54 protein-coding genes (1 of these 54 cut by a window edge) are annotated in these 55,018 nt (G+C 70.0%); 20 read left to right on the forward strand and 34 right to left on the reverse strand.

Annotated features, from left to right (window positions below; genetic code table 11):
* Positions 1–135 precede the first annotated feature (135 nt).
* Both ACQ5BE_RS15945 and ACQ5BE_RS15950 read right to left on the reverse strand, forming a co-directional pair.
* Positions 136–747, reverse strand: coding sequence for a hypothetical protein (locus ACQ5BE_RS15945; RefSeq protein ID WP_430297977.1), 612 nt, complete (start codon positions 745–747; stop codon positions 136–138).
* Between the two features lie 28 nt (positions 748–775).
* The gene (locus tag ACQ5BE_RS15950) at positions 776–1,411 is read right to left on the reverse strand and encodes a TetR/AcrR family transcriptional regulator (RefSeq protein WP_430297978.1); all 636 of its coding nucleotides are present in this window, start codon (positions 1,409–1,411) and stop codon (positions 776–778) included.
* A 90-nt stretch (positions 1,412–1,501) separates the two neighbouring features.
* Here ACQ5BE_RS15950 and galE point away from each other — a divergent pair, with 90 nt between their 5' ends.
* Positions 1,502–2,518: a UDP-glucose 4-epimerase GalE gene (gene galE, locus ACQ5BE_RS15955; RefSeq protein ID WP_430297979.1), complete on the forward strand. Its 1,017-nt coding sequence runs from the start codon at positions 1,502–1,504 to the stop codon at positions 2,516–2,518.
* Positions 2,519–2,709: 191 nt separating this feature from the next.
* Here galE and ACQ5BE_RS15960 read toward each other — a convergent pair whose 3' ends face one another.
* The 3 genes from ACQ5BE_RS15960 to fdxA form a co-directional block, all read right to left on the reverse strand.
* Positions 2,710–3,993 (reverse strand): citrate synthase, encoded by a 1,284-nt coding sequence (locus tag ACQ5BE_RS15960; protein WP_430297980.1) that lies wholly within the window; start codon positions 3,991–3,993, stop codon positions 2,710–2,712.
* Positions 3,994–4,098: 105 nt separating this feature from the next.
* Positions 4,099–5,241 (reverse strand): succinyldiaminopimelate transaminase, encoded by a 1,143-nt coding sequence (gene dapC / locus ACQ5BE_RS15965; RefSeq protein WP_430298081.1) that lies wholly within the window; start codon positions 5,239–5,241, stop codon positions 4,099–4,101.
* 50 nt (positions 5,242–5,291) lie between these two features.
* Positions 5,292–5,618, reverse strand: a complete 327-nt coding sequence (gene fdxA, locus ACQ5BE_RS15970) for a ferredoxin (RefSeq protein WP_208709542.1) — start codon at positions 5,616–5,618, stop codon at positions 5,292–5,294.
* Positions 5,619–5,797: 179 nt separating this feature from the next.
* Between fdxA and ACQ5BE_RS15975 the strand changes: the two genes are divergently transcribed.
* Both ACQ5BE_RS15975 and ACQ5BE_RS15980 read left to right on the forward strand, forming a co-directional pair.
* Positions 5,798–6,034, forward strand: a complete 237-nt coding sequence (locus ACQ5BE_RS15975) for a hypothetical protein (RefSeq protein ID WP_430297981.1) — start codon at positions 5,798–5,800, stop codon at positions 6,032–6,034.
* 84 nt (positions 6,035–6,118) lie between these two features.
* On the forward strand, positions 6,119–6,652 hold the full coding sequence (locus ACQ5BE_RS15980) for a hypothetical protein (protein WP_430297982.1): 534 nt from the start codon (positions 6,119–6,121) through the stop codon (positions 6,650–6,652).
* Position 6,653: 1 nt separating this feature from the next.
* Here the strand turns inward: ACQ5BE_RS15980 and typA are convergent, their stop codons facing one another.
* Positions 6,654–8,579 carry a translational GTPase TypA gene (typA, locus tag ACQ5BE_RS15985; protein WP_430297983.1) on the reverse strand — a complete coding sequence of 642 codons (1,926 nt, stop codon included), beginning with the start codon at positions 8,577–8,579 and terminating at the stop codon, positions 6,654–6,656.
* 255 nt (positions 8,580–8,834) lie between these two features.
* Here typA and ACQ5BE_RS15990 point away from each other — a divergent pair, with 255 nt between their 5' ends.
* Positions 8,835–9,665 carry an SGNH/GDSL hydrolase family protein gene (locus tag ACQ5BE_RS15990; RefSeq protein ID WP_430297984.1) on the forward strand — a complete coding sequence of 277 codons (831 nt, stop codon included), beginning with the start codon at positions 8,835–8,837 and terminating at the stop codon, positions 9,663–9,665.
* 55 nt (positions 9,666–9,720) lie between these two features.
* Here the strand turns inward: ACQ5BE_RS15990 and ACQ5BE_RS15995 are convergent, their stop codons facing one another.
* From ACQ5BE_RS15995 to ACQ5BE_RS16015, 5 genes are all read right to left on the reverse strand, one after another.
* The gene (locus tag ACQ5BE_RS15995; RefSeq protein WP_430297985.1) at positions 9,721–11,523 is read right to left on the reverse strand and encodes a dipeptide ABC transporter ATP-binding protein; all 1,803 of its coding nucleotides are present in this window, start codon (positions 11,521–11,523) and stop codon (positions 9,721–9,723) included.
* Positions 11,520–12,470 carry an ABC transporter permease gene (locus tag ACQ5BE_RS16000; protein WP_430297986.1) on the reverse strand — a complete coding sequence of 317 codons (951 nt, stop codon included), beginning with the start codon at positions 12,468–12,470 and terminating at the stop codon, positions 11,520–11,522. The genes ACQ5BE_RS15995 and ACQ5BE_RS16000 overlap by 4 nt, the downstream gene beginning before the upstream one ends.
* Positions 12,460–13,389, reverse strand: coding sequence for an ABC transporter permease (locus ACQ5BE_RS16005; RefSeq protein ID WP_430297987.1), 930 nt, complete (start codon positions 13,387–13,389; stop codon positions 12,460–12,462). Before ACQ5BE_RS16005 ends, ACQ5BE_RS16000 begins: the two co-directional genes overlap by 11 nt.
* A 122-nt stretch (positions 13,390–13,511) precedes the next feature.
* Positions 13,512–15,200, reverse strand: a complete 1,689-nt coding sequence (locus ACQ5BE_RS16010; protein WP_430297988.1) for a peptide ABC transporter substrate-binding protein — start codon at positions 15,198–15,200, stop codon at positions 13,512–13,514.
* Positions 15,201–15,348: 148 nt separating this feature from the next.
* Positions 15,349–17,175, reverse strand: a complete 1,827-nt coding sequence (locus ACQ5BE_RS16015; protein ID WP_430297989.1) for a dipeptide ABC transporter ATP-binding protein — start codon at positions 17,173–17,175, stop codon at positions 15,349–15,351.
* A gap of 68 nt (positions 17,176–17,243) precedes the next feature.
* Here ACQ5BE_RS16015 and ACQ5BE_RS16020 point away from each other — a divergent pair, with 68 nt between their 5' ends.
* The gene (locus ACQ5BE_RS16020) at positions 17,244–17,885 is read left to right on the forward strand and encodes a PH domain-containing protein (RefSeq protein WP_430297990.1); all 642 of its coding nucleotides are present in this window, start codon (positions 17,244–17,246) and stop codon (positions 17,883–17,885) included.
* Positions 17,886–17,926: 41 nt separating this feature from the next.
* Here the strand turns inward: ACQ5BE_RS16020 and ACQ5BE_RS16025 are convergent, their stop codons facing one another.
* From ACQ5BE_RS16025 to ACQ5BE_RS16040, 4 genes are all read right to left on the reverse strand, one after another.
* Positions 17,927–18,973 (reverse strand): ABC transporter permease, encoded by a 1,047-nt coding sequence (locus ACQ5BE_RS16025; protein WP_430297991.1) that lies wholly within the window; start codon positions 18,971–18,973, stop codon positions 17,927–17,929.
* 1 nt (position 18,974) lies between these two features.
* The gene (locus ACQ5BE_RS16030; RefSeq protein WP_430297992.1) at positions 18,975–20,513 is read right to left on the reverse strand and encodes an ABC transporter permease; all 1,539 of its coding nucleotides are present in this window, start codon (positions 20,511–20,513) and stop codon (positions 18,975–18,977) included.
* 25 nt (positions 20,514–20,538) lie between these two features.
* Positions 20,539–22,317 carry an ABC transporter family substrate-binding protein gene (locus ACQ5BE_RS16035; protein WP_430297993.1) on the reverse strand — a complete coding sequence of 593 codons (1,779 nt, stop codon included), beginning with the start codon at positions 22,315–22,317 and terminating at the stop codon, positions 20,539–20,541.
* Positions 22,318–22,447: 130 nt separating this feature from the next.
* Positions 22,448–24,868 carry a phosphoketolase family protein gene (locus ACQ5BE_RS16040; RefSeq protein WP_430298082.1) on the reverse strand — a complete coding sequence of 807 codons (2,421 nt, stop codon included), beginning with the start codon at positions 24,866–24,868 and terminating at the stop codon, positions 22,448–22,450.
* Between the two features lie 258 nt (positions 24,869–25,126).
* Here ACQ5BE_RS16040 and ACQ5BE_RS16045 point away from each other — a divergent pair, with 258 nt between their 5' ends.
* The 5 genes from ACQ5BE_RS16045 (at position 25,127) to ACQ5BE_RS16065 (ending at position 29,486) form a co-directional block, all read left to right on the forward strand.
* Entirely contained in the window at positions 25,127–25,366 is a 240-nt protein-coding gene (locus ACQ5BE_RS16045; RefSeq protein ID WP_430297994.1) for a hypothetical protein, read from the forward strand.
* A 149-nt stretch (positions 25,367–25,515) separates the two neighbouring features.
* Positions 25,516–26,856 (forward strand): recombinase family protein, encoded by a 1,341-nt coding sequence (locus tag ACQ5BE_RS16050; RefSeq protein ID WP_430297995.1) that lies wholly within the window; start codon positions 25,516–25,518, stop codon positions 26,854–26,856.
* A 222-nt stretch (positions 26,857–27,078) separates the two neighbouring features.
* Entirely contained in the window at positions 27,079–27,285 is a 207-nt protein-coding gene (locus tag ACQ5BE_RS16055; RefSeq protein ID WP_430297996.1) for a helix-turn-helix domain-containing protein, read from the forward strand.
* A gap of 201 nt (positions 27,286–27,486) precedes the next feature.
* The gene (locus ACQ5BE_RS16060; RefSeq protein ID WP_430297997.1) at positions 27,487–29,229 is read left to right on the forward strand and encodes a bifunctional DNA primase/polymerase; all 1,743 of its coding nucleotides are present in this window, start codon (positions 27,487–27,489) and stop codon (positions 29,227–29,229) included.
* Positions 29,226–29,486, forward strand: coding sequence for a hypothetical protein (locus tag ACQ5BE_RS16065; RefSeq protein WP_430297998.1), 261 nt, complete (start codon positions 29,226–29,228; stop codon positions 29,484–29,486). Before ACQ5BE_RS16060 ends, ACQ5BE_RS16065 begins: the two co-directional genes overlap by 4 nt.
* 102 nt (positions 29,487–29,588) lie before the next feature.
* Here the strand turns inward: ACQ5BE_RS16065 and ACQ5BE_RS16070 are convergent, their stop codons facing one another.
* Both ACQ5BE_RS16070 and ACQ5BE_RS16075 read right to left on the reverse strand, forming a co-directional pair.
* Entirely contained in the window at positions 29,589–29,945 is a 357-nt protein-coding gene (locus tag ACQ5BE_RS16070) for a hypothetical protein (RefSeq protein WP_430297999.1), read from the reverse strand.
* A 6-nt stretch (positions 29,946–29,951) separates the two neighbouring features.
* Positions 29,952–30,305: a hypothetical protein gene (locus ACQ5BE_RS16075; protein WP_430298000.1), complete on the reverse strand. Its 354-nt coding sequence runs from the start codon at positions 30,303–30,305 to the stop codon at positions 29,952–29,954.
* 192 nt (positions 30,306–30,497) lie between these two features.
* On the opposite strand from ACQ5BE_RS16075, the gene ACQ5BE_RS16080 reads away from it, so the two are divergent.
* The 3 genes from ACQ5BE_RS16080 (at position 30,498) to ACQ5BE_RS16090 (ending at position 32,538) form a co-directional block, all read left to right on the forward strand.
* Entirely contained in the window at positions 30,498–31,691 is a 1,194-nt protein-coding gene (locus ACQ5BE_RS16080; RefSeq protein WP_430298001.1) for a phage major capsid protein, read from the forward strand.
* Position 31,692: 1 nt separating this feature from the next.
* Positions 31,693–31,968: a hypothetical protein gene (locus ACQ5BE_RS16085; protein ID WP_430298002.1), complete on the forward strand. Its 276-nt coding sequence runs from the start codon at positions 31,693–31,695 to the stop codon at positions 31,966–31,968.
* A 294-nt stretch (positions 31,969–32,262) separates the two neighbouring features.
* Positions 32,263–32,538, forward strand: a complete 276-nt coding sequence (locus tag ACQ5BE_RS16090) for a hypothetical protein (RefSeq protein WP_430298003.1) — start codon at positions 32,263–32,265, stop codon at positions 32,536–32,538.
* 22 nt (positions 32,539–32,560) lie between these two features.
* On the opposite strand, the gene ACQ5BE_RS16095 is transcribed toward ACQ5BE_RS16090, so the two are convergent.
* From ACQ5BE_RS16095 to ychF, 5 genes are all read right to left on the reverse strand, one after another.
* Positions 32,561–33,298 carry a hypothetical protein gene (locus ACQ5BE_RS16095; RefSeq protein ID WP_430298004.1) on the reverse strand — a complete coding sequence of 246 codons (738 nt, stop codon included), beginning with the start codon at positions 33,296–33,298 and terminating at the stop codon, positions 32,561–32,563.
* Between the two features lie 77 nt (positions 33,299–33,375).
* Complete coding sequence (locus ACQ5BE_RS16100) at positions 33,376–34,371, reverse strand: DUF4238 domain-containing protein (protein WP_430298005.1); 996 nt, start codon at positions 34,369–34,371, stop codon at positions 33,376–33,378.
* A gap of 107 nt (positions 34,372–34,478) precedes the next feature.
* On the reverse strand, positions 34,479–34,667 hold the full coding sequence (locus ACQ5BE_RS16105) for a hypothetical protein (protein ID WP_430298006.1): 189 nt from the start codon (positions 34,665–34,667) through the stop codon (positions 34,479–34,481).
* A 32-nt stretch (positions 34,668–34,699) separates the two neighbouring features.
* Entirely contained in the window at positions 34,700–35,083 is a 384-nt protein-coding gene (locus tag ACQ5BE_RS16110) for a DUF6680 family protein (RefSeq protein WP_430298007.1), read from the reverse strand.
* On the reverse strand, positions 35,080–36,183 hold the full coding sequence (ychF, locus tag ACQ5BE_RS16115; protein ID WP_430298008.1) for a redox-regulated ATPase YchF: 1,104 nt from the start codon (positions 36,181–36,183) through the stop codon (positions 35,080–35,082). Before ychF ends, ACQ5BE_RS16110 begins: the two co-directional genes overlap by 4 nt.
* A 64-nt stretch (positions 36,184–36,247) precedes the next feature.
* On the opposite strand from ychF, the gene rmuC reads away from it, so the two are divergent.
* Entirely contained in the window at positions 36,248–37,570 is a 1,323-nt protein-coding gene (gene rmuC / locus ACQ5BE_RS16120; protein ID WP_430298009.1) for a DNA recombination protein RmuC, read from the forward strand.
* Between the two features lie 465 nt (positions 37,571–38,035).
* Here the strand turns inward: rmuC and ACQ5BE_RS16125 are convergent, their stop codons facing one another.
* Both ACQ5BE_RS16125 and ACQ5BE_RS16130 read right to left on the reverse strand, forming a co-directional pair.
* A complete protein-coding gene (locus tag ACQ5BE_RS16125) occupies positions 38,036–39,121 on the reverse strand; it encodes a 4-hydroxy-3-methylbut-2-enyl diphosphate reductase (protein WP_430298010.1) in 1,086 nt (361 codons plus the stop codon).
* Positions 39,122–39,148: 27 nt separating this feature from the next.
* The gene (locus ACQ5BE_RS16130; protein ID WP_430298011.1) at positions 39,149–39,982 is read right to left on the reverse strand and encodes a hypothetical protein; all 834 of its coding nucleotides are present in this window, start codon (positions 39,980–39,982) and stop codon (positions 39,149–39,151) included.
* 108 nt (positions 39,983–40,090) lie between these two features.
* Here ACQ5BE_RS16130 and xseA point away from each other — a divergent pair, with 108 nt between their 5' ends.
* Positions 40,091–41,437 (forward strand): exodeoxyribonuclease VII large subunit, encoded by a 1,347-nt coding sequence (xseA, locus tag ACQ5BE_RS16135; RefSeq protein ID WP_430298012.1) that lies wholly within the window; start codon positions 40,091–40,093, stop codon positions 41,435–41,437.
* Positions 41,430–41,693 carry an exodeoxyribonuclease VII small subunit gene (locus ACQ5BE_RS16140; RefSeq protein ID WP_430298013.1) on the forward strand — a complete coding sequence of 88 codons (264 nt, stop codon included), beginning with the start codon at positions 41,430–41,432 and terminating at the stop codon, positions 41,691–41,693. Before xseA ends, ACQ5BE_RS16140 begins: the two co-directional genes overlap by 8 nt.
* Positions 41,694–41,755: 62 nt before the next feature.
* Here the strand turns inward: ACQ5BE_RS16140 and ACQ5BE_RS16145 are convergent, their stop codons facing one another.
* From ACQ5BE_RS16145 to ACQ5BE_RS16185, 9 genes are all read right to left on the reverse strand, one after another.
* On the reverse strand, positions 41,756–43,423 hold the full coding sequence (locus tag ACQ5BE_RS16145; protein WP_430298014.1) for a DUF5671 domain-containing protein: 1,668 nt from the start codon (positions 43,421–43,423) through the stop codon (positions 41,756–41,758).
* Complete coding sequence (locus ACQ5BE_RS16150; protein ID WP_430298015.1) at positions 43,420–43,932, reverse strand: hypothetical protein; 513 nt, start codon at positions 43,930–43,932, stop codon at positions 43,420–43,422. The genes ACQ5BE_RS16145 and ACQ5BE_RS16150 overlap by 4 nt, the downstream gene beginning before the upstream one ends.
* A 60-nt stretch (positions 43,933–43,992) precedes the next feature.
* The gene (locus ACQ5BE_RS16155) at positions 43,993–44,844 is read right to left on the reverse strand and encodes a PPK2 family polyphosphate kinase (RefSeq protein ID WP_430298016.1); all 852 of its coding nucleotides are present in this window, start codon (positions 44,842–44,844) and stop codon (positions 43,993–43,995) included.
* Positions 44,845–44,877: 33 nt separating this feature from the next.
* Positions 44,878–46,098: a pyridoxal phosphate-dependent aminotransferase gene (locus tag ACQ5BE_RS16160; RefSeq protein ID WP_208709619.1), complete on the reverse strand. Its 1,221-nt coding sequence runs from the start codon at positions 46,096–46,098 to the stop codon at positions 44,878–44,880.
* A gap of 76 nt (positions 46,099–46,174) precedes the next feature.
* Positions 46,175–47,119: an ABC transporter substrate-binding protein gene (locus tag ACQ5BE_RS16165; protein WP_430298017.1), complete on the reverse strand. Its 945-nt coding sequence runs from the start codon at positions 47,117–47,119 to the stop codon at positions 46,175–46,177.
* Positions 47,119–47,871: an ABC transporter permease gene (locus ACQ5BE_RS16170; RefSeq protein WP_430298018.1), complete on the reverse strand. Its 753-nt coding sequence runs from the start codon at positions 47,869–47,871 to the stop codon at positions 47,119–47,121. The genes ACQ5BE_RS16165 and ACQ5BE_RS16170 overlap by 1 nt, the downstream gene beginning before the upstream one ends.
* The gene (locus ACQ5BE_RS16175) at positions 47,868–48,515 is read right to left on the reverse strand and encodes an ABC transporter permease (protein WP_430298019.1); all 648 of its coding nucleotides are present in this window, start codon (positions 48,513–48,515) and stop codon (positions 47,868–47,870) included. The genes ACQ5BE_RS16170 and ACQ5BE_RS16175 overlap by 4 nt, the downstream gene beginning before the upstream one ends.
* Entirely contained in the window at positions 48,515–49,612 is a 1,098-nt protein-coding gene (locus ACQ5BE_RS16180; protein ID WP_430298020.1) for an ABC transporter ATP-binding protein, read from the reverse strand. The genes ACQ5BE_RS16175 and ACQ5BE_RS16180 overlap by 1 nt, the downstream gene beginning before the upstream one ends.
* 98 nt (positions 49,613–49,710) lie before the next feature.
* The gene (locus ACQ5BE_RS16185; RefSeq protein WP_430298083.1) at positions 49,711–50,589 is read right to left on the reverse strand and encodes an N-acetylglucosamine kinase; all 879 of its coding nucleotides are present in this window, start codon (positions 50,587–50,589) and stop codon (positions 49,711–49,713) included.
* A 101-nt stretch (positions 50,590–50,690) separates the two neighbouring features.
* On the opposite strand from ACQ5BE_RS16185, the gene ACQ5BE_RS16190 reads away from it, so the two are divergent.
* Positions 50,691–51,704: a nitronate monooxygenase gene (locus ACQ5BE_RS16190; protein ID WP_430298021.1), complete on the forward strand. Its 1,014-nt coding sequence runs from the start codon at positions 50,691–50,693 to the stop codon at positions 51,702–51,704.
* A 53-nt stretch (positions 51,705–51,757) separates the two neighbouring features.
* On the forward strand, positions 51,758–52,588 hold the full coding sequence (locus ACQ5BE_RS16195) for an aldo/keto reductase (protein WP_430298022.1): 831 nt from the start codon (positions 51,758–51,760) through the stop codon (positions 52,586–52,588).
* A gap of 10 nt (positions 52,589–52,598) precedes the next feature.
* Here the strand turns inward: ACQ5BE_RS16195 and ACQ5BE_RS16200 are convergent, their stop codons facing one another.
* Complete coding sequence (locus ACQ5BE_RS16200; RefSeq protein ID WP_430298023.1) at positions 52,599–53,582, reverse strand: LysR substrate-binding domain-containing protein; 984 nt, start codon at positions 53,580–53,582, stop codon at positions 52,599–52,601.
* A gap of 109 nt (positions 53,583–53,691) precedes the next feature.
* Between ACQ5BE_RS16200 and ACQ5BE_RS16205 the strand changes: the two genes are divergently transcribed.
* Together ACQ5BE_RS16205 and ACQ5BE_RS16210 are read left to right on the forward strand one after the other, a co-directional pair.
* Positions 53,692–54,933 carry an MFS transporter gene (locus tag ACQ5BE_RS16205; protein WP_430298024.1) on the forward strand — a complete coding sequence of 414 codons (1,242 nt, stop codon included), beginning with the start codon at positions 53,692–53,694 and terminating at the stop codon, positions 54,931–54,933.
* 69 nt (positions 54,934–55,002) lie between these two features.
* Positions 55,003–55,018, forward strand: the 5' portion of a protein-coding gene (locus ACQ5BE_RS16210) for an Lrp/AsnC family transcriptional regulator (RefSeq protein WP_430298025.1). The gene runs 500 nt beyond the window's last position; the window shows 16 of its 516 coding nt (coding positions 1–16); the start codon lies at positions 55,003–55,005; the stop codon falls past the right edge of the window.

A 55,018-nucleotide genomic window follows, 5' to 3' on the forward strand; every position in this document is an offset into this window, starting at 1 on the left:
AGCAACACCCCGAAACCGAGCCGCCCACGAGCAACGACCGGAACCAAGCCGCGAGAGGCAATAGAGCCCACCTCCCGCGGACTCCCAGACCAAGCCCGAAAGCCACTTCTTCAGCGGTCTCCTAGCCGGCGCCGCTCAGACGAGGAGCTCTATCACGGGCCGCAGGTAGCTGCGGAAGATCTCCTTGTCCTCGAGGAGGGACTCGCTCATGATCAGCTTGTCCGCGTCCACGAGCCACGCCCTGTCCTCCGCGAGCGGCAGCTCGATGATGGTCAGCGCGAAGCTCCGGCCGCCGTTGCCGACCTCGAGCTGCCGCTCCTCGACCAGCTCCCGCAGCACGTCCATGTCCCCGCGCTCCTCGCGCTTCTTCTCGAGCTGCTCGTACTCGCTCCGCCGCTCGCGCGCCCACGTGAGGGCCGTGCCGAAGTGCGCCTGCAGCGACCGCTGGAGCGCCGGGGCCGAGTGGAACGCGCTGAAACCCGGGGGGACGAGCTCGGGGCTCATCTCGGGGTGGTTCTGGATCAGCTGGGCCCACCAGGCCTCCCATTCGCGGCGCAGCGCCGGTATGCCGCCCACATGCTGGGTGATCTGCTGGTGGTCGCTCTCGCGGATCTTCGGATGCGCCGGGGCCACCGGCGGCATGCCCGCGCCGTTGAGCCCTGCACAGTCCTTGAGGTAGAGCGCCAAGAGCATCGGCCCGGACGTGTCCGTGGTGATCCGCCAGCCGGGTCCTCCAGTGTGGTGCATGAGTCGTAGCTCCTTGCCGTCTGCCTTCTCAGTGTATTCCCGCGGAGGCACCCAGGAGCCGGGGCGCCGCCGCCGCGAGGCTGGCGACCTGCGCCCGCACCACGGCGAGGCACAGCGCCGCGTCCAGCCAGCGGCCCTGGAGCAGGGCGTGCAGGCCCAGCCCCTCGACAGTGGCCAGGAGGCGCTCTGCCTCGACGACGAGCTCCTCGTCGGGAAGCTCCGGCCGCAGCGACCGCACCGCAGCCCCCAGCGCGGCGGCGAGGCTCCGGTGGCCGCGCTCGGCGGTCGCTGCCAGTTCGGGGCGTGTCCTCGCCGCGAGCTTGAACTCGCTCCACACGCAGAGGTCGACGGCGCGCTCCTCGTCGAGCGGGAGCAGCTGGCACAGCTGTGCCACGAGGTCCTCCTCGCCCGGGTGTCCCGCGCCGCGGCCGAGAGGCGAGGCGTCGAGGACGCGGGTGAGGACCGAGTCGACCACATCGTCGAAGGCACAGACGAGCAGGTCCGCGGACGTGGCGAAGTAGTGCCGGACCGACCCGACGACGAGGTCCGCCTCCCCCGCCACCTCCCGCAGGGACACACGGGCGAGCCCGTCCGCCACGACGATCCGCTTGACGGCATCCACGACCTCGCGGCGGCGCTCTGCCGCGTCAACTCTCCTGGGCACTCCCCCTCTCTAGCACACCTGTGCTCCAAGGGCCCGTCACAGCTTCCGCGACCGCGCGCCGTCGTGCGTGGGATCGATAGGATGAAGGCCATGCGCATCCTCGTCACCGGTGGCACCGGCTACATCGGCTCACACACGGTCCTGACCCTCCTCGAGTCCGGCCACGACGTCGTCGTGGTGGACAACCTGTCCAACTCCAGCGAGGAGGCCCTCCGCCGCGTCGGCGAGCTCGCCGGCCGCCAGGCCGCCTTCGTCCGGGCCGACATCACCGACGAGGCCGCCCTCGACGCCGCCTTCGCCGAGCACGCCCCCGAGGCGGTCATCCACTTCGCCGGCCTCAAGGCCGTCGGCGAGTCCGCCGCCATCCCCCTGGACTACTACTTCAACAACGTCGCCGGCACCATCGCGCTCCTGCGCACCATGGAACGCCACAGCGTGCGCACCATCGTCTTCTCCTCCTCCGCCACCGTCTACGGGGATCGCAACCCCATCCCGTACGTCGAGACCATGGACATCGGCGCCATGAACCCCTACGGGCGCACCAAGGAGCACATCGAGGACATCCTCACCGACCTCGGCGCCTCCGACCCCGCCTGGCGGATAGCACTGCTGCGCTACTTCAACCCGGTCGGGGCGCACCCTTCCGGCCGCATCGGCGAGGACCCGCAGGGCATCCCGAACAACCTCGTCCCCTTCATCGCCCAGGTCGCCGTCGGCCGGCGCGAGAAGCTCATGGTCTTCGGCGGCGACTATGACACCCCGGACGGGACCTGCCAGCGCGACTTCATCCACGTCGTCGACCTCGCCGAGGGCCACGCCGCCGCCCTGGACTACCTGGGCGACCACGACGGCGTGCACCGCTGGAACCTCGGCTCCGGCACCGGCACCAGCGTCCTGGAGATGCACCACGCCTTCGAGAAGGCCGTCGGCGAGCCCATCCCCTACGAGATCGCCCCCCGCCGCGCCGGCGACCTCCCCGCCTTCTGGGCGGACCCCACCGCCGCCCTGAACGACCTCGGCTGGTCCACCACTCGCACCATCGAGGCGATGTGCGAGGACCACTGGCGGTGGCAGAAGAACAACCCCCACGGCTACCAGGACGCCTGACCCACCCCGCCCGCCGGTTTCGGGTACGGATCGCGACGCCGGAACGGCGTTCCGGGTACGCGGCGTTCCGGGTACGCGGTCCGCGTATACACGACGACGGCCGGTGCCTTCCAAGCGGAAGGCACCGGCCGTGGTCGTACCCGAGAAGCCGAAATCCCGTGGGGATCTGTACCCGAAACGGGTGGGGTGGGTCAGCGGGAGGGGTAGTCCCGCTTGGCCTCGCCGACGTAGAGCTGGCGCGGGCGCCCGATCTTGGTCTGCGGGTCCTTGATCATCTCGCGCCACTGGGCGATCCAGCCGGGGAGGCGGCCGATCGCGAAGAGCACCGTGAACATCTTCTCCGGGAAGCCCATCGCCTTGTAGATGAGGCCTGTGTAGAAGTCCACGTTCGGGTAGAGCTTGCGCTGGATGAAGTAGTCGTCCGCGAGGGCCTTCTCCTCGAGGCGCATGGCGATGTCGAGGAGCTCGTCGTTGCCGCCGAGCTTGCCGAGGACCTCGTGGGCCGTCGCCTTGATGATCTTCGCGCGCGGGTCGTAGTTCTTGTAGACCCGGTGGCCGAAGCCCATGAGGCGGACGCCGTCCTCCTTGTTCTTGACCTTCTCCATGAAGTCCTCGGGCTTGATGCCCTCGGCCTGGATGCGGCGGAGCATGTTCAGCACGGCCTCGTTGGCGCCGCCGTGCAGCGGACCGAAGAGTGCGTTGATGCCCGCGGAGACGGACGCGAACATGTTGGCGTTCGCGGAGCCGACGAGGCGCACCGTGGACGTGGAGCAGTTCTGCTCGTGGTCCGCGTGCAGCACGAGGAGCGTGTCGAGGGCCTTGACCACGAGCGGGTCGAGCTCATAGGGCTCGGCCGGGAGCCCGAAGGAGAGCCGCAGGAAGTTCTCCACGAGGTTCATGGAGTTGTCCGGGTACAGCAGCGCCTGCCCGATCGACTTCTTGTGGGCGTACGCGGCGATGACCGGGAGCTTGGCCATGAGCCGGATGGTGGAGAGCTCCACCTGCTCCTCGTTGAACGGGTCGAGCGAGTCCTGGTAGAACGTCGACAGCGCGGAGACGGCCGAGGACAGGACGGGCATCGGGTGCGCATCGCGCGGGAAGCCGGCGAAGAAGCTCTTGAGCTCCTCGTGCAGGAGGGTGTGCCGGCGGATCCGCTGGTCGAACGCGTCGAGCTCGGCGGAGGTCGGGAGGTTCCCGTAGATGAGGAGGTAGGAGACCTCGAGGAAGCTCGAGTGCTGCGCCAGCTGCTCGATGGGGTAGCCCCGGTACCGGAGGATCCCCTCATCGCCGTCGATGAAGGTGATCGAGGACGTGGTGGCCGCGGTGTTCATGAACCCGGGGTCGAAGGTGACGGCGCCGGTCTCCTTGAGGAGCTTGGAGACGTCATAGCCGTCATTTCCCTCAACGGCGCGAATGCGGGGCAGCTCGAGATCTCCGCCCTCGTGGCGCAGCAGTGCGCCGTTCATCTCAGTCATGGTTCCCCTTCAAGAGGTAGCTCGCAACGTTCCTAAGCTACTCCCAGATCCCGGCAGGCACTAATCGATGCCCGGCCTCCTGTGAGGTGCCGCACACTTGCTGGACTAGCGCGCGGAGAGGCGTTCCACGGCGGCGTCGATGCGCTCGTCGCTTCCCGTGAGGGCCACGCGGACGAAGCCCGAACCCGCGGCCCCGTAGAACACGCCCGGCCCGACGACGATGCCCAGCTCCGCGAGCCGGCCCACGGTTGTCCAGGTGTCCTCACCGGCGGTGCACCACAGGTACAGGCCCGCCTCGGAGTGGGACAGGGTGAGGCCGAACGCCTCGAGCGCGGGCAGGAGCCGCTCGCGCCGCGCCCGGTAGAGGTCCTTCTGGGCGAGGACGTGCGCGTCGTCGCCGAGCGCCACCCGCATCGCCTCCTGCACCGGGAAGGGCATGATCATGCCTGCGTGCTTGCGGCTGTTGACCAGGTTCGGCATCAGCTCCGGCGCTCCCGCGACGAAGGCCGCCCGGTACCCTGCCAGGTTCGACTGCTTGCTGAGCGAGTAGACGCTCAGGAGGCCGGTCAGGTCCCCTCCGCTCACGCGGGGATCGAGGACGGACGGGACGGCCTCGCCGCCGCGCTGCGCATCCCAGGCCCCCCACCCGAGCTCGGCGTAGCACTCGTCGGACGCGACGACGGCACCCAGGGCCCGGGCGCGGTCGACGACGGCACGCAGCTCGTCCGCGCTCCGCACCGCGCCTGTCGGGTTGCCCGGGGAGTTGACCCAGACGAGGCGGACGCGGGCGAGCGTGGCGGCGTCGAGCTCGTCGAGGCTGTCAGCCGCCACGGCCGTGGCCCCTGCGAGCCGCGCGCCGATGTCGTACGTCGGGTAGGCCACGGACGGCCGGACGACGACGTCGCCCTCGCCGAGGCCGAGCAGGAACGGGAGCCAGGCCACGAGTTCCTTCGAGCCGACCGTCGGCATGACCGCCTGCTCGTCGAGCCCGGTGACACCGCGCCGCCGCGCGAACCATTCGACGACCGCCTCGCGCAGCGCCAGCGTGCCGTGCACGGTCGGGTAGCCGGGCGCGTCGGCTGCGGCGCGCAGGGCCTCCTGGATGGCCTCGGGCGTTGGGTCCACCGGTGTCCCGATGGAGAGGTTGACCGCCCCGCCCGGGTGCTCCGCGGCCGTGGCCGCGTAGGGGCGCATGGCCTCCCAGGGGTAGTCGGGCAGGTCCAGGCCGAAGCCGGAGGGACGTCGGATCGAGGAGGCCGTTCGTGTCGCGCTGTCGGCGCCCGGCTCGTTCCGCACGGTCAGTGGTCTTGGTTCTGCGGGGGAAGGGCCGCGACGAGCGGGTGGTCCTTGCCCGTGTTCCCGAGCTTGGCAGCGCCGCCCGGGGAGCCGAGGTCGTCGAAGAACTCGACGTTGGCCTTGTAGTAGTCACTCCACTCGTCGGGCACGTCGTCCTCGTAGTAGATGGCCTCGACGGGGCACACCGGCTCGCAGGCACCGCAGTCGACGCACTCGTCCGGGTGGATGTACAGGGACCGCTCGCCTTCGTAGATGCAGTCGACAGGACACTCCTCGACGCAGGCCTTGTCCTTCACATCCACGCACGGCTGCGCGATCACGTATGTCACGGTGCACCCTCTCTCTGTTCCGGCCGCACTGCTGGCGTCTTCCTGCGGCATGTCCGCGGCCGGTCGAGCCTATTATCCCCCGGCTCCCGCACGCCACTCCACCGTACACAGGCCGTAGCACTCGGCCGCCCGGGCAGCGGGCGGGCCACCGGCCGCGGCCGCCCTGCCTACGATGGAGCGTGCCCGAATCCCCGATCGACCTGCTCCGCTCGCTCCCGGCCGGCACGCGCGTCGTCGTCCGCAGCAGGATCGAGGACGGCTTCACGGACGCCCTCGGCGACCTCGTGGACTGCGGTGAGACGACGGCGACGGTCCGCACCCGCCGGGGCGACGCCGTCGTGCGCCTGGCCGACGTCGTCGCGGCGAAGCCGGTGCCACCTCCTCCGCCGCGCCGGGTCCCGCGGGAGACGCCCTAGCAGGAGGCGTTGTGCCGAAGACCACACCACGCTACATTTAATCCATCGAATAGAAATATCGAGGTTGCGCCGGAGGTCCACGCCATGTCGTTGCTCAGTGCCCTGGGAAGGCTCGCGCCGTCCGGACTCCCGCCGATGGTCTTCCAGGAGGCCCGCTTCGACCGGGTGGGCGTGCGCGCGGCCGACGGCGCGCTCCGCCTCGACGTCGGGCTCGCGGCGCTGGATCTCGCGCCGTTCGGGGAGTTCAGGGCGACCGTACGCTTCACGGCGGTCCTCGAGCGGCACCTGGCCTCGGGCGAGACGGTGCAGCGCAGCGTCGCCTGCATCCAGACGGATTCGTCGGCGTACCAGCGGGACAGGATGGGCCACGCGAGCACGGCTCTGGCCTTCGCGCCGACACCCCTGCCGCGGCTCTGGGCGCGGATGGGGACGCACGACGGGTCCGGCGTCACGCTGGTCCGCGCTTTCTGGTCGGACCTCATGATCATGGATCCGGCCCACCGGCTCCTCCAGCGGATCCGCGGCGAGTGGAACCACTCCCCCGCGGTCGCTGGGACACGCACGACGGCGGCCGGCGACTTCCGCGCAGGAGCCGCCGACCGCCGTCGGACGGGGTGAGTCAGGAACGCGAGCGGTTGCGCGCGGCCTTGAGCCGCTCGTTTGCGTCGAGGATCACCTTGCGGATGCGGATATCCTCGGGGGTGATCTCCACGCACTCGTCCTCGCGGGCGAACTCGAGGGATTCCTCGAGCGTGAGCGTCCGCGGCGGGGTGAGCCCCTCGAAGTTGTCCGCGGTGGAGGAGCGCATGTTGGTGAGCTTCTTCTCCTTGGTGATGTTCACCTCCATGTCGTCGGCGCGCGAGTTCTCGCCGACGATCATGCCCTCGTACACCTCGGCCGTGGGCTGGATGAAGAAGGTGCCGCGCTCCTGGAGGTTGATCATCGCGAACGGGGTCGCGACGCCGGCGCGGTCCGCGACGAGCGAACCGTTCGTGCGGTACTCGATGTCCCCGGCCCACGGCTCGTAGCCCTCGGAGATCGAGGAGGCGATGCCCGCGCCGCGGGTGTCCGTGAGGAACTTCGTGCGGAAGCCGATCAGGCCGCGGGAGGGGACGATGAACTCCATGCGGACCCAGCCGGTGCCGTGGTTGGCCATGTTGGTCATGCGTCCCTTGCGGGCCGCGAGGAGCTGCGTGACCGCGCCGAGGTACTCCTCGGGAACGTCGATCGTCATGTGCTCCATGGGCTCGAGGACCTGGCCGTCGACCTTCTTCGTCACGACCTGCGGCTTGCCGACCGTGAGCTCGAAGCCCTCGCGGCGCATCTGCTCGACGAGGATGGCCAGGGCGAGCTCGCCGCGGCCCTGCACCTCCCACGCGTCCGGACGCTCGGTGGGCAGGACGCGGATCGAGACGTTGCCGATGAGCTCCTTGTCGAGGCGGTCCTTGACCTGGCGTGCGGTCACCTTCGCGCCCTTGACGCGGCCGGCCAGCGGGGACGTGTTGATGCCCACCGTCATCGAGATCGCGGGGTCGTCGACCGTGATGAGCGGGAGCGGCTGCGGGTTGTCCGCGTCGGTGAGCGTCTCACCGATGGTGATGTCTTCGATGCCGGCGACCGCGACGATCTCGCCGGGGCCCGCGGACTCGGCCGGGACGCGGTCGAGGGCGCGCGTGGCGAGGAGCTCGGTGATCTTGACGGTCCTGATGGTCCCGTCGTGGCGGGCCCACGCGACCTGTTGGCCCTTGCGGAGCGTGCCGTTGTAGATGCGCAGGAGCGCGAGGCGGCCGAGGAAGGGCGACGCGTCGAGGTTGGTCACGTGCGCCTGGAGGACACCCTCGGGGTTGTACGTGGGCGCCGGGATGTGCTTGAGGATGGTCGCGAAGAGCGGCTCGAGGCTGTCGTTGTCCGGGATCGAGCCGTCGGCGGGCTGCTCGAGGGAGGAAGCACCGGCGCGGGCCGCGGCGTAGACCACCGGGACGTCGAGGACCTTGTCGAGGTCGAGGTCCGGGACCTCGTCCGCGAGGTCCGAGGCGAGGCCCAGGAGGAGGTCCATCGTCTCGTGGACGACCTCCTCGATGCGCGCATCGGGCCGGTCGGTCTTGTTCACCACGAGGATCACGGGCTTGTGCGCGGCGAGGGCCTTGCGGAGCACGAAGCGCGTCTGCGGCAGCGGGCCCTCCGAGGCGTCCACGAGCAGCACCACGCCGTCGACCATTGACAGGCCTCGCTCGACCTCTCCGCCGAAGTCGGCGTGGCCAGGGGTGTCGATGACGTTGATCGTGATGCCGTCGGGCTCGCCGACCTCGGCCGCGGACGGACCGGCGTAGCGCACGGTCGTGTTCTTGGCGAGGATGGTGATGCCCTTCTCACGCTCGAGGTCGCCCGAGTCCATCACGCGGTCCTCGACGTCGCCGTGGGCGGCGAAGGAGTTGGTCTGCCGGAGCATGGCGTCGACGAGGGTGGTCTTGCCGTGGTCGACGTGCGCCACGATGGCGACGTTGCGGAGATCGGTGCGAGAGGCGGTGGACACAGTTTCAGTCATGCGTGTGAGGCTCACTTCGGATGTGGGGTCGCGGCGGTCCGCGTCCTCATGCGGCTCGGGGTGGCCCGGCCGGAGGCACAACGGAACAGACCCTCTTAAGGGCCAGCAACTACATTTTACCCCTCCCGGAGCAAACGCCCTTCCGGGCGTCGGGCAGGAGCCCTGGGAAGACCGAGTGGCACCGGACGCCGCGACCCAGCATGATGGGACAACGGGCGTTCGCACCGCACCCGTTGTCACCGCACCGGAGGACCCATGGGACCAGGCAGGCTTCGCGTCGCGACGGCAGCCCTCGCCGTCGCGCTCGCCTCATCCGGCGCGCCCGTCTCCGCCGTCGCCGCGCCCGCCTCCGCCGTCGCCGCCCCGTCGTCCGCCGGTGTGCCCTTCGCCACGCCTCCGCTCGTGCTCGCCCCGCGCACGACGTCGGCCCGCCGCCTCACGCCGCCGGCCCTCCTCCCGCTGGGGTCGCTGTACGCCGACCCTGCAACCGGCCGGCGCGAGAGGATCCTCGGGGACCTGGCCCGGACGGCAGTCCTGATCGGCGATTCCCAATCCGAACCCACGGACAGCTGGGTGCGGCGCGGCCTCGAGAAGGCCGGCTACAGCGTCTATTTCGCGGGAAAGGGCGGAACGGGCTTCTCGGTCGGCACGGCCGCGGTGCACGACTACGACGACGCCCTCCGCCTCGGCGACTGGCTCCTGCCCTACGGGGATCCCGGACTCGTGGTGGTCCAGGGCGGCGGCAACGACGCGAGCCGCAGGTCCTCCGATGCGGCGATCACGAAGGGTGCCGTCGCGATCCTGGACGAGCTGCGCACCGCCTATCCCCACTCGAAGCGGCTCATGGTCGGGACACTGTCGAAGTCGGCTGCCGAGGGCGGCGGCCGTCGCACCGAGGTCGACGCCCTCCTCGGCCGCACCGCGGCGCGCCTCGACGTGCCGTTCGTCGGCTGCGGGGACTGGATCTCGCGCTACGGCCTCGCCGACGAGCTCGCCGACGGGGTCCACCTCAAGGCCTCCGGCATGGCCCGGCTGACGCCGATCTTCGCCGACTCGCTGGCCGCACAGGGCCTCGCCCTGGACTGACGCGACAGGGGCCCGGGCGCGCACAGCGCCCGGGCCCCTGCACGGCGCTGCCGCGTCAGGCGACCTCGGGGGGCAGGAGGAGCTTGCCCCCGGGGATCGCGTCCAGCAGGGCCCTCGTGTACTCCTGCTGCGGCGAGTCGAACACCGAGTCGGTGGTGCCTGTCTCGACGAGCCTGCCCCGCTCCATGACACACACGCTGTCCGCGATCTGGCGGACCACGGCGAGGTCGTGGGTGATGAAGAGGTAGGTCAGCCCGAGCCTCTCCTGCAGGTCCGCGAGGAGGTTGAGCACCTGGGCCTGGACGAGAACGTCGAGCGCGGAGACCGCCTCGTCGCAGATGATCACCTCGGGGTCCAGGGCCAGCGCGCGCGCGATCGCGACGCGCTGGCGCTGTCCGCCCGAGAGCTCGTTCGGGTAGCGCTGCATCGCCGACTGCGGCAGCGCGACCTGGTCGAGCAGCTCCCGGACCTTGAGCTCCCTCGAGGCCCGGTCGCCGATCTTGTGCGTGCGCAGCGGCTCCTCGATGGTCCGGTAGATGTTGTACATCGGGTCGAGCGAGCCGTACGGGTCCTGGAAGATGGGCTGGACGCGCCGGCGGAAGGCGAACAGCTGCTTTCGGTCCAGGGTCGCTGTGTCGATCCCGTCGAACACGATCCGGCCCGAGGTCGGCTTCAGCAGCTGGAGCACCATCTGGGCCACCGTCGACTTGCCCGACCCGGACTCCCCCACGATTGCGGTCGTCGTGCCCCGCGGGACGCGGAAGCTCACGTCGTCCACCGCCGTGAAGTCGGTGCCGCGGCCGACCCCGGTGCGCAGCTTGAAGACCTTCGTCAGGTTCTCGACGATGAGCGCGTCGTCGGTCGGCACGGCAGCCTTGGCCGCGGGGACGACCTCAGACTCAACGGCCTCGACCGCCGTCGCCTCGGCCTTCTCAGCCGCGCGCTCCTTGGCCTCGTCCGAAGAGGTCAGAAGATCACTCGCCTCGATCCCTGCTTCCTTGGCCACCTGGATGCGCCGCGACGCGAGCGAGGGCGCCTTGGCCACGAGCCGCTGGGTGTACGGGTGGAGCGGGTTCCGAAGGAGCTCGAGCGACGGGCCCGCCTCGACAACGCGCCCCTGGTACATGACCACGACCTTGTCCGCGCGCTCGGCTGCCAGACCGAGGTCGTGGGTGATGAGGAGCACCGAGGTGCCGAGCTCGGCGGTCATGGTCTGGAGGTGGTCGAGGATCTTGCGCTGGACCGTCACGTCGAGGGCCGAGGTCGGCTCGTCCGCGATGAGCAGCTTCGGGGCGCACGCGAGCCCGATCGCGATGAGGGCGCGCTGGCGCATGCCGCCGGAGAACTCGTGCGGGAACTGCTTCGCGCGGCGCTCGGCGTCCGGAAGCCCGGCGTCGGCGAGGGCACGGGCGACGTCGGCGGGACCGTCGGGGCGGCCGTTCGCCTTGAGCGTCTCCCGCACCTGGTAGCCGATCTTCCAGACCGGGTTCAGGTTCGACATCGGGTCCTGCGGCACCATGCCGATCGTGTTGCCGCGCAGCTCGATCAGGCGCTTCTCGGGGGCGTGGGCGACGTCCTCGCCGTCGAGCAGGATCTGCCCTCCGGTGACCCGGCCGTTGTTCGGGAGGAGCCCGATGGCGGCCAGCGCGGTCGTGGACTTCCCCGAGCCGGACTCGCCCACGATGGCGAGGGTCTCGCCGGGCATGATCTTCAGGTGCGCGTCGCGGACGGCCTTGAAGTCGCCGCTGCCGGTGGTGAAGGTGATCTCGAGGTCGCGGATCTCGAGGATCGGACGGCCACCCGGCTCGCCCGCATCGGTGATCTCGGGCCCCGAGGGCGCTGTGGTCTTCTCGGTCATCGGGTCCTGCTCTTCGGGTCAAGGGCGTCGCGGACCGCGTCGCCGAGCATGATGAAGCTCAGGACGCACAGCGACAGCGCGATGGACGGGTAGATGAGGATCATCGGGTTCGTCCGGATCGAGGTCTGGGCGGCGGCGATGTCGTGCCCCCAGGACATGACTGATTCGGGCAGGCCGATGCCGAGGAAGGACAGCGTTGCCTCGGTCACGATGAAGACGCCGAGCTCGAGCGTCGCGAGGACGATCACCGGCGCCAGCGCGTTCGGCAGGACGTGCCGCAGGAGCGCCCCGCCGCGGGAGACGCCGAGGGAGCGCGCCGCCATGACGAAGTCCGCGTTGCGGACCTCGATGACTGCCCCGCGCGTGATCCTCGCCATCTGGGGCCAGCCCAGCATCGCGATCACGAGGACCACCGTCCAGACGCTCTTGTTCGCGCGGAACAGCGGCAGCTGGGTGATCACGAGCGCGCCGAGGACGAGCGGGAGGGCGAAGAAGATGTCGCCGAGGCGCGCGAGGACGGCGTCGAGCCATCCGCCGAAATAGCCAGCCAGCGCGCCGAACGTCACGCCGATCACGAGCACACACAGCACGGCCAGTACGCCGACGGTCAGGGAAGCCTGGGTCCCATGGATCACACGGGAGAAGACATCGCAGCCCTGGAAGGTGAATCCGAACGGATGCCCGTCCCGCGGGCCCGCCTCCGAGTTCTCAAGCAGGCACTCGCTGTTGGGGGGGACCTGGGTGAAGACGCCCGGGAAGAGGGCGATGAAGACGAGGGCGAGGATCATGATCGCCGAGATGATGAACAGCGGCCGCCGCCTCAGCTTGCGCCAGGCATCTGCCCACAGGCTCAGGGGCGCTTCTTCGACACGGAGCGTGTCGGTCGCGCCGAGGGTCTTCTCCTCGAAGGGGGCGACGTAGTGGCCCTCAGTGCGTTCAGGCTTCATAGCGGATCCTCGGGTCAAGCCAGGCGTACAGGAGGTCGACGAGCAGGTTCGCAAGGACGAACACGAGCACGAGAACACTCACGATCGCGACGACTGTCGGGCCTTCTCCGCGCAGCGTCGCCTGGTAGAGCTTGTTGCCCACTCCCGGCACGTTGAAGATGCCCTCCGTGACAATCGCGCCGCCCATGAGACCGCCAAGGTTGGCGCCGAGGTACGTCACGACGGGGATCATCGAGTTGCGCAGGACGTGCGCTAGGACGACCCGACTGCGCGAGAGGCCCTTGGCTGTCGCGGTGCGCACGTAGTCGGCGTTCATGTTCTCGATGACCGAGGCGCGTGTGAGGCGCAGGACGTACGCGAAGGAGACGAGTCCCAACACGATCGCGGGAAGCAGGAGGTTGCCCCAGTCGGCCTGCGCGCCCACGGTGGGTTTGGCCCAGCCCAGATAGACACCGAACACGAGCTGGAACACGAAGCCGAGGACGAAGGTCGGGACGGCGATGACGACGAGCGAGGCGACCAGAACCGTCGAGTCAAAGATCCCGCCGCGGCGCAGGCCGGCGAAGAGACCGAACAGCACGCCGAAGATGGCCTGGATGGCCAGGGCCTCGACGGCGAGCATCGCCGTGACGGGGAAGATGCGGGCCAGCGTCGCCGCGATGGGCTGCTGGGTGAAGTCCACGCCGAGGTCCAGGGTGAACAGGTTCTTCAAGAAGATCCCGTACTGCACGATGAACGGCTGGTCGAGATGGTACTGGGCCCGGAGCGCATCGATGACGCCCTGCGGCGGCTGCCGGTCACCGAACAGCGCCGCGATGGGGTCTCCGGGGAGGGCGAAGACCATGAAGTAGACGAGCAGGGTTGTCCCGATGAAGACGGGGATGACTTGGAGGAGTCGGCGGAGGATGTACCGGATCACGGTGTGCCTCCTGCGTCCCAGGTCGGTGGGACTCTCATGGGTGTTGCCTTCCGGTTGAAACAGAGGCCGAGGGCCCGGCACCCGCCGGGCCCTCGGTCAGTGGAGTATCCGCTGTCGCGGTGCTACTTCGCCTGGATGTCGAAGTAGCGGATCTGGCCGTTCCACCCGGTCTCGGCCTTGATCACGTTGTTGCTCCACACAATGGCGCGGTTCTGGTCCCAGAGTGGCAGACCCGGCAGGTCCTTGAACAGGACTTCCTGCGCCTTGTTGAACTTGTCATTCGCTTCGTCCGTCGACTTCGCGGCGAGGCCGTCCTTGAGGAGCTTGTCGAACTCGGGGTTCGAGTACTTCTCGTAGTTCGACGACGCGCCGGTCGCCCAGACCGGGCCGAGGAAGTTGTAGAGCGACGGGTAGTCACCCTGCCAGCCGGCACGGGTCAGACCCGGGAGGCTCTGCGACTTGCGGACGTTGAGCAGCTCGGCGAACTTCGCGAACGGCTGGATCTCCGACTGGATGCCCAGGTTGTTCTTGAAGTTGTTCGCGACGGCGTCGACCCATTCCTTGTTGCCGCCGTCGGTGTTCGAGCCGATCAGGAGGGGCTTGGAGGCGTCGTACGGCTGGATCTTGTCGGCCTGGGCCCAGAGGTCCTTGGCCTTGGCGGGGTCGTACTTGAGGACCTCGCTGCCCGGGATGTCGGCCTTGAAGCCGTCGATGACCGGCGGGGCGAATGCCTTGGACGGCGTCCGGGTCCCGTTGAAGACGACCTTGGCGATCTCCTCGCGGTTGATCGCGTAGGAGAGGGCCTGGCGGCGGAGCTTGCCGGCCTCGCCCTGGAAGTTCGGGTTGTAGCCCGGGATGTTCAGGGTCGAGTTGCTCGCGACCGGCTTGGTCGCGTTGCGGTCCTGGAAGTCCGTGGTGTAGGTCTTGAGCGCGTTCGACGGGAGGACGTCCGTGACGTCCAGGTTGTCGGCCTGAAGGTCCGTGTAGGCCGGGCCCGGGTCAGTGTAGAACTTGAAGGTGATGCCACCGTTCTTGGCCTCACGCGGACCCTTGTAGTCGGCATTCTTGACCAGCGAGATTGACTGGTCATGGACCCACGATCCGGTGTCCTTGGCCATCTTGTAGGGGCCGTTGCCGATCGGGTTCTCGCCGAACTTCTTCGGGTCCTTGAGGGCCTCGGAGGGCAGCGGGAAGAAGGCCGAGTAGCCGAGGCGCAGGGACCAGTCGGCCTCGGGCTGGGCGAGCTTGACCTTGATCGTCTGGTCGTCGGGGGCGCTGAGCCCGGACATGGTCTGCGCCTTGGGAGCCGGCGTCGAGGTGGTCTTGCCGTCCGCCCCGGTGCTCTTCGTGGTGGCGCTGACGTCGTCGTAGCCCTCGATGGACTCGAAGAAGAAGCTGTTGTTCTGGAGGTTTGTGGCCAGTGCCGCGAAGTTCCAGGAGTCCACGAAGGTCTTGGCCGTGATCGCCTCGCCGTTGGTGAACTTCTGGCCCTGCTTGACCTTGATGGTCCAGTTCTGCGAGTCAGAGGACTCGATGCTGTCGGCGAGCGCGTTGACCGGCTTGCCGTCCGCCGCGTACGTGCGCAGGCCTTCGAAGAGCATCTCGACGACGCGGCCGCCGTAGACCTCGTTGGTGTTGGCCGGCAGCAGCGGGTTCTGCGGCTCATTGCTGTAGGCGGTGATCACCTTGTTGGGATCGCCGCTCGACTGGGCAGTGCCCCCAGAAGTGCCCCCGCCGCCGCTGCACGCGCTCAGCGCGAGGGCGACAGCGGCCGTGGCCCCCAAGGCCTTGGACATGCGTGATAGACGCATCCCTCAAACTCCTAACGATCTCGGAAATGGACCCCGGCCTGATGCGAGAGCCCGTGAGCCCGCCACACAGGGTGACGTGATCCGACCCACATTCGTACAGCCTAGCCACATTCGCGAGAAGTGAAAGAATCCTTTGCCAAAACGTGACCTAGCCCGCCGATTCCGGGGGCCGCCCGGCGAGCAGCTCGCGCAGTTCGCGGCGCTCCCGCTGAGCCTCGGGGTCGGGCAGCGGCACGGCCGCCAGGAGCCGCTGGGTGTAGGGCTCCCGAGGACTGCGGAGCACCGAGTCGCGCGGGCCCTGCTCGATGATCCGGCCGCCGCGCATCACGGCAATGTAGTCGGCGAGGACGTCGACCACCGCGAGGTCGTGGCTCACGAACAGGCACGCGAAGCCGTGCTCGCGCTGGAGCTGCGCGAAGAGGTCGATGACCTTGGCCTGGACCGAGACGTCCAGCGCCGAGGTGGGCTCGTCAGCCACCATGAGCTTCGGCTCGAGCGCGAGCGCCCGCGCGATTCCCACGCGCTGCCTCTGGCCGCCGGAGAGCTCATGCGGATAGCGGTTCCGGTACGAGCGCGGCAGCTCGACTTGGTCCAGGAGCGCCTCGACCCGCGCGTGCAGGCGTGCGCCCCTGGCCGCCCCCGAGAGCAGCAGGGGCTCACCGATCGACTCGCCGACCGGCAGCCTCGGGTTGAGCGAGGAGGACGGGTCCTGGAACACCATTCCCACCGAGCGCCGCGCCTCGCGCAGACGGCGGTAGTCCCGCCGCAGGCCCCCGATCTCCTGGCCGACGACGGTGAGCGAACCCTCCGTCACGGCCAGCAGTCCCACCGCGGCGCGTCCGACCGTGGTCTTGCCCGACCCGGACTCCCCCACCAGGCCCACCACCTCGCCGGGATGCACTGCGAGGTCGACCCCGTGCACGGCCCGGAAGGCCCGTCCACGTCCCCGGCCCGGGTACTCGACGACGGCACCTCGCAGCTCGAGCACGGGCACACCCCGAGTGGGCCGCCGGCCCTCGGCTTCGGCGGGAGCCGGGACGGTGTCGCGTTCGCGCGCTGAGAGCCCCCGCGCCTCGGCCGCCTCGAGGCCCACGCCCGCCGCGGCTGCGAGCGCGGCGGTGGGGTCCACGCCGTCGTCCGCGCGGCGCCCGCCCTGTCCCAGACGCGGGACCGCCTCCAGCAGCGCCCGGGTGTAGGCGTGCCGCGGCGAGCGGAAGACCTGGGCGGCCGTGCCGGTCTCGACGATCCGGCCCGCCCGCATCACCGCGACGCGGTCGGCGAGGTCGGCCACCACGCCCATGTCGTGGGTGATGAGGAGGATCGCCGCGCCGAGGCTGTCCTTCAGGCTCCGCAGGAGGCTCAGGATCTCCGCCTGGACGGTGACGTCCAGGGCCGTGGTCGGCTCGTCGGCGATGAGCAGCTTCGGGCTGCACGAGAGCGACTGGGCGATCAGGACGCGCTGCAGCTGCCCGCCGGAGAGCTGATGGGGATACGACCGGAACACCCGCTCGGCCTCCCCCAGGCCCACCATTTCGAGCAGGGCCAGAGCCTTCGCGCGGGCCTTGCGCGGCGCCAGTGGCGTGTGGAGCCGGACGGCCTCGACGATCTGGACCCCCACCGTGCTGACGGGATTCAGCGCCGACATGGGCTCCTGGAAGACCATCGCGATGTCCCTGCCGCGGGCCGCGCGCAGGCGCCTGCGGTCCGGGCCGAACAGCTCCTCCCCGGCGAGGCGGACGCTGCCCGAGACGCGGCTGTTGGGGGGAAGGAGCCCCAGCAGGGCCATCGAGCTCGCGGACTTGCCGGACCCCGACTCGCCGACGATGGCGAGGACCTCGCCCGCGCGCACCTCGAAGTCGAGGCCTTGCGCCGCGGCGACCCAGGCGCGGTCGACGCCGAAGTCCACGTTCAGGCCGCGGACCTCGAGGACGGGCGCCGCCCCGGGGCCGGGCGAGTCTCTGGGGCTGTCCGTCACGGCCGTCCTCCTGTCCGCGGCGGCTTCGGGGTGTGGCGGCGGCGCGCAGCGTCCTGTTTCATGGGGTCATGACCGCGCTCACGCCTGACGTCCTGGCGCACACCGGCCGCATCGAAAACCTCGCCGCCCGCAGCAGCAGGGCTCTGGCCTGGCTGACGTGGGGCCTCGCCGCGACCGGACTCGCACTGACGCTGTCCGCGGCCGGACTGGCCGGGGCCCGGTTCGCGGCGCCGTTCCTGCTGCTCGCCGCGGCCGGGTGGGTGCTGTTCTGGCGGCCTGCGGTGGTGGTGAGCGACGCCGGCGTCGAACTCCGCAACCCGCTGCGCAGCATCGGCGTCCCGTGGGATGCCCTGGCCCATGTGGACACGAAGTACGCCCTGACGCTGGTGACCGGGTCCGGCCGCTTCACGGCCTGGGCGGCGCCCGCACCGGGCATCTGGGGCACCAGGCACGCCAGGCCCGAGCACGTCGACGGGCTTCCCGAGAGCACGTACGGTCCCGCGCGCTCGGTCCGGCCCGGCGACCTCGCCCACACCGACTCGGGACAGGCGGCCGCCGTCGTCCGCAGGCGCTGGGCCGAGGCGCTCACCTCGGGCGCCGCGCATGCCGGACGCGCGGACACCACCCCGGTCACCCGCCGCGTCGCGTGGGCCGAGACGGCGGTGACGGCGGGGCTCGCCGTCGCGACCCTCCTCACCCCCGGGGCGTGATCCGCCAACGACGGCGCCGGGTGGCCTTCCCGGGCGCGGCGTCACCGCCCGCTCCTGGCACCGGCGCGGAACGGCCGCTGGCGCGGGTCGAAGGCGTCGCGCAGGCCGTCACCGATGACGTTGATGCTCAGGCAGATCAGGACGATGAAGGCGCCCGGCCACCAGAACAGCCACGGTCGCGTGGAGAAGGCGTCCTGGTTCTGGGAGATGAGCAGGCCGAGGGAGGTGTCGGGTGCTTTGACGCCGACCCCGAGGTAGCTGAGCGCCGTCTCGAGCAGGATCGCCGAGCTCATCGTGAGCGTGACGTTCACGATCACGACGCCGATCGCGTTCGGCAGGATGTGCCGGACGATGATGCGCATGCTCGACGCCCCGGACAGGCGGGCGGCATCGACGAACTCGCGTTCGCGCAGCGTCAGGAACTCCCCGCGCACGAGGCGGGCCAGCCCGACCCACAGCACGAAGCCGAGGAAGACGCCGAGCACCAGCACGCCATGCTGCCCCGCGACGGCCCCGAACCAGGTGCCGTCGTCGCGGCGGCCGGCGACTGCGGACAGGACGGCGGCGAGCAGGAGGGCCGGGACGATGATCACGACGTCCGTCAGCCGCATGAGGACGGCATCGGCCCAGCCGCGGAAGTACCCGGCCACCGCCCCGACCACGACGCCGATGGCGCCAGCGATGAGCCCGATGACGAGCATGACCGTGATGGACTGCTGGGCACCGCGCATCGTCATCGCGAAGAGGTCCCGGCCGATCCGGTCCTGGCCGAAGGGGTGCTCCCCCAGACGGAACGGGGCGAGCGCGAGGGTGGGTGCGCCGTCGTCGACCAGGGGTGCGATGTCCGTGTGGCCGTACTTCCACCATCCGGCGAAGGGACCCCATCCCACCGATGTGAACGCGAGCGCGAGGATCGCGGCAAGGATGGAGACCCCGACGACCGCCCCGCCGTGCCGGAGGAACCGCTTCCGGACGATCTGGCCCTGGCTGAGGCCCTCCGGCCCGACGGGACCCTCACCCGTGATCCTCGGACGGGCCAGGGCCTCGCCCTCGGCAAGCAGCTCACTCTGCTGGGTTGGCTGGGACACGTCACCTCACCCTGATCCGCGGGTCGAGGGCCGAGTACGCGAGGTCGGCGAGGAGGTTGAACACCATGGCGGTCGCCGCTGTGCAGATGAAGACGGCCATGACGGGGTTCGGGTCGACCCGGGTGACGCCCTCGAGGAACATCACGCCCATTCCGCGCACCGAGAAGACGGTCTCGGTGATGACGGCGCCGCCGATGAGGCCGCCGATGTCGAAGGCCACGACCGTGGTGATCGGAAGGAGCGCGTTGCGCAGCGCGTGGCGCAGGACGACGTCGCGCTCCCCCACCCCCTTGGCGCGGGCGGTGCGGATGTAGTCCATGGTCATGACCTCGAGCATCGACGACCGCGTGAAGCGCGCGTAGCCCGCCAGCGAGACGAGGACGAGCGCGATCGTGGGGAGGACCAGATGGGTGAACGAGTCGATGCCGGCCGTCCAGAAGTCCCCGCCGAGGTTGGGCGTCGATGCACCGATGGTCGCGATGGGCCGGCCGCGCACGGTGCTGTCCGCGACATAGGAGGGCCAGGCCTGCATGTAGCGGTCGAGGGCGATCATCGCGCCCATCGCCAACGCGGTGGCACCGGCGACCCGCATGTTCTGCCGCCGGTCGTAGCCGCCGGCGAGCCACCCGAGGCCGGTGCCGACGAGCACGGTCAGGACCCCGAGGACCAGGATCATGCCCGGCGTGGCGCCGTTCAGCGGCCCCTGGATCGGGAAGTACACCGCAAGCCCGACCGCGACGGCCCCGAGCCCGGCCACGAGGGCCCGCCGGTTCCTCGGCCCGGCGGCCAGTGCCGCGGCAGCGAACGCGAACCCGGTGCCGCCCACGAGGAGGACGACGAGGCCCAGTCCGGGGCGGGCGAACCACCGCGTGCCCGAGGCCAGCGCGAGCAGGCCCGCCGTGAGCACGAAGGCGGCGCCGCCCGCAGCGAGCCGACGCCCGGGCCGGCCGCCGGCCGCGCCGCCCACGCCCAGGGCCGCCAGCGCGCCGAGGCCGGCGGACACCTGCCACGGGATCTCGGGATCGGCGAGGAAGTCGTTGAACCCGATCGCGCCGTACTCCTTGAGCAGCACCGCGACCCAGAAGATCGGCAGGGAGAAGAAGAGGAAGGCCATGAAGGTGACCCCGTAGTCCAGCACGCTGTGCTGCCGCAGGGCCGTCACGACACCGAGGGCGACGCCGACGAGGATCGCAAGGACTGCCGCGGCCGTGACCAGGGTGAGCGTCTGGACCAGCGCTACGCCGAGGGCCTCGGTGACCGGCTGGCCCGCGACGTTCTTCCCCAGATCGCACCCCCCGGCGACGGGAAGGAGGCAGCGGGCCGCGCCGCCGAGCCACGTGAAGTAGCGCACGGGAGCGGGAGTGCCGAGGTCCAGGAGTTCCGCGCGCGCGTCCATGAGCTGCTTGGCGTTGGGCGCCCCGCTCCCGCGGAACTCCTCGAGCGGGTCGCCCGAGAGCGCGGTCAGGTTGTAGACCACGAACGAGGCGCCGAGGAGGATCAGCGCGGCCGTTGCCAGCCGCCGCACGATGTACGTCAGCATGGCGGCGTGGTGCCCTGTCCGTTCGCTACTTGACCGACCACTCCCAGAAGTTCCACCACACGCCGGTCTTCATCGGGTTGTACACCACGCCGTCGACCTTGTCGCTGTAGGCCTGGACTCCGGGGTTCTGGAACAGCGGCAGCCCGTACGAGGAGTCCCAGACGATCTTGTCGAGCTTGGTCATGATCTCGTTCTGCTTGCCCTTGTCCGTGGTCCCGATCAGCTCATCCATGAGCTTGTCGGCTTCCTCGTTCGAGAACTTGTTGTAGTTCAGGTCGTTGCCCGACTTGAAGATCGCCGGTACGCCTTGCACGCCCACGCCAGGGTTGGACCAGGCAAAGATGCTCGCGTCGTAGGTGCCCTTGCCCAGCGCCTTGCTCCAGTCAGAACGCCCGAGCCCCCCGTCCACGATCTTGAAGCCGGCCTTCTCGGCGGACTCCTTGATGAGCGTGAACATGTCCACGCGGTTCGGGCTGTCCTTGTTGTACATGATGCGGATCTCGGGCTGCTTGCCGGAGAGGAGCTGCTTGGCCTTGTCGATGTCCACGTTGTCGTACGCGGTGGAGCCGTTGTCCTTCACCGAGTTCGCATAGGCCGCCTGGGCGGGGACGAAGAACTGCGAGTCGAGCGGCTTGGCCTCGGGGTCGAGCTTCTTGACGATCTTGTCCACGATGTCCTGGCGCGGGACCGTGAGGAGGAACGCCGTCCGGACGTCCTTGTCGGCGAACGGGCCGGAGAAGTTGAGGTCGAGGTGCTCGTAGGCGAGCTGCTTGTCCTGGAGCACCGTGGCCCCGGGCACGCTCTTGAGCTGGTCGATCGTGTCCGCAGAGGCCTGCGGGGCGATGATGTCCGCCTCCCCGTTCTTCAGGGCCTGGACCTGCGCCGGCGCAGAGCCGATGTAGCGGACCACGATCGAATCGGCGTTCGGCGTCGGGCCCCACGCATAGTCCCTGTTGCGGATGAGCGTCATGGACTGGTCGGGGACGATCTCCTTGACGATGTACGGCCCGTTGGAGAGGAACAGCGAGGTGTCCGCGGGGAGCGTCTTCGTGTCGAAGCCGGTGTTGTAGAACTCCGCCGCCTTCTTGAGCGTCTCGTTCGCGGGCTGCGGCTTGGCCGGGTCGCCCTTCTTCATGCCCCTCATGAGATCCGTGAGGGCCTTGGCGTCGGGCAGCCCGGCCTTCTTCGCGATGACGTGCGCAGGCACGTCGATGGCGGGACCACCGAGCGCGATCTCCCAGTCGGCATAGGGCTTGGTGTACTTCAGCGTCAGGGTCCGGTCGTTGTCGGAGATCGTGGGAACCTCCGTGGCGTTCAGCCCGGTCGGGTCCCCGGCGAACGAGAAGTAGCTCGTGCCGGTCTTCGCGGAGGGGTCCGCGTCGGAGTAGTAGGCGGAGAAGGCAGCCCACTGGAGGAAGAGGTCATGGGCGGTGACGGGGGTGCCGTCCGACCACTTGACGCCGTCATTCACGGTGTACTTGACGGTCAGCGGGTCGTCGGAGACCTTCTCCATCTTGCCGAACTTCTCGTTGCGCACCACATTGAGCTTGTTGTCGATGTAGTAGAAGCCCGAGTGGGTCGGATAGCTGACCTTCGAGTTGATCTCGGCGTTGCCGGTCGCGGTGTTCGGGTTGAAGGAGTTGAAGGCATTGACCTCGACCACAGTGATCTTGCCGCCCTGCTTGGCACTCGCCTGCCCTGTGGACGCTCCCGGGGCAGGGCTGTTCTGGGTCGCGCACGCGCCGAGTGAGAGTACCGCCAGCACGGCAATGCCTACAGCCCTGGAGATACGCCCACGCCGCATTCCGACTCCTTCTTCGTTGACACCCACGTGCCACACAGCCTAGACGTGACCCTCGTCGCGACCTCCGTGGAGGTTACTCTTCGGGTCCTGTCGTTATGAACCTGCAATCTATCGCGTTGCGCGGGGCCGGTCAGCCCTCCTCGAGCACCCAGTCCCGGATGCCTTCCGGGTCCTCGCCGAACTCCCTCGTGTAGGCGCGGACGCGGGCGAGGTCGTCCTCGTACCGCTGCCGCAGGGCGGCGTGCCTGGCCGCAAGCCCGGGGACCCTGTCGATCACGTCGATGGCGAGGTGGAAGCGGTCGATCCGATTGAGCATCGCCATGTCGAACGGGGTCGTCGTCGTGCCCTCCTCGACGTAGCCGCGCACGTGCAGGTTCCCGTGGTTGGCCCGGCGGTAGGTGAGCCGATGGATGAGCCACGGATAGCCGTGGTACGCGAACACCACCGGCTTGTCGGTGGTGAAGAGGGCGTCGAACTCGCGGTCCGGGAGGCCGTGGGGGTGCTCCCGCTCGTCCTGGAGGCGCATGAGGTCGACGGCGTTCACCAGGCGGATCTTGAGCCCGGGCAGGTCCCGGCGCAGCATCTGCGCCGCCGCGACGGCCTCCGCCGTCGGGACGTCTCCGGCACAGCCCAGCACGACGTCGGGCTCCTCCCCCTCGACCTCGCTCCCGGCGAAGTCCCAGATCCCGATGCCGCGGGCACAGTGAAGCTGCGCTTCCTCGGGCCCCAGCCACTGCAGCGACGCCGCCTTCCCGGCCATGACCACGTTGACGTAGTCACGGCTGCGCAGGCAGTGGTCCATCGTGGACACGAGGGTGTTGGCATCTACAGGGAGGTAGACCCGGATCACGTCCGCCTTCTTGTTGACCACATGGTCGATGAATCCCGGGTCTTGGTGCGAGAAGCCGTTGTGGTCCTGCTGCCACACGTGGCTCGAGAGCAGGTAGGTGAGGGAGGCGACCGGCAGGCGCCACGGCAGCTCGCGGTGCACCTTGAGCCACTTCGCGTGCTGGTTGAACATGGAGTCGACGATGTGCACGAACGCCTCGTACGAGTTCAGGACCCCGTGCCGCCCCGTGAGGAGATAGCCCTCGAGCCAGCCCTGGCACAGGTGCTCGCTCAGCACCTCCATGACGCGTCCCGCCCGGGCAAGGTGCTCGTCGACGCCCTCGATGCGCTCCTGCCACACCTTGTCCGTCGCCTCGAACACCGCCTGGAGGCGGTTGGACGCCGTCTCGTCCGGGCCGAAGAGCCGGAAGTTCGTCGGATTGGCCCGGATCACCTCGCGGATCCACTCGCCGAGGTTGTGCATCGCCCCGGCACGCACGACGCCGGGCGCCTCCACCGGGATCATGTGCGCCTCGGGGTCGGGGAGCCGCAGGTCGTTGAGCAGACGCCCCCCGTTCGCGAAGGGCGTGGCACTCATGCGGCGGTCACCGCGCGGGGCGAGGCTGCCCAGCTCGGGCGAGCGGGCGCCGTCGTGCGTGAAGAGCTCCTCCGGCCGGTAGGAGCGCAGCCACTGCTCGAGCTGGGCGAGATGCTCGGGGTTCTCGTGGATGCCGCTGAGGGGGACCTGGTGTGCGCGCCAGGTGCCCTCGACCGGCTTGCCGTCCACGACCGCCGGGCCTGTCCAGCCCTTCGGGGAGCGGAACACGATGAGGGGCCACGGCGCAGCAGGCTCGTCGGCAGGCCGCTCCCCCGCCGCGCGTGCCCGCTCCTGGATGACGCGGATCTCGTCGAGGCTGCCATCGAGCGCGGCGGCGAAGTCGCGGTGTGCGCCGTTGTGGTCCTGCGGGTCGTCGACGGTGACGAACCGCGGCGCCCATCCGAGGCCCTCCAGGTAGGAGCGCAGCTGCGACTCCGGGCGCCGGGCCAAGACCGTGGGGTTGGCGATCTTGTAGCCGTTGAGGTGGAGGATCGGCAGGACGGCGCCGTCGCGGACGGCATCGAGGAAGGCGGTCGACTGCCAGCTGCCGGCCAGGGGGCCGGTCTCGGCCTCGCCGTCTCCCACGACGCAGGCGACGACGAGGTCCGGGTTGTCGAAGGCGGCGCCGAAGGCGTGCGCGAGCGAGTAGCCGAGCTCCCCGCCCTCGCTGATCGAGCCGGGCGTCTCGGGGGCGGCGTGGCTCGGGATGCCGCCAGGATAGGAGAACTGGCGGAAGAGCTCCCGGAGGCTGTCCTCGTCGTCTCCGAAGCGCGTGTAGATCTCGGAATAGGTGCCTTCGAGGTAGGCATTGGCGACATTTGCGGGGCCGCCGTGTCCGGGTCCGGTGACGAACAGCATCGCCTGGTCACGGGCGATGATCGCGCGGTTGAGGTGGGCGTAGATGAAGTTCAGGCCCGTGGTGGTGCCCCAGTGGCCGAGGAGGCGCTTCTTGACGTCCGCGGACTCGAGGGGCCGCCTGAGCAGCGGGTTGTCACGGAGGTAGATCTGGCCGACCGAGAGGTAGTTCGCGGCACGCCACCAGCGCTCGAGATCATCCATCCCCTGCTCGGTGAGGTGCGTGGTTGGCTCTGTCGTCGTCACGTGAGGGGTACCGCCCTTCCGCATCGGCTGCCGCGCTGGCACGGCTGGATCCACGCGGCCGGTCGCTGCCCAGCCTAGCCCGGCGAGGTTGCGGGGCCCTTGAGGCGAATGGCCCTGGAGTGACGTCGGGGAGAACAACTCGTGCCCGCCGGTGTCCGTCCAGGCAGAGTTCCACATCCGCGGCCGGACCGCGACGCTCGAGATGGCCCGCCCTGGGCGGGGAGACCGCCTTCCTCGTGGGGGACGCGACGGCCCTCGACTTCCCGGATGCACATTTCGATGTTGGGCCTCACCGTGCACGTGGGCATGAATGTCGCCCGGGACAGCGAGACCAGCTTCCTCGCCTCCCCTGACGAAATGGCGGCATTCCTCGACGGCGCCGGGTTCACTATCGTCGACCCGACCGGCTCCTCGGCCGAAGGCCTCGCATGGTTCGCGGTGATGGCCGCGCGCCTTGCGGAGTCGGGCCGGCCGCCGGTGACGTTCGCGACCTTCCTCGGCAGCGAACTTCGCGAGACATGACGCGCAATCGGGTCGCGAACCTCCGCGAGGAGCGGATCCGGACCGTCACCTTCGTCTGCGAGGCGTGACGGCCCTTCTCCCGGCTAGACGTTGAAGCGGAACTCGACTAAGTACTAGCGCAGTTCAACGTCACGGCGCAGGATGGCCGCATGCGCACACGTGCAGCCATCTACCTGAGGATCAGCCTCGACCCGACCGGCGAGGGACTGGCCATCGAGCGCCAGCGTGAGGACTGCGAAGCCCTCGCAGCGGCCCGTGGCTGGACCGTCGTCCACACGTACAAGGACAATGTGGGTGCATCCGACCGCCGCAAGAAGCGCCCTGACTACGACCGCATGGTGCAGGACTACGCGGCGGGCCGGTTCGGAGCCATCGTGTGCTGGGACCTCGACCGCCTCACGCGGCAGCCGCGTCAGCTGGAGGACTGGATCGACGCCGCCGAGGAGCGCGGCCTGCTGCTGGTCACGGCGAACGGCGAGGCCGACCTCGCCACGGACGGCGGGCGCATGTTCGCCCGGATCAAAGCAGCTGTGGCGCGCGGTGAGATGGAGCGCAAGGCCGAGCGCCAGCGCCGCGCCGCGCGGCAGCGTGCGGAGAAAGGTCGCCCTCCGCTTGGGGTTCGGCTGACCGGCTACACGCCTAAGGGCGACCTCGTTCCGGTCGAGGCCGAGTTCGTGAGGGAGGTTTTCGAGCGCTTCTACGCTGGCGACTCGCTGCGCTCCCTCGCGGCTTGGGCGCACGAGCAGGGCTTCCCGACCCGGCATGGCACGCCTTGGAACCCTTCGAGTATCCGAGCAATGCTGACAAACCCTCGCTACGCCGCACGAGCTATCTATCAGGGCAAGGTGATCGACAAGCCCGGCGGCTGGACCCGGATCGTGGAGGACGACGTGTTCACCGTCGTCCAGGCCAAGCTGAACGACCCGAGGCGCCGGACTCATCAGGGCACCGACAGGAAGCATCTGGGGTCCGGGCTTTTCCGGTGCGGGGTGTGCGGCCAGCAGCTCGTGTCGTGGTCGGGAGACCGCTACAGGTGCACGACGAAAGGGCATATGACCCGCGCCCAAGGCCACATCGACGCCTACGTGCTCGCGGCCGTCCGCGCCCGCCTCGCTCGGCCGGATGTGGCGGATCTGGTCACGGCCCCAGCACCTGAGGACCTCGAAGCTGCGGAGAGGGCACGCAAGGCGCGTCTCAGCATTGCGGCGACCGAGGCCGATTACGATGCGGACCGGATCGACGGGCACAGGTACAAGGTCAAGACAGACCGCCTCAAGGCGGAGCTCGCCGCCGCCGAGGCGGCGATGCAGCGCCTCGCGAACCCGGCGTCATCGGTGCTGCTGTCGAACGACCCGGTGGCGGCGTTCGACAGTTCGCCGCTCATGATCCGCCGAACGGTCGTCGACACCCTGTGCGAGGTCTTGATTCACCCGGCGCCGAGGGGAAGCCGCACGTTCGACCCGGCCTCGGTGGAGCTGCGGCCGAGGTAGGCCGGCGAGAACTTCCTGACGAGAGTATTCCTTGTCGCTCTTAGTCGTTATTGACGTTCTCAGGTCTATGGTTGACCCATACGAGCCGCGAGTCGGCGTCGCTGTCAGGCGCTGACCCAACCCATCGCAGACGAACGGGTGAAAGCTCATCACTGGCCGGTTAGCGGGAGCCAGCGCTGATGAGAGACCCGAGGACTACTACATGCCTCGGGAGACTCGGAAATGCCCGCATCCATCAGCGACCACGAATACCTGACCCTGGCCGAGGTCAGCGCCATGGTCGGCTTGTCGAAGCGATCGATCGAGCGCTGCATCAAGGCCGGAATCCTGCCCGCGTACCGTCTCGGGCGCGGCGCGATGCGCGTGAGGCGCGACGACGTGCACCTGCTGATTCGGCGAGTGCCCGTCGCCAGCGGCGGCGAGGGCTGAGCCGTGCTGAAGGCGAATCAGAAGACACGGCCCAGCGCTCGCGTCCAGAGTAGGACACGTCCCACCCCGCACCACTCCGACATCGCGGCGCTCGAAGAGCACGCCGCGAGGGTGGTCGAATCCTGGCCGCCGCTGACGCCAGCGCAGGCCGAGGCCATCGCCGCGCTGCTGCGGCTCGCGCGTGATCGACGGTGAGCCGCGATGACGCAGAGCGAAGAGGAGCCTGGCGCTCGGGTTGCCATCGTGCTCGATTACGCCCGGCGGGGCTTCCCTGTGTTCCCTCTGAGGCCGGGTAGCAAGGCCCCGGCGACGAGGAACGGGTTCAAGGACGCGTCCACCGACGAGGCCGCGATCCGCAGTTGGTGGGAGAAGACCCCGAGGGCGAACATCGGCCTCCCCACTGGTCGCGGGTTCGACGTGATCGACATTGACGGCGAGCGGGGGGAACGGTCGTGGAGGGAGATGCAGGAGCTCGGCTTCAGCGAGGTCTTCCCCACGATTGCGGAGGTCAGGACGCCGCGCGGTCGGCATGTCTACGTAGCGCCAACGACGGAGAGCGCCAATGCCACAAACTGGTGGCCGGTGGAGGACGGTGGCGCTTCGGGCATCGACGTGCGAGGGGTCGGCGGCTACGTCGTCGCCCCACCGTCAGTGCTCGTCGAGGGCGCCGATGGCGTCAAACAGGCCGGAGTCTACGAGGGCGAGAGAGACGCTGAGAGCGGGCGTCGGCTGCTCCTCACGCGCGCCTCCCAGATCAGGCCGCAGAGGGTGAAGTGGCTGTGGGAGGGCCGGATGGCGCTCGGAACCCTCGCACTGCTGGCGGGGCGGCAGGGACTGGGGAAGTCCACGCTCGCCTACTGGCTGGCGGCGCAGATCACGCGGGGCGCCCTGCCGGGCGAGTTCGAGGGCGTTCCCAAGGCCGTGCTCGTCTGTGCGACCGAGGACGACTGGGAGCACACCATTGTCCCGCGTCTCATAGCGGCCGACGCCGACCTCGAGAAGGTCTACCGCGTTGAAGTGGTCAACGCCGACGAGGTGCACGTCGGCCTGTCCCTGCCGAGGGACAACCACGGCCTCGAACAGGCAGCGCGGGAGACGGACGCTGCACTGCTGCTCCTCGACCCGCTCATCTCACGCCTCGGCGACCTCGACACGCATCGCGACGCCGAGGTGCGGCAGGCGCTCGAACCTCTCGTCGCGGTTGCGTCGCGGACCCGCATGGCGGTGCTCGGTCTGATCCACCACAACAAGTCCGGGGCCACGGATCCGCTCCAGCTCGTGATGGGCTCGACGGCATTCTCGGCGGTGGCACGATCGGTGCACAGCGTCATCCCGGATCCTGACGACGACACGAACGCGAGGCGTCTGTTCGGCACCCCCAAGAACAACCTCGGCCGCGCCGACCTGCCCACGCTCGCCTTCACGGTCGAGACGTCCGCCGTCCAGACCGACGATGGCACGGCATGGACGGGGTGCCTCGTGTGGCGCGGTGAGCACGACGGCAGCATCGCGGACGCAATACGCCAGGCACGCGACGAGAACGGCGGCGACCGTAGCGCGACTGCTGAGGCCGCCGACTGGGTGCGCGACTATCTCGTCAGCCGAGGCGGCTCGGCTCCCAGCGCCGACCTCAAGCGGGAAGGCATCAAAGCAGGCCACACCGTTGACGCGGTGAAGCGGGCGAGGCGACGGCTCGGCCTCTCCGTGGAGAATGTCGGCTTCCCACGGCGCTCGTACTGGTCTTTCGCAGTTGGAGCACAGTCGGAGCAATCGCTTTGGGGAGAGTCTCCAACTACTCCAACTGCACCAACTGACGCCCAGTCAGGGCTGTTGGAGCAGTCGGAGCAGTCGGAGCGCGTCATGGACGTGCCTGCACCGACTGAAATCAGTGACCTGCCCAACCCGGATGGGGCTGGGCACAGCAAGGAAGGAACAGAACCATGAACGAGAACAGCTACGCACCTGACCCAGATCTGCCGGACCCGAATGCGCTGGGCGATGGGGAGGAGCCGCCGACGTTCTTCCTCGACAGGATCGAGGCCGAGGTCGGGTTCGCGGACGAGAACTACAGCAAGGGAGGGCATGGGCGCTGCCACGTCTGCGGCGCGATACCGCCACCGAACCCAACCGCCACGAAGGGGCACATCGTCCTCGACGTGGTGCACGAGCCGACGTGCCCGATGCGCCGGGACGACGACTGATCCGCGGTTCACCGTCATGCATCAACTGTCCGAGAGTCGGCTCGCAGGACTGCGAGATTCGCCTAGGAGGGATTACCACCTTTCCGAGGCGGTCTGAACGCTCTACGCCGTCAGTACTCGCGAGTACATAACTCCGTTGACGACTGCAACGGAAGAAGCCTCCGCCTCACGGCGGGGACTTTCTCGTATTCCTGCAGAGCCCCAGGCTGCCCGTCTCTGGATCATGCGCCGGTGCTCGGCGGAGTTGGCGACGATGATGCTGCCGTCTCGCTGCACGAGGAGCCGCGAGGCGTCGCCCGAGGCGAGGCGCACCGCCTCGGCCAGCACGAGGGGGTGGGCTGCAGACTTCAGGCTGGCGAGCACCCCGGGGTGCGCGGCGCGGGCTCGTCGCCGTGCCACTCGGCGCAGGTTCTCCGGCCTCGCCACGATGACCGTGGCGAGGTCTCGGACGCGGACCATGGCGGGTCAGGCCACCTTGCGGTAGTAGCGCTCGATCGTGCGGGAGGGCTTGGTGAACGTCCCGCCACCCTTCTGCACATCGACCGAGCCGTTCTCGACGACGTAGAACCGCTCGCCGTCCGCGTCCACCTCGTGCTGCTGCACGAGGTAGACCGGGGCCTTGTCGTTCTTGCGCGCACGGACGAACGTGCCGACCGGGTACTTCCACTTCGCCTGCTCGGGCTTCTCGGCCTTCGGCGCGGCCTTCTTGGTGGTGGTCGGCTTCGCGGCGGGGGCCTTCGCAGCCGCCTTCCTCGTGGCGGGCTTGGCGGCGGCCTTCGCCCTGGGCTCGATGACCTTCTGGGGCTGGGTGTCGGTCATGACCGTCTCTCTTCTCTCGTGAGGGCTTCCGCCCTCCCCTGTTGGCGGCTCCATGGTCGGAGGCTGCAGCTGCAGCTGTCACCCGGCAATTCCTCGCGGCCGGCGCGCTTGCCCTGGGGCGGTTGCCGCCGCTTAGGCTCCGAGCCGAGCGGCGACCGACCTTCCTCATATCCTTCGAAAAAGGGCAGAACGATGAGCACGAACTATCCACGGGTGGCGACCTCGGCCGAGGCCAGGAACAGGATCCGCACCCTCGCGAGGAAGGCCCTCGATGTCGTCGAGGACCCCGAGCTGAGCCCTGCGCAGAAGAAGGCCCAGGTGGCACCGCTTGAGGACGAGCTGAAGCACTACGAGGCCGAGGCTCAGAACCTCGCACACCTCGAGGCGGAGCGAGGCAGGTACCTGCGCGTCCAGAACCAGATCGTGGGCGCCACTGCTGAGGCCGGTGGGTTCACTGTCGAGAGGCGCGCCCTCGACGGGCTGCAGGAGGCGCTCGCGAGCAAGACCCCGTACCAGTTCCGTCTGGGCACCAAGACGACCTCGTCCGACGCGGCGCAGGCGACGAACCTGCTCCAGCCCGCCGAGTACGACGGCCAGATCACCGAGCTGCGGCGCGAGCCGAACAGGATCCTCGACCGCATCCCCACCACCACGATGGGCGCGCCGAGCGTCGAGTTCCTCGTCCACGGCTCGACCAGCGGCGCAGCGACCACTGTGGCAGCTGGCGGGCTGAAGCCGGAGATCACGCCGAACACGGTGCGCACGATCCTCACCGCGAAGAAGATCGCCGCGTTCACGGCGGCCAACGACGAAGCGCTGGCAGACTTCCCCGGCATGCTCGGGTTCCTGAACAACGAGCTGCTGCGCGCAATCGTCGACGCAGAGAACAGCCAGATCCTCAGCGGCGACGGAACGGGCGAGAACCTGCTCGGCCTGCTCAACACGTCCGGCATCCTCACCCGCGCCTACGGCGCTGGCTCGGAGACGCAGAAGCTCGACACCCTCGACCTCGCCATCACCGACCTGCGCAACGGCGCCGCCTACACCGAGCCCGACCTCGTGATCCTGCACCCCACCACCTGGTCGGGCATGCGCCGCACCAAGGACAGCCAGGGCCGGTACCTGCTCAACCCGAACCCCGCCGCCGACGAGGCCAACACCATCTGGGGGCTGCCTGTTCTCGTCACGACGCAGATCGCCGCCGGCACGGGCATCGTCGCGAACATGAGGGAGGCCACCAGGGCTTTCCTCCGGGAGAGCATCAGCGTCAAGGCAGGCTTCCCGGGCGACTTCTTCCAGCGCAACCTCACCGGCTTCGTGGCCGAGGAGAGGCTCGCGCTCGGCGTCAAGCGTCCCGCAGCGATCGTGAAGGTGACGGGACTCTGACATGGACGGCGCACAGAACACGGACGGCCTCGTCGCCGTCAGGGCGGCAGCGAACCACCAGCTCGCCCACGCGGGCGACGTGGTCGGACCCGGAGGCACCATCCGCGTCCCCGGGAACGTGGCCGAAGCATGGTTCATCAACGGCTGGGCTGAGCCCGCCGACCCCGACGCCCGCCAGGCCGAGGCAGCGGCGCTCCCAGAATCGGGAACCGAGCCGAACCCCGACGAAGCGCCCAAGCCGCCGAAGCCAGGGCGAAGGGCAACGACGATCCAGTGAGAACCGCGGGATGCCGCCGATCTAGTAGGCGTCGGCGGCGTCCCGCTTCCAGCCCTGCTCGAACGGTAGGGAGGCAGAAATCTCTGCAGGACTCGCGCCGCTCGACTGCATCGAGATAGTCGATTATCGCTAGACCGAGAAATACAGGGGCCAAGGGCAGCTGCAACGCCGCTCGCCCCAGCGTCACACGCCGCCCAGCACGTGCTCACGAGACCGCCCCAGCACTGCCACACATGAGAGCGGGTCGAGCCGCTCAGATCGACGCACAGCGCGTCACGAAATTGGAGAGGATCAATGCCAGGAGTCAACGAGCGCGCCGTCCGCACCGCGCTGCGCGCGACGACACGAGGACCCGAGAGCAAGGCACTCGAAGTGCTCGTGCTCTCGCTCGCACGACAGGTCGACGAATCAGGCCCGAACGGGCCCTCGGCCCGGCTCGGCGCGCTCTACCTCTCAGCGCTGCGCCAGCTCAGCAGGCAATCGCTGGCCCGAAGCACCCCGGCGACGGGCACGGTCGGGCAGCTGCGCGCGACGAGGCTGCGGGCAGTGCCCGGTGAAGGCCGCCCGTGAGCGTGCGATCCGTCCACGACAATCAGGTGCCGTCGCCGATGCCGCCCTCGTAGCCCCGCTTCAGCTCGTCCAAGCTGACCTCCACAGCGTCGCGGTGACCGAAGAAGAGCGAGTACGTGCCGTAGTCAACAGGAATGACGCCCGAGACCTCCCACGTCAGAGTGCACGAGCCCGGGGCCGATGACTGCTTGCCGTTGCGGATGCGGCCGGTCGAGACCTGGCCCTTGGGCCCGACGATCTTGACCGCCGTATCGATACCGAGGTCCTTGTACCCACCGATGGGCTGGCAGTTGTCGTTGCTCTTGTCGTAGATGTTGTGGATGTCCCGCTGGATGCTCGTCGACCTGACCAGGATGGTTCCCTTCGCAGTGAACGGGACCGAGGCGGCGGCTGCAGCTGCCGCAGCGCTCGCACTCGCGCTTGCCCTAGCGGCCTCGGCAACCTCGCTGCTAACCCGGAGCGCATTGCAGCCAGCCGCGCTCGCCACAAGCAGGCCCACGACCACGGCGGCGGTAATGAGGCGTCTGCGCCGCTTCTCGGCCGCGGGAATCGGTTCCACCTTGGCGGCGCCATTCACCCAGTCGCCCGTTCGTCGGAAGCCTGCATGCCGGACGTGGTTGTCAGCGGCCTTAGGCGTGTCCGCCGTGCGTGCGGAGTAGAGGGTCTTCCCCGAGCCGTCGCTGACGATAATCGGCCGCGTAGGCGTCGACGTCGTGGTGTGCGTGAAGCCGTCCGGGCTAGCGGCGTTCAGTTCGCCCAAGCGCGCAGTGTAAGGCGGTTCGTGATCCATGCTTCCCCCAAGAATGAGCGGCTGGCGCTACGGCGCGCCAGCCCAGCTCACAGACTATCGTCCGACTCCTGCGGAATGTGCGTCGCCGGCCCGAACCAAGGCTCGCCGTCGAACTCGCGATCCATCCCCATAACCGAAATGTTCACAGGGCTCGGCTCGGGAAGTTCCTCGGGGACAAACCTCTCGTCCTCGGGGTGGTGGAACAGCCACTCACTTGCGTTGGCCACGGTGTGGTAGTTGAAGAACTTCTCCAGCTTGGCCGTCGCCGGTTGAACCATGTCTGCCGCGCCCTGATGGACCTTCTCCACCGGAAAGTTCGCCTCGATGAGCGGCGTGATGTCGCTCATGAGCAGGCCCAATCTTCGAGTCAGCGGAAAGGTGATACCCCATGCGCTCTCGTAACCAACGCCGCGCCATGGGTCCTCATCGGGATCGCCCACGAGGGCAATGGGCGCGTCCGAAGTGATGAGCGCGCGACGCTCGAACTGGACGAGCGACCAGGGCCGACCCACGATGTACTTGAGAATCCCGCTGGCGTGGTCGAGCATGTCTTGGATGTGGTCGACCTTCGCCCGCTGGATGGGCGGCCCTTCAGGCCGGGTTGCTTGCTCCCAGAGTCTTTCGACGACTTCGTCCGCGACCTCGCCGCCCGTCTGCCGCTCCAGCCGTCGGCGCAGTCCGGACTTGCCGCCTGCGCCCACTTGAAGGCGAAGCATCTGTCGGGCGACATGGTCCGCCGTTCGGCGTATGGCGGGCACCCGCATCGCTTGGAGCGCGAGGAAATACCCGAGGACCATGCGGTCGTTTGCGGACAGCGGCCACGTTCCCTCGCGGATGGTCTTGAAGACCGCCGCAGTAGCCCCCTCGACTCCGGACAGCGCCTTCTCGATGGTGTCGTCGCCATCTTCGTGCCCCTCGACGGTATAGAAGTTATTGACGACGGTGGCATCGCCTACTGACTGGACGAACCGTCGGTGGCCGGGGAGTTGGACTGCTGCGATGCGGTCGTTCTCGGCGAACCCCCGCAGGTAGAACTTCGGCACCGTATGGTGCCGTCTTCGCAGCCGCTCTGCCCCGTCCCCCATGGATGAAAGCTCCTACTTCCTCGAAGATGCGGTGTTGCGACGGAACTCGATCACAACGCCGTGCGTCACTCGACGCGCTCCATGCTGATGACTGTCACGATGTAGACGAGATCGGGATCGCCCAGATCGACCTCCAACACCGAACCGTCGTCGCGCCTCTCGACGGAGAGCGCAGGGAGGGACTCGGCAACGCCCCCGTGAGCGACGCCCTCGATGATGTCCTCGACAAGGTCGAGTGTTCGGTCTACCGTCATGCCGTCACTTCTTGCCGTCGGTCACGGAAGACTCACTCCGCATGGAGAAACCCTCGCTGGATATCAGAGACTCGAACCTCTGGTGGCAGGCCAACGCTCGAAGCAAGGCGATTGATCAAATCAGTGAGTTTACGGGTGCGTGCACCGTCATCGCTGGCGTCTAGAGTCTCACGATAGAGCCTCAGGACTTCGTCATCGTCGCCGAACACAAGTGGAAGTTCGTTCAGCGGTCCGATCAGCCGTTTCTGTTCTAGCCGATAGCGCATGATCTCGCGAACCAGAGCTAAGCGCTGCCGCTCTCGTTCAGTGCGCTTCTGCGATTCGCGAGACAACAAGTTCTGCACGTAGGCGGTGACTCCCGTGAGGATCGTGCCGACCACGGCACCAGCCAGTGCCGCCACGAGCGCGTCACTCACTTCTTGCCGCCAGACGTTGTGTTGTGACGAAATTCGACCACGTCGCCGTCGGCCATGACATAGTCCTTGCCCTCGATGCGGACCTTGCCGCGGGACTTGGCCTCGGCCATGGAGCCGGCCTCGACCAGGTCCTCGAAGTGGACCACCTCGGCCTTGATGAAGCCGCGCTGGAAGTCGGTGTGGATGACACCTGCGGCCTGCGGCGCCGTGTCTCCGCGGTGGATGGTCCACGCGCGCGTCTCCTTGGGGCCGGCCGTGAGGTAGGTCTGGAGGCCGAGGGTGTGGAAGCCGACGCGCGCGAGCTGGTCGAGGCCAGATTCCTCCTGGCCGTTCATCTCGAGCATCTCGCGGGCTTCCTCCTCGGAGAGCTCCACCAGGTCGGACTCGAGCTTGGCGTCGAGGAAGATCGCGTCGGCGGGGGCCACGAGGGCGCGCAGCTCCTCCTGCTTCTCGGGGCTCGTGAGGATGCCCTCGTCGGCGTTGAAGACGTAGATGAACGGCTTGGCCGTGAGGAGGTTGAGCTCCCTGAGGTGGTCCATGTCGAGCTTGTCGGATCCGATGGACGAGAAGATGGTGTCCCCGCGCTCGAGGACCTTCTTCGCGGCCTCGATCGCGGCGAGCTCCGCGGCGTCGCGCTTCTTGATCTTGACTTCCTTCTCGACGCGCGGAAGGGCCTTCTCGATGGTCTGGAGGTCGGCGAGGATCAGCTCGGTGTTGATGGTCTCCATGTCGGAGCGCGGGTCCACCTTGCCGTCGACGTGCACCACGTCGGGGTCGTCGAAGACGCGGATCACCTGGGCGATGGCCTGCGCCTCGCGGATGTTCGCGAGGAACTGGTTGCCGAGCCCCTCGCCCTCGGAGGCACCCTTGACGATTCCGGCGATGTCCACGAAGGAGACGGTGGCGGGGAGGATGCGCGCGCTGCCGAAGATCTCGGCGAGCTTGTCCAGACGGGGGTCGGGGAGGCTCACCACGCCGACGTTCGGCTCGATGGTGGCGAACGGGTAGTTCGCCGCGAGGACCTGGTTGCGCGTCAGCGCGTTGAAGAGCGTCGACTTGCCGACGTTGGGGAGACCGACGATTCCGATAGTGAGAGCCACGGTCATCCATCATACCGGCGCGGATCCGGCCAGAAATGTCGGTGGCCCATGCGAGTGTGGGCGCATGGACGGAACGCAGACTCTCGTGGTGGTTCTTGTGGCACTGCTCGCTCTCCTCGCGGGGTGGGTGGCCGGTGCCGTGTGGGCGCGGAGGCGCGGAGCGCACGACGGCGGGGACCTCCCCGCGCTGCAGTCCCGCCTCTCGTCGGTGGAGGCACAGCTCGCTGCCGCGAGCGCCGAACGCGACCTGCTCGCGCGCCAGAACGCCGCCCTGACGTCGCTGGACGAGCAGGAGAACACGGTGCTCCACGCGCTGGCCCCGGTGGCCGAGAAGCTCGGCGCCGTCCAGCGCGCCGTGGCCCTGCTCGAGCGCGACCGCGTCGAGCAGTTCGGTCAGCTCGCGCAGCAGCTGCAGGAGGCGCGGGACTCCGATGCGGCAATCCTGCAGTCGGCCCATGCCCTCACCGCGGCGCTGGCCAACAACGCCTCTCGCGGCACGTGGGGCGAGGTCCAGCTGCGTCGTGTCGTCGAGGCCGCCGGGATGCTCGACCGTGTCGACTTCGCGGAGCAGGTCGCGACGTCCGGGGAGGCGGGTGCTGTCCGTCCCGACCTCGTCGTGTCGCTGCCGGGCGGCAAGCAGATCGTCGTCGATGCCAAGGTTCCGCTGGGTGCGTACCTGAGGGCGCAGGAGCACGCCCAGGATGCGAGCCCTGCGGGGATCGCGGCACGGGAGAAGCACCTCGCGGAGCACGCCAAGGCCCTGCGCGCGCACGTGGACGTGCTGGGGAGCAAGAAGTACTGGGAGGCAGTGGGCGCGAGCCCCGAGCTTGTCGTGTGCTTCCTGCCGGCGGAGTCCTTCCTCGCGGAGGCACTGCGCGCCGACGCGGGTCTCCTCGACTACGCGTTCACCCGGAACGTCGCACTGGCCTCTCCGGCCACGCTCATGGCCCTGCTCAAGGGCGTGGCGTTCGGATGGCGGCAGGAGCTCCTCACGGAGAACGCCCGCGAGCTGTTCGACCTGTCCCAGCAGCTGTACGGGCGGCTGAGCACGATGGGCGGCCACGTCGCGCGGCTCGGTGCGTCGCTCAAGGGGTCTGTCGAGCGGTACAACGCGTTCATCGGCGCGCTGGAGTCGCGTGTGCTGCCGACGGCCCGGCGCATCAGCGCCCTGGACCTCGGTGCCCGCGAGACGCTTCCGGAGCTGCCCCCGGTCGAGACGACGCCCCGCGTGCTCAGCGCGAGCGAGCTCCTGGACGAGCAGATGTGGCGGGACAACGGGATCGCTCCGCTGCCCGGGACGCTGGGAGGTGGCTCGGTCGATCTGGGCGACGACTCCCGAGATGCGCGCGACGGCCAGCACGGGGCAGGTCATCGGCACTCGGCCTGATCGGCGCCAGGGTCGCTCGGGGTAGACGGACGCTGCCCGGTCGACACTGCTCGGCGCGCGAGCTGGGACGGGCGGAGACCGCTCGACGCGGCCCTGGGGGTGCGGCAACCGTGCCTGGCCCAGATGCCGGGGACCGCCAGCTCGGGCCGGCAACGCCGAGGCCATGTGTTCGTGCAGGCCAGGTGCCGCGGCGGGGCCAGGTGCCGCGCCGGCGAGATGGGCTGTGGCCCCAACAATCACGCGTTGAGAAGCCACCATCGTCGAGAAGTGCCGTTCTGCGCCAGAAGTGCCCCTTTCGTGCACTTCTCGCACAGAACGGCACTTCCTGGCACGGGCGACGCCCCTTGGGGTGGCCCCGCCACGCGCCACACCCCCTACGGGTGACCTCGACGCCACACCCGGTGACCTCGGCGCCATACGGGGTGACCTCGGCGCCACACGGGGTGACCTCGGCGTGGGTAGGCCTCAGCTCTGGGGGCGCTGGCCCCTGCCGCCGAGGCCCCGGCTCGAGTCGCCGGCTTCCTTGAGCGTGGTGCGAAGCTCCTTGGGCAGGGAGAAGAGGATGTCCTCTTCAGCGGTCACGACCTCCTCGACGCTGCCGTAGCCGTAGTCGGCGGCGAGCCGGAGGACGTCCTGGACCAGGACCTCGGGCACGGACGCACCGGAGGTCACGCCGATGGTCGAGACGCCCTCGAACCACGACTCGTCCACCTCGTTCGCGAAGTCCACGCGGTACGCGGCCTTGGCACCGTACTCGAGCGCGACCTCGACGAGGCGCACGGAATTCGAGGAGTTCGCGGACCCGACGACGATCACCAGATCGGCCTGCGGCGCGATCTTCTTGATGGCGGCCTGCCGGTTGGACGTCGCGTAGCAGATGTCGTCGCTAGGCGGATCCTGCAGGTTCGGGAAGCGCTCCCGGAGGCGCCGGACGGTCTCCATCGTCTCGTCGACGGACAGCGTGGTCTGGGAGAGCCAGATGAGCTTGTCGGGGTCGCGGACCTGGATGGTGTCGGCTTCCTCCGGGGAGTTGACGATCTGGGTGTGGTCCGGGGCCTCGCCGTACGTGCCCTCGACCTCCTCGTGGCCCACATGGCCGATGAGCAGGATCTCGTAGTCGCCCTTCGCGAAGCGGACGGCCTCGCGGTGCACCTTCGTCACGAGCGGGCACGTTGCATCGATGGTGCGGAGCCCGCGGTCGGCGGCGGACTGGACCACGGCCGGGCTCACCCCGTGGGCCGAGAAGACGACCAGGGCGCCTTCCGGCACCTCGTCGGTCTCCTCGACGAAGACGGCCCCGCGCTCCTCGAGTGTCTCGACGACGTGCCGGTTGTGGACGATCTGCTTGCGCACGTACACGGGGGCGCCGTAGTGCTCCAACGCCTTCTCGACGGCGATGACGGCCCGGTCGACCCCGGCGCAGTAGCCACGGGGTGCGGCGAGCAGGACCGTCTTCTCACCCTCGACCGGAGCCACGGCAGCCACGTCCTCGGGCGAGCGGCGGCGCCGCGGGACCGTGGGCATAGACAAGGCAACGGGGGTTGAGGTCATGCCACCATGCTACCGGCGCCGGTCCGGCTACTGCGGCGCAGGAAGCCTCCGCTGACGCGCTCCCAGCACCAGGCCCACGACCAGGAAGACCGCGCCGACGGCGGCAACACCGAGGATCCACGGCCCGAACGCGTCCGCAAAGAGCTGCCCTGCGCGCTGGGCGAACACGCCGGCCACACTTCCCTGGGAGCCCTGTGAGCCGGCCACCGAGGCCGTGAGGAAGGTTCCGGCGCCGAGGAGCGCTGCCACCACGAGGAGGCCGCCGCCGGCCCAGGCGAGGGCGGTTCCGCGCCGTCGTGCGAAGAGCAGGCCGAGCAGGAGCGCGAGCACTGCGCCGGCCGACAGCGGCAGGGCCAGGGCGGCCGCGTCCTGGGCGAAGGTGAGCGCTGAGCGCTGCTGAGCGTTCCCGACGGGCACCGTGATGCTCGGCGCATCCGAGAAGCCGACACCGAGGCCGGCGCCGAGGCGGTCCAGGACGACGTTGGCCAGGGGCCGGAGCTCGAGGGTGAAGGCTGACGTCGAAGCGGTGGCGGGACTGAAGTTCAGCCTGTGGCTTTCTCGGAGGGTCGACTCCCACGCGGAAGGGAAGGCCTGGTCGGACGTCAGGCCCTCGAGGGTCTTCTCGGCGAGCTCGGTGGCCGCGGGCCTCAGCGGAGCGGGCACGCCCGAGGCCGAGACCGCCGTCGCTGTCAACGACTTGCCCAGCGCTGCCTGGAAGTCAGCGTCCCGGCTCAACGGGGCCAGGAGCCGCACGAAGCCGTCCTCGTCCACGACGTTCCGCTCGATCCAGAGCGACGGCACGGCAGCCGCGGTGAGGACGACGGCGAGCAGCACGGAGAGGGCAGAGAGCACGGTACGCATGGACTTCCCGGGGTCGGCAACGCGCCCATCCTATCGGCGGCGGCCGAACGGGTTCCGCATGCGAGGACTGTCGGCGCCGCGTGATACTGGTTGGCTATGGTGGCAGGGATGGAAGAACCGGACCTCTCGACGCTCCCCGCGCGGGCCGCGGACACGACGCCGGAGAACCCGTGGCCCCTGCACGTGCTCTCCCGCAAGCTCAAGGAGCACATCGAGCGTTCGCCGCAGGTGTGGATCGAGGGCCAGGTGATCGAGCTGAACCGCAGGGGCCAGACGGCGTACCTGACGCTCCGCGACGTCGACGCGGAGATCTCGCTCCCCGCGTCCGCATGGGGGACGGTGATGGCGAGGCTCCGCGAACCGATCGAGCGCGGCTCCCGTGTCGTGGCCCTGGTCAAGCCCGAAATGTGGCTCAAGACGGGCCGACTCACCATGGCCGTGCGCGACATGCGCCCGGTGGGCCTCGGGGACCTGCTGGCACGCATCGAGCGGCTGCGGCAGGCACTGGGGTCGGAGGGGCTCTTCGCCGACCACCGCAAGAGGCCCCTCCCGATGCTCCCCCACCGCATCGGCCTCATCACGGGCCGGGACTCTGACGCGAAGAAGGACGTGCTGCGGAATGCGGCGCTGCGCTGGCCGGCCGTCCAGTTCGAGATCCACGAGGTCGCGGTCCAGGGCGCAAGCGCTGTGTCGGAAGTCCTCGGTGCGCTCCGCGAACTCGACGCTCTGGCAGAGGTGGACGTCATCGTGATCGCCCGCGGCGGCGGCTCCCTCGAGGACCTCCTGCCCTTCAGCAACGAATCGCTCGTGCGCGCCGTCGCGGAGGCGGTGACCCCGGTCGTCAGCGCGATCGGGCACGAGGCCGACCGGCCGATCCTGGACGACGTCGCCGACCTGCGCGCCTCGACGCCCACGGACGCCGCGAAGCGCATCGTGCCGGACGTGAGCGAAGAGCTGGCTCGGGTGCGGCAATGCCGAGAGCGGTTCGAGCGGCAGGTCAGGCTTCTGGTGGAGCGGGAGGCCGACCGGCTCGCCTCGATCCGCAGCCGCCCGGTGCTCTCCTGCCCCGACACCATGGTCGACGGCCGGCACGACGAGCTCCAGCGCCTCCGCGGCCGCTCGCTCTCGGCGGTGAGTACCGCCGTCGCACGCGCGTCCGACGGCGTGGCGCACCTTCGTGCCCAGATGCGTGCGCTCTCCCCTCAGCAGACGCTCGACCGCGGGTACGCCGTCGTGCAGCTCGCCGCGGGCGTGGCGGGAACCGAGGCGCACCCAGGGGCGGTGGTCTTCGATCCGGACGAGGCGCCCGCGGGCACCGCCCTGCGGCTCCGGCTGGCCCGCGGCGAACTCGCGGCGCGCTCGGAGGGAGCACCTCCCGCTGCCGCCTCCGATCCCCCGCACTCGAACGCCACCCTGTCATCGACCAACCCCGAGGAGGACCCCCGCGATGGCTGAAGCATCCGGACCACAGCAGAATGGCGCGTCGCCGGGCTCGCCCCGCGCAGCGGAGGGGCTCGACAGCCTGTCCTACGAGGAGGCCCGCGAGCAGCTCGTCGCCGTCGTGTCCCGGCTCGAGGCCGGCGGGGTGAGCCTCGAGGAGTCCCTGGCGCTGTGGGAACGCGGCGAGGCGCTCGCCAACCGCTGTGAGGAATGGCTCGAGGGGGCGCGTCGCCGTCTCGATGCCGCACGCCGCCCGCCAGAGCAAGGCTGACAGACAGCCGGCACGGGGGCCACGCACGCGGCGTGGGGCGGCTTCGAAGCCGGTAGAGGGACCTATCCCTCGAGCCGGAGCGCCTCCACTCTGTCCCCGGGTCCCACGAGGACGAGCGCCCTGCGGGAGCGGATCCCTTCGAGGGCCCTGGCCACGGCCTCTGCGCTTGGCCCCGCGCGCTGCGCGTGGGGCTCCTGGTCGCTGGGGAGCCCGCTGCCGCTGCGCCAGACCGTGACGGTCGCCCCGGTCGCCTCGGTGATGGCGCGCGAGAACGGCTCGGGGTCCAGCGCGGTGACCAGGATCGCCTTGCCGATCGACGGCCTCGCGGCGTGGGCGGGGAGCTCTGCGCGGTCGTGCCGCCACACCGCGTAGTGGTAGCTCGCCGCGAGCGCGGTGGCGACCAGGATGCCGAGCGGGACCCTGATGTCGGCGATCAGGGCCAGTCCGCCGCCCCCGGCGAGCCATGACCGGAAGACCTGGAAGCCGATCACCAGCAAGGTGACGAGGGCAGCGACGGCGCTCACGCCGAAGACGACCACGAGGTAGATGCGCCGTCCAGGCGGCTGGCCCGCCAGCGGTTCGGAAAGCACGTGGGTGGGCTTCCAGACGAGCCACCAGACCAGCCCGCCCACGGCCAGCGACGCGATTCCTCCCAGCAGGAGCGTACGGGCGCCGGTGCCGGCCAGCGGTGCCCTCACCAGGGAGAGGAGGGCGTTGATGATCACGCCGACGCCCGACGCGGCACCGACGAGCGCGATGCCAGCTGTGACGAGCCGGGCCGCCTGCTGGGCGGAGACGGAGCGGGCGGCCACGAGCGGGCGGTGGTAGGCCCAGACGAGCCAGCCGATGGTCCCGGCTGCCAGCGCCGCGGGCAGCGGATCCAGCAGGGACAGCACCGGGCCGGCCGCCTCGTCACGGTCGAACAGGAGGCGGAGGACGACGAAGAGCGCCGTTCCAGCACCACCCAAGGCCGCGACGCCCGCCGCGAAGATGCCGACGAGGACGAGGACCACGTCGCTGAAGTCCGTGCGGAGCCTGCGCCCGCCCTCGACGATCCAGTGCCAGAGCCACACCAGGGCCCCGCCCGCTGCCCAGACCGCTGCAGCCAGGACCCCGCCCCACCACGTCCTGCTCTCGCCCTGTTCGGCGAGCACTGCCATTTGGTCGCCCGAGAGGGACTGGACTGCTGCCCGGATGAGCCGCGTGAGAGCGGTTCCGGCCATGGCCGCACCGAGCGCGAGGCCGTAGCCCGCGCCGACGACGGCGGGCACGTCCGCGAGCAGGAGGGGGCCGTTCGCCCTGCTCCGCCACATCCACCGGTGCCACGCCAACACCCCCGCCCACACGACGGCGGTGGCCAGGAAGCCGTTCCAGCCCTCGGTCCGCCCCTCGACGAGCCCCGCCAGGAGCGCGAGCAGCTGGGTCGACGCGACGACCAGCGCGACGCTGTAGAGGCCTGCGACGTACAGGTCCCAGGCCGTTGAGCGCCGCTCCTCGGGGTCCGCGAGGCGCCGCCAGACGAACCACCACAGCAGTCCCGCGAGCGGCACACCGATCACCGTGAAGGCGAGCGACTGGGCGAGTCCCGCTGTGGCCTCCCCGGCAAGGACCTGCCCCGACGGGAGGACCCGGGTGAGCAGGCCGCGGAGTCCGCTCGCGGCGATCACCACGAGGGCGAAGAGGAGCATGTAGAGGATGAGCCGCCGGACGGCAGGAAGGGCGGAGCTCATGGTGCGACGCTCTTCATGAGCGGCGGGCAGACCGCGATCATCGGCGGCGCCGACACGATTTCCCACTGGCCGTTCGCCTTGACGAGCTGGAAGTCACCCGGCGTCGAGTAGTCGGAGGGGCCGAACGGTCCTCCCTGCGCCGTCTGGACGAGCGCCACCCGTACCGTGGCCGTCGATTCGCGCTCGGTGGTCGAGCGCAGTTCCACGCGCACGTTCTCCAGGTACTGGGGGCTCTGCTGATAGCTGCCGGGATAGGAGGCGCACTGCTTCCGGGCATCCTCCGAGAGGGTGGACAAGGCCGTCGCCGTGTCGCCGGCAAGGTAGGCCTCTGCGTACTTCTGCACGACACCGGCGGGCGTGGACGGGTCGACCGGCTGCGGTGCTCCCCGGGAGAGGATGAGGGCCACCGAGGCCACGACGAGCACTCCGATGAGCGAGAGGACCACGGCGAGGACGCGCCCGGGACCCCTCGTCCGCGTGGAACCTCCTGCCGCGCTGCTGTCCGTCATGGCGACAGTCTGCGGCGTCGCGGACCCCGTGGACAGGGCACTACGTCCCCGAGGGCGGGCTCAGCTGGCGAGGACGCGTGCCCTCTCCCGCTCCAGGCTGTACGAGGGCTCCGGCCAGTCCGGCGTGATGGTCTTGAACGCGCCGATGAGGAGCTCGAGGACCGCAATCCGCGCGTACCACTTCCGGTCGGCCGGGACGACATGCCAGGGAGCCCACGGCGTCGAGGTCATGTCGATCGCCTTCTGGTATGCGTCCATGTAGGCACCCCAGTGCTGGCGTTCGTCGACGTCCCCGGGGTTGTACTTCCAGCGCTTGACCGGGTCCTCGAGCCGGGCGAGGAGCCGTCGCTTCTGCTCCTCCTTGGAAATGTGCAGCATGACCTTCACGATGGTCGTCCCGCGCGCGGCGACGCCCTGCTCGAAGTCCCGGATCTCGCGGTACCGTCGCTGGATCGTGGCTGCGTCTGCCCACCCGTGAACCCGATGGATGAGGACGTCCTCGTAGTGCGAGCGGTCGAAGACGCCCAGCATCCCGGGCCCCGGCAGCTCGCGCTCGACCCTCCAGAGGAAGTCGTGCTGCTTCTCCTCGTCGGTGGGCGCCTTGAACGCCTTCAGATGGACTCCCTGGACGTCCACGCCGCCCACGACGTGGCTGACGATCCCGCCCTTGCCCGCGGTGTCCATGGCCTGGAGGATCAGCAGGACCGACGGCGCATCGCCGTCGCGTCCCGCGGCGTACAGCCGTTCCTGGTACTCCGCAAGCACGATGTCCCGCCGGGCGAGGTGGACCTTGCCCTCGGCCTTGTCGCCGGGGAAGCCGGGGGTGGCGGTTGGGTCCACGTCGCCCAGATGGAAGTTCCTGCCGACACGGAGCAGATCGCCGACATCCTTGGCGAAGCCCTTGGATCCCATCACGCCGTCCTTCCCCGCACCGCGCGGTCTTCCTCAGTTGCCCTTGTACCTGCCGAGGAAGTCTGCCATACGGGTGATGGCCTCTTCGATGTCCGCCACGGCCGGGAGCGTCACCATGCGGAAGTGGTCCGGCGCGGTCCAGTTGAACGCGCGGCCGTGGGAGACGAGGATCTTCTGCTCACGCAGGAGGTCGAGGACGAACTTCTCGTCGTCCCGGATCGGATACACCTCCGGGTCGAGCCGCGGGAACAGGTACAGGGCGCCCTTGGCCTGCTTCGTGGAGACGCCGGGGATGGCGTTGAGCATCTCGTACGCCTTGTTGCGCTGCTCGAGCAGGCGGCCTCCCGGGAGGATGAGGTCGTTGATGCTCTGGTAGCCGCCGAGCGCGGTCTGGATGGCGTGCTGCGCGGGGACGTTCGCGCACAGGCGCATGTTCGCGAGCAGGTTGATGCCCTCGAGGTAGTCCGCGGCGTCCTTCTTGGGGCCCGAGATCGCCATCCACCCCGCCCGGTAGCCGCACACGCGGTACGCCTTGGACAGGCCCGAGAAGGTCAGGCACAGCACGTCCTCGCCGGTGAAGGCCGCCAGGTTCGTGTGGGTTGCGCCGTCGTAGAGGATCTTCTCGTAGATCTCGTCCGCGAAGATGATGAGCCCGTGCTTCTCGGCGAGCTCGACGATGCGGCGCAGCGTCGCGTCAGAGTACAGGGCGCCAGTCGGGTTGTTCGGGTTGATCACGACGATGCCCTTGGTGCGGGGGCTGATCTTCGCTTCGAGGTCCTCGAGGTCGGGCTCCCAGTCCTGCTCCTCGTCGCAGAGGTAGTGGACCGCGCGTCCCCCGGCGAGGGAGACCGACGCCGTCCACAGGGGGTAGTCCGGGGTCGGCACGAGGATCTCGTCGCCCTGCTCGAGGAGGGCCATGAGGGACATCGTGATCAGCTCCGACACCCCGTTGCCGAGGTAGATGTCGTCGACGTGGATGTTCTGGATTCCCCGGGTCTGGTAGTACTGGGAGACCGCCGTGCGTGCCGAGAAGATGCCGCGGGAATCGCTGTAGCCCTGAGCATGGGGCAGGTGGCGGATCATGTCGACGAGGATCGCGTCCGGGGCCTCGAAGCCGAACGGCGCCGGGTTCCCGATGTTCAGCTTGAGGATCCTGTGGCCCTCTGCCTCCATCTGCTGGGCAGCCTCCAGGATTGGCCCCCTGATGTCGTAGAGCACGTTGTGGAGCTTGGTCGACTGCAAGAACTGGGCCATTGTCCAAATATGCCACAGGGTGCGAGCCGCGCCCTGCGACGCTGCTCACACCCTGCTGCCCCTGCAGATCGGCGGGTCAGGAGGCGAGGCCCTTGTCCTTGAGCCACGCCTTCGCGGCGTCGGCGGGGCTCTGCTTCTGGGCCCCGCCCACGGCGCGGTTGAGGTTCATGAGGTCCTGCGTCGTGAGCTTCTCGGAGACGGCATTGAGGGCCTTCTTTGCGGCGTCGGACATCGAGGCGTTCCTGACGAGCGGCACCACCTGCTGCGCGATGAAGTTGTTCTTCGGATCGTCGAGCACCACGAGGTCGTTGTCCGCGATCGCGGGCGTGGTCGTGTAGATGTCCGCGACCTGGACCTGGTCGGACAGGAGTGCCCTGACGGTCAGCGGGCCGCCGCCGTCGCTGAACGGCTCGAGCTTCTTCGGCACGCAGCTGTACTTGTCCTTGAGTCCCGGCAGGCCGTACGCGCGCTCGGCGAACGTCGCGGGGGCGCCGAGCGTGAGCTCCGAGCAGACCTTGGCCATGTCCTCGATGCTCTTGAGCTGGTACTTCGCGGCCGTGGCGGGGGTGACGACCATCGCGTCCTTGTCCTCGGCCTTGGCGGCGTTGAGGACCGCGAGGCCCTCGGGCAGCTTGCCGGGGAGCGCCTTGGCGATGTCCTCCGCGGTGATCTGGGTGGCGCTCTTGTCCACGTAGAGCAGGAGGTTGCCCGTGTAGTCCGGCACGACGTCGACCGAGCCGTCCTGGACCGCCTTGAAGTAGACCTCGCGGGCGCCGATGTTCGGCTTGGTCGTGGCCTGGACACCTGCGGCGTTGAGGGCGCCGGCGTAGACCTCGGCGAGGATCTGGCTCTCGGTGAAGTCGGCCGACCCGATCACGAGGGCCTTGCCGGACCCGCCGCTCGCACCGCCGGACTGGGTCGACAGCGGGTTGGAGGAAGCACCGCAGGCGGAGAGCGTGATCGCCAGCGCGGCGCTCGCCGCGAGCGCCGTGAGGGCGCTGCGGCGGGTGGGAGACTTCATCATCGTGTTCCTTCCTCTTCGGCGGCCACGGGAGGCGCGGCTGCTGCGAGCGTGGCGCGCGACGCCGGGCTGGCGCCGCGTGGGAGGGGTTCGCCCGGGCGGTGCCGGGCTGACAGGGCGTGGTGGAGCGCCCCGAGGGCGAGGTCGACTGCGACCGCGAGCACGGAGACGAGCGCGGATCCGGCGAGCATGCGCGGGTAGTCGGAGAGGGCGAGCCCGTCGAAGATGTACCGGCCGAGGCCGCCCAGGTTGATGTAGGCCACGATCGTGGCGGTCGCGACGACCTGGAGGACGGCGGCGCGCAGGCCGCCGAAGATGACCGGCAGGGCGAGCGGGAGTTCGACCCCGAAGAGGATCTGGTCCTCCCGCATGCCCTGGGCGCGGGCGGCGTCCACGACGGCGCGGTCGACGGCGGCGATGCCGGCCGAGGCGCCCGCCAGGAGCGGTGGCACGGCGAGGACGACGAGCGCCCAGATGGGCGGCATGAGCCCGGCCCCCGCGAGCAGCACGAACAGCACGAGCAGGCCCAGGGACGGAACCGCGCGGAGCGCGCCGGCCCCGGCGACCACCGCGACCCGTCCCCTGCCCGTGTGCCCCACCCAGGCCCCGGCCGGAAGGGCGATGGCAGCGGCGATGCCGACGGCCAGGAGCGTGTAGAGGAGATGCTCCCCCACCCGCGCCGGGATCCCCGTGTCGCCCCCCCAGTGGGAGGGGTCCGCGAGCCACGCCCACGTGGCCTCGAGCAGGCTCATCCCCGCACCGCCGCTGCCCGGTCCCACGGGGCGAGGACGCGACCGACGAGGACCAGGACAAGATCGAGCGCGAGCGCGAGCGCGAGGATGGCGATCAGGCCCACGGCGATCTCCTCGGGGAAGTCCCGCTGCAGGCCCTCCGTGAACAGGATGCCGAGATTCGGCATCCCGACGAGCGCGGCCACGGACACGAGCGAGACGTTGCTCACCGACACGGCGCGCAGTCCCGCGACCAGCACCGGCAGCGACAGGGGCAGGTCGACGCGGAGGTACCGGCTGAGGGGGGTGTGCCCGAGCGCGACGGCCACGTCGCTGAACTGGCCGGCCACGGAGTCCAGTGCGTCGAGGGCCGTGCGGACCAGGAGGGCCACGGCGTAGACGGTGAGGGCCACGATCACGTTCACGGGGTCCAGGATCCGGGTCCCGAGGACGACCGGCAGGATGATGAACAGTGCCAGCGACGGGACGGTGTACAGCACCGAGCTCCCCGCGAGCACGACGGCGCGTCCCCGCCTCCGCGTCGCCACGAACCGCGCGAGTGGGAGAGCGACGACGAGGCCGGCCACGAGCGGCACCACCGCGAGCAGGAGATGCTGCCCCGCCAGGGACAGGATCCGGTCGGCGTTGGCGAACGCCCACTCCATCAGGTCTCCCCCGGACTCTCGCCGGCGAGGGCCGGGGAGGCGGCGCGGGCGGCGGCGAGCACCGCCTCCGGTGCCACCGTCCCCACGAGCCTGCCCGCGGCGTCGACCACCACGCCCCGGCCGGAGGGCGAGGACAGCGCGGCGTCGAGCGCTGTGCGCAGGCTGTCCCCTTCCCTGTGCAGCGAGCCGCCTGTCACGAGCACCCCCGGCCGGGCCGGGTCGGCCCACCCGAGCGGATGCCCGCCGTCGTCCGTCACGACAGCCCACTCGGCAGGCCGCGCGGCCTCGAGACGCGCGGCGGTGACCGACTCGCCGCGCTCGGGCTCGAGCCCGGCGTCGGGGAGGAAGCCGAGGTGCCGGAATCCCCGGTCACGGCCGATGAACGAGGCCACGAAGTCGTCGGCCGGCTCCCGCAGGAGCGCCTCGGGCGTGGCGTACTGGGCGAGCCGGCCCCCCTGGGCGAAGACGGCGATCCGGTCGCCGAGCATGACCGCCTCGTCGATGTCATGGGTCACGAACAGGATCGTCTTTCCGAGCTCGCGCTGGAGGCCGAGGAGCTCGCGCTGGAGGTCGTGGCGCACGAGCGGGTCGACGGCGCTGAACGGCTCGTCCATGAGGAGCACGGGCGGGTCCGCGGCGAGCGCCCGTGCGACGCCGACCCGCTGCTGCTGGCCGCCGGAGAGCTGGGCGGGCCAGCGGGAGGCGGCGTCCGCCGGAAGGCCCACGAGTTCGAGCAGCTCGAGCGCCCGGGCCCGCGACTCCTGGCGGGACACCCCGTTGAGGCGCGGGACTGTGGCAATGTTGTCCGCGACGGTCCGGTGGGGAAGAAGCCCGGCGGACTGCATGACGTACCCGAGCGAGCGCCGCAGCGCCGGCGCCGGCCCGTCCCCGACGTCGCGCCCGTCCAGGAGGACTGTTCCCTCGGTGGGAGTCACCATGCGGTTGACCATGCGCAGCGAGGTCGTCTTGCCGCACCCGGACGGCCCCACGAACACGGTGATCCCGCCACGGTCCACGCTCAGGTTCAGGCGGTCGACGGCGGTCCGGTCGCCGTACCGCTTGGACACCTCGCGGAACTCGATCATGGGCTCTGGCACGTGCACCTCGATTGTGTGGAACGCGTTCGGGTGATGCTCCGGTCAATGCACCGCGCCCCGCTGCCGGAGCGCGCTGGTGCGAGCCTATCAGCGGCGGCTCACGCCGGGTGGGAGCGGGCGGCGAGCTCGATGGTGCCGAAGATCGGGTCGCGGTCCAGGATCCTCACGTCCTCGATGCCCTCCCGCGCCAGGGCCGCACGGAAGCCATCCTGGAGCCGGCGCACGTGCATGCCGAGGCCGCTGCCCAGGATCACGGGACCATCGATGCCGAGCTGGCGGGCCACCTGGGCGGCCATGCGGGCGAGGTCGTGGGCGGCCTGGTCCACGAGGAACCTGGCGCCGGCGTGGCCCGCGTCCGCGGCCTCCGTGACGACCCGCGAGCGCTGGGCCCAGTAGCGCCGGCCCGTCTCCGGATCGTGGAAGTGGGCGATGAGCTGGCTCGGCTCGGACAGTCCCGCGTCCTCGAGGAGGGCCTGCGTGAACTGGTCCGGGGCGAAGCCGAGGTTCATGCGGTGCAGCGAGTACCGCACCGCTTCCCGGGCCAGCCAGTAGCCGCTCCCCTCGTCGCCGAGCAGGTACCCCCACCCGCCCGCGCGGGCCTCGTCGCCGTCGTCATTGGTGCCCCACGCTGCCGATCCCGTCCCGGCGATGACCGCGACCCCGCTGCGGGCCCGGCCGGCGGCGAGCAGGAGGCGCGAGTCGTGGACGACCGTGACGTGGGCGCGGGGTGCGTGGGGGCGGATGAGCGCGGCGAGGGCTTCCGCGTCCGCGTCGGTGTCGATGCCTCCGGAGCCGGCGAAGACGCGGGCGGCGTCGGCTGCGTCGAGCGCAGCGAACAGCTCCGCGAGGTTCGCGGCCGCCGTTTCCCGGCTCACGTTCTGGACGTTGGCGCTGCCGACCTCGCGATCGGCCACGACCTCGCCGTCGACCACCGCGATGCCGCGGGTCTTGGTGCCGCCGATGTCGAGCCCGACCATGAGGCCGGCTGGGGCATTCTGGGTGCTCACCCGCCTAGCGTACTGACGTGCGCGCCGCACCGTCCCCGCGGCCTGACTCCCCGAGGCCTAGGGTGGTGGCCATGAGTGCGATCCTGCCTGAGGACCTGTTCGGATCCGGCGTCGTGGCGGCGCCCATGGCCGGTGGGCCGAGCCGCCCCGAGCTCGCTGCCGCCGTCGGGCGTGCGGGGGGCCTCGGCTTCCTCGGCGGCGGCTACAAGTCCCCCGCCGCCCTCGCCGCGGAGCTGGACGCCATGGACCCTTCCCTGCCCTTCGGCGTGAACCTCTTCGTTCCGGGCGCCGCGCAGGTCGACCGCGACGCCGTGCTCGCGTACCGCGAGCGGCTGCTCCCCGAGGCGGCGGCCGTGGGCGCCGAGGTGCCCGAGCCGCGGTGGGCGGACGACGACGCGTACCCCGCCAAGCTCGAGCTCCTCCTGGCGCGCACCCCCGCAGCCGTGTCGTTCACGTTCGGCACGCCGCGGTGGGACGCCGTGGCAGCCCTGCAGAAGGCCGGCGCGTTCGTGCTCCAGACCGTGACGTCCCCCGAGGAGGCGACCGTGGCCGCGGAGCTGGGAGTCGACGCGCTCGTCGTCCAGCACCCGGACGCCGGCGGCCACTCGGGGGCATTCCTCGGCCTGCCGCCGTTCCCCGGCACCCTGCCCGAGCTCGTCGCGGCGGTGCGCGCCGCCGTCGTGCTCCCCCTGGTCGCCGCCGGCGGCATCGGCACGCACGACGACGCCGCTGCCGCCCGCGCCGCGGGCGCCTCCGCCGTCCAGCTCGGGACGGCCTTCCTGCGCACGCCGGAGGCCGGCACCAATCCGGTGCTCCGCGCCGCGCTGGCGGACCCGCGGTTCGAGCGGACCGCTCCGACGCGTGCGTTCTCGGGCAAGTGGGCGCGCGGGCTCGAGAACCGCTTCATGCGCAGGTTCCCGGACGCCCCCGAGGCGTACCCGGTCATCCACCACCTCACCGGGCCCCTGCGTGCGGCGTCGGTCGCCGCGGGCAGTCCGGAGCGGACGAACCTGTGGGCCGGCGCGGGCTGGCGCGGGGCACGCGAGGAGGCCGCCGCGGACGTCGTGGCCCGGTTCGCCGCCTGACATTCAGGCGGCTGCGGGTCCCCTCCGGCAGGATGCCGTCCTAGGCTGGGCACATGACTACTGCCCCGCTCGTCCAGCTGGCCTCCGGTCACTCCATCCCGCAGATCGGCCTCGGCACCTGGCCCCTCGACGACGACCAGGCGGCGGACATCGTCGCGAAGGCGCTCGAACTCGGCTACCGGCACATCGACACCGCCGAGAACTACGGCAATGAGGCCGGCGTGGGCGAGGGGCTGCGCCGCTCCGGGCTGGCGCGCGGGGACGTCTTCATCACGACCAAGTTCAACCGCGAGTGGCACAGCGTCGACGGCGTGCACACCGCCTGGGAGAACGCCGTGCGTCGGCTCGGGGTCGAGTACCTCGACCTGTTCCTCATCCACTGGCCGAATCCAGCCCAGGACACGTACCTGGCGGCCTGGGAGGGCCTGATCAAGCTGCGGGCCGAGGGCAAGGTCCGCTCGATCGGCGTCTCCAACTTCTTCCCGGACCACTCCGCGCGGCTCATCGACGCGACCGGGGTGGCGCCCGATGTGGACCAGCTCCAGATCAGCCCGTACTGGGTCAAGCACGCCATGCGCGCGTTCAACATCGGCCACGGGACGGTCACCGAGTCCTACACGCCGATCGGCAGGGGCAAGGACCTGCTCGCTGAGCCTGCGGTCGTCGCGGCGGCCGAGGCCCACGGCGTGACGCCGGGCCAAGCGGTCCTCCGCTGGCACACCCAGCAGGGCCTTGTGGCGATCCCCAAGTCCTCCCACCCCGAGCGGCTGGCCCAGAACCTGGACGTGTTCGGGTTCGACCTCACGGCCGAGGAGATCGCGGCGTTCAACGCGCTGGACGGCACGGGGCCCGAGGCCGCGGACCCGGAGTCCTTCGGCCACTGACCCCGCCGCGCTAACGGCCGAAGGCGTCGGCGAGCAGCCCGGCGTCAAGGCCGAGGACGTGGTCGCGGAACATCCGGACCTGCGGCGGCTCCCCCACGACCCGGGGCCACACGAGGCCGATCTCGCGGTAGGCGCCCTCGTCCTCGAGGGCGAGTTCGGCCCAGCCGAGCCCGCTCCCGTGGCGCACCGATCCGTAGACGGCGCCGTGCCCGCCGCTCGACGGTGGCACGAGGGCCACGCCGAGGCCGGCGGACACGAGCCCGAGGAGCGTGCGTGAGTCCTGCCCGGAGAAGGCGATGTCCGGCTTGAAGCCGGCCTCGCGCCCGAGGCGGTCGAGGATGCTGCGCATGCCGAAGCCGCGTTCGAGCGCCACGAACGGCTCCCCGGCGACCTCGGCCATCCCGACCGAGCGCCGGCCCGCGAGCCGGTGTCCCGCCGGGACGGCGAGCCGGACGGGCTGCACGTGGAGGGTCGCGCTGTCGATGTCCCGCGTCGGCTCCGGCCGCGGCGAAACGATCGAAAGATCCACCCGCCCCTCTGTGAGCGCGTCGAGGCAGTGCTGCCGCGAGCCCTGGACGAGCTCGAAGCGCACATCCGGGTGCCGAGCCCGGAAGCCGCTGACGAACACCGGCACCGCGGACTCGCCGAACGTCATCTGGAAGCTCAGCCGCACAAGGCCCCGGGCCTGCAGCTGTCTTTCGTGGAGGGCGTCGAGTCCGTGCTGCAGCTCCTGGAGGGCCGTGCGGACCGCGGGCAGGAGCTGCTCGGCGGCCGGCGTCAGCCGGATGCCTCGGCCGTCCTTCCGCACCAGCTCCACGCCCACGACGGCGGCGGCGCGCGCGAGCGCCCGGCTCACCGTCGGCTGGGGCACGCCGAGCAGCTCCGCGGCTGCGGTGACATGGCGCGTCTGCCCGACGGCGTCGAGGACCGGCAGCAGCGGCAGGAGTCGGGCGAGCTCCCCGTGGAGGGGCGCGGGCGGGCGAACGGGCTCCACGGCAGCTTCCCTCCGGCTGGACCGTGCGCCAGAACCATGCACGGTTGACATACGTTGCTGCAATCAGTGTATTGGACGCATGCATCCCCCGGTTCCTAGGCTGGAATGCATGAGTTCAGCGCCCCGCACCGCACCGGCAGCAGCCCGCTGGGACGGCCACCCCAAGGGAAGCCCCGGCTACCGCCGGCTCATCGCGGCCCTCGCCTGCGCCGGAGTCGCAACCTTCGCGCAGCTGTACTCGACCCAGGCCCTCCTCCCCCGGCTCTCCGCCGACCTCTCCGTGGACCCGGCGCGGGCGGCCCTCACGGTCTCGCTCGCCACGATCGGGCTCGCGGTCGCCGTGCTGCCGTGGTCGTTCGTCGCGGACCGGATCGGACGCGTCGCGGCCATGCGCGCGGGGATCCTCACGGCGACGGTCATGGGCCTCGCCGGCCCGCTCGCCCCGAGCTTCGAGGCGCTCCTGACGCTGCGGTTCCTCGAGGGCGCGGCCCTCGGCTCGGTGCCCGCGATCGCCGTCGCGTACCTGAGCGAGGAGGTGAGCCGCGGCCACGCTGCGATGGCGGCCGGAACGTACATCGCCGGAACGACCGTGGGTGGGCTCGCGGGACGCCTCCTCGCCGGCCCGCTCGCCGAGGTCCTCGGATGGCGCCTCGCAGTGCTGGCCGTCTCGGCGCTCGGCGCCGGCGCCGCAGTCGCCTTCATCGCCCTCGCGCCGAAGTCCCGGGGCTTCTCGCCCGCGCCGCGGGCTCCGGCCGGGCTGCGGGGGGCGGCGGGCGCGGTGGCCCGGAGGCTGGGCGCCCAGCTCCGCAGCGGCCGCCTCGTCATGCTCTACACCCAGGCGTTCCTGCTCATGGGGTCGTTCGTGGCCGTGTACAACTACCTCGGGTTCCGCCTCGAGGCCGGGCCGTTCTGGCTCCCCGCGAGCCTTGCGAGCCTCGCCTTCCTCGCCTACCTCTCCGGCACGTTCAGCTCCGGGTACGCGGCGCGGCTGAGCCTGCGCTTCGGGCGGCGGACCGTGGTGGTCGCGAGCACCGTCGCGATGGCGGCGGGCGCCGTCGTCATGCTCGCCGACTGGCTGCCCGTGGTCCTGGCCGGGCTCCTGGTCTTCACGGCGGGCTTCTTCGCCGCGCACGGCATCGCGTCGGGGTGGACCGGGGCGATCGCCGCGTCCGGCAGGGCGCAGGCGGCCTCGCTGTACAACCTGGGCTACTACGGCGGCTCGAGCGTCCTGGGCTGGGCGGGCGGCCTCGTGTTCCACGTCTGGGGCTGGGGCGCGCTCGCGCTCTCGGTCGCGGCGGTCGCGCTCACGACGGCGGCCGCGTCCTGGGCCGTGCACCGCTCCCAGCGCTGACCCGCCGGGACGGAGGGCGTGACCCCGCTCGCATATCATGGGGGTCGCGCCCCTTCAGGAGGAGACCCCTTGACGACTCCGAGCA

Origin of the sequence: Sinomonas sp. B1-1 (genome assembly GCF_050474465.1) — a bacterium.
GTDB classification, from domain to species: Bacteria; Actinomycetota; Actinomycetes; order Actinomycetales; family Micrococcaceae; genus Sinomonas; species Sinomonas flava.

What these genes read in the sequence shown, in the direction of transcription:
- ACQ5BE_RS16175 (WP_430298019.1), bottom strand. Translation starts at nt 48,515, where the DNA reads ATGGAGTGGGCGTTCGCCAACGCCGACCGGATCCTGTCCCTGGCGGGG.
- ACQ5BE_RS15980 (WP_430297982.1), top strand. Translation starts at nt 6,119, where the DNA reads ATGTCGTTGCTCAGTGCCCTGGGAAGGCTCGCGCCGTCCGGACTCCCG.
- ACQ5BE_RS16000 (WP_430297986.1), bottom strand. Translation starts at nt 12,470, where the DNA reads ATGAAGCCTGAACGCACTGAGGGCCACTACGTCGCCCCCTTCGAGGAG.
- ACQ5BE_RS16035 (WP_430297993.1), bottom strand. Translation starts at nt 22,317, where the DNA reads ATGCGGCGTGGGCGTATCTCCAGGGCTGTAGGCATTGCCGTGCTGGCG.
- galE (WP_430297979.1), top strand. Translation starts at nt 1,502, where the DNA reads ATGCGCATCCTCGTCACCGGTGGCACCGGCTACATCGGCTCACACACG.
- ACQ5BE_RS15960 (WP_430297980.1), bottom strand. Translation starts at nt 3,993, where the DNA reads ATGACTGAGATGAACGGCGCACTGCTGCGCCACGAGGGCGGAGATCTC.
- ACQ5BE_RS15945 (WP_430297977.1), bottom strand. Translation starts at nt 747, where the DNA reads ATGCACCACACTGGAGGACCCGGCTGGCGGATCACCACGGACACGTCC.
- ACQ5BE_RS16065 (WP_430297998.1), top strand. Translation starts at nt 29,226, where the DNA reads ATGAACGAGAACAGCTACGCACCTGACCCAGATCTGCCGGACCCGAAT.
- typA (WP_430297983.1), bottom strand. Translation starts at nt 8,579, where the DNA reads ATGACTGAAACTGTGTCCACCGCCTCTCGCACCGATCTCCGCAACGTC.
- ACQ5BE_RS16125 (WP_430298010.1), bottom strand. Translation starts at nt 39,121, where the DNA reads ATGACCTCAACCCCCGTTGCCTTGTCTATGCCCACGGTCCCGCGGCGC.
- ACQ5BE_RS16040 (WP_430298082.1), bottom strand. Translation starts at nt 24,868, where the DNA reads ATGCGGAAGGGCGGTACCCCTCACGTGACGACGACAGAGCCAACCACG.
- ACQ5BE_RS16170 (WP_430298018.1), bottom strand. Translation starts at nt 47,871, where the DNA reads ATGAGCCTGCTCGAGGCCACGTGGGCGTGGCTCGCGGACCCCTCCCAC.
- ACQ5BE_RS16010 (WP_430297988.1), bottom strand. Translation starts at nt 15,200, where the DNA reads ATGCGTCTATCACGCATGTCCAAGGCCTTGGGGGCCACGGCCGCTGTC.
- ACQ5BE_RS16080 (WP_430298001.1), top strand. Translation starts at nt 30,498, where the DNA reads ATGAGCACGAACTATCCACGGGTGGCGACCTCGGCCGAGGCCAGGAAC.
- ACQ5BE_RS16195 (WP_430298022.1), top strand. Translation starts at nt 51,758, where the DNA reads ATGACTACTGCCCCGCTCGTCCAGCTGGCCTCCGGTCACTCCATCCCG.
- ACQ5BE_RS16105 (WP_430298006.1), bottom strand. Translation starts at nt 34,667, where the DNA reads ATGACGGTAGACCGAACACTCGACCTTGTCGAGGACATCATCGAGGGC.
- ACQ5BE_RS16055 (WP_430297996.1), top strand. Translation starts at nt 27,079, where the DNA reads ATGCCCGCATCCATCAGCGACCACGAATACCTGACCCTGGCCGAGGTC.
- ACQ5BE_RS16075 (WP_430298000.1), bottom strand. Translation starts at nt 30,305, where the DNA reads ATGACCGACACCCAGCCCCAGAAGGTCATCGAGCCCAGGGCGAAGGCC.
- ACQ5BE_RS16050 (WP_430297995.1), top strand. Translation starts at nt 25,516, where the DNA reads ATGCGCACACGTGCAGCCATCTACCTGAGGATCAGCCTCGACCCGACC.
- ACQ5BE_RS16030 (WP_430297992.1), bottom strand. Translation starts at nt 20,513, where the DNA reads ATGCTGACGTACATCGTGCGGCGGCTGGCAACGGCCGCGCTGATCCTC.
- ACQ5BE_RS16145 (WP_430298014.1), bottom strand. Translation starts at nt 43,423, where the DNA reads ATGAGCTCCGCCCTTCCTGCCGTCCGGCGGCTCATCCTCTACATGCTC.
- ACQ5BE_RS16070 (WP_430297999.1), bottom strand. Translation starts at nt 29,945, where the DNA reads ATGGTCCGCGTCCGAGACCTCGCCACGGTCATCGTGGCGAGGCCGGAG.
- ACQ5BE_RS16090 (WP_430298003.1), top strand. Translation starts at nt 32,263, where the DNA reads ATGCCAGGAGTCAACGAGCGCGCCGTCCGCACCGCGCTGCGCGCGACG.
- ACQ5BE_RS16140 (WP_430298013.1), top strand. Translation starts at nt 41,430, where the DNA reads ATGGCTGAAGCATCCGGACCACAGCAGAATGGCGCGTCGCCGGGCTCG.
- ACQ5BE_RS15990 (WP_430297984.1), top strand. Translation starts at nt 8,835, where the DNA reads ATGGGACCAGGCAGGCTTCGCGTCGCGACGGCAGCCCTCGCCGTCGCG.
- ACQ5BE_RS16060 (WP_430297997.1), top strand. Translation starts at nt 27,487, where the DNA reads ATGACGCAGAGCGAAGAGGAGCCTGGCGCTCGGGTTGCCATCGTGCTC.
- ACQ5BE_RS15995 (WP_430297985.1), bottom strand. Translation starts at nt 11,523, where the DNA reads ATGACCGAGAAGACCACAGCGCCCTCGGGGCCCGAGATCACCGATGCG.
- ACQ5BE_RS16165 (WP_430298017.1), bottom strand. Translation starts at nt 47,119, where the DNA reads ATGAAGTCTCCCACCCGCCGCAGCGCCCTCACGGCGCTCGCGGCGAGC.
- xseA (WP_430298012.1), top strand. Translation starts at nt 40,091, where the DNA reads ATGGAAGAACCGGACCTCTCGACGCTCCCCGCGCGGGCCGCGGACACG.
- ACQ5BE_RS16205 (WP_430298024.1), top strand. Translation starts at nt 53,692, where the DNA reads ATGAGTTCAGCGCCCCGCACCGCACCGGCAGCAGCCCGCTGGGACGGC.
- ACQ5BE_RS16085 (WP_430298002.1), top strand. Translation starts at nt 31,693, where the DNA reads ATGGACGGCGCACAGAACACGGACGGCCTCGTCGCCGTCAGGGCGGCA.
- ACQ5BE_RS16190 (WP_430298021.1), top strand. Translation starts at nt 50,691, where the DNA reads ATGAGTGCGATCCTGCCTGAGGACCTGTTCGGATCCGGCGTCGTGGCG.
- ACQ5BE_RS16160 (WP_208709619.1), bottom strand. Translation starts at nt 46,098, where the DNA reads ATGGCCCAGTTCTTGCAGTCGACCAAGCTCCACAACGTGCTCTACGAC.
- ACQ5BE_RS16130 (WP_430298011.1), bottom strand. Translation starts at nt 39,982, where the DNA reads ATGCGTACCGTGCTCTCTGCCCTCTCCGTGCTGCTCGCCGTCGTCCTC.
- ACQ5BE_RS16155 (WP_430298016.1), bottom strand. Translation starts at nt 44,844, where the DNA reads ATGGGATCCAAGGGCTTCGCCAAGGATGTCGGCGATCTGCTCCGTGTC.
- ACQ5BE_RS16020 (WP_430297990.1), top strand. Translation starts at nt 17,244, where the DNA reads ATGACCGCGCTCACGCCTGACGTCCTGGCGCACACCGGCCGCATCGAA.
- ACQ5BE_RS16185 (WP_430298083.1), bottom strand. Translation starts at nt 50,589, where the DNA reads ATGGTCGGGCTCGACATCGGCGGCACCAAGACCCGCGGCATCGCGGTG.
- ACQ5BE_RS16150 (WP_430298015.1), bottom strand. Translation starts at nt 43,932, where the DNA reads ATGACGGACAGCAGCGCGGCAGGAGGTTCCACGCGGACGAGGGGTCCC.
- rmuC (WP_430298009.1), top strand. Translation starts at nt 36,248, where the DNA reads ATGGACGGAACGCAGACTCTCGTGGTGGTTCTTGTGGCACTGCTCGCT.